General features: G+C 53.6%; 55 protein-coding genes. 32 read left to right on the top strand and 23 right to left on the bottom strand.

The window, feature by feature from the left end; translation table 11 throughout:
- The first annotated feature begins 246 nt into the window (after positions 1–246).
- Positions 247–504, top strand: a complete 258-nt coding sequence (locus BBB56_RS12850; protein ID WP_123801343.1) for a hypothetical protein — start codon at positions 247–249, stop codon at positions 502–504.
- Between the two features lie 14 nt (positions 505–518).
- On the opposite strand, the gene BBB56_RS12845 is transcribed toward BBB56_RS12850, so the two are convergent.
- Positions 519–1208, bottom strand: a complete 690-nt coding sequence (locus BBB56_RS12845; protein ID WP_123801342.1) for a B3/B4 domain-containing protein — start codon at positions 1206–1208, stop codon at positions 519–521.
- A gap of 43 nt (positions 1209–1251) precedes the next feature.
- Between BBB56_RS12845 and BBB56_RS12840 the strand changes: the two genes are divergently transcribed.
- The 4 genes from BBB56_RS12840 to BBB56_RS12825 all read left to right on the top strand — a co-directional run bounded on the left by BBB56_RS12840 (position 1252) and on the right by BBB56_RS12825 (position 3752).
- Positions 1252–1848, top strand: coding sequence for a helix-turn-helix domain-containing protein (locus BBB56_RS12840; RefSeq protein WP_123801341.1), 597 nt, complete (start codon positions 1252–1254; stop codon positions 1846–1848).
- Between the two features lie 33 nt (positions 1849–1881).
- Positions 1882–2775: a dihydrodipicolinate synthase family protein gene (locus BBB56_RS12835; protein ID WP_123801340.1), complete on the top strand. Its 894-nt coding sequence runs from the start codon at positions 1882–1884 to the stop codon at positions 2773–2775.
- Positions 2776–2954: 179 nt separating this feature from the next.
- Positions 2955–3416, top strand: a complete 462-nt coding sequence (locus tag BBB56_RS12830) for a YlaC family protein (protein ID WP_123801339.1) — start codon at positions 2955–2957, stop codon at positions 3414–3416.
- 81 nt (positions 3417–3497) lie between these two features.
- Positions 3498–3752, top strand: coding sequence for a hypothetical protein (locus BBB56_RS12825; protein WP_123801338.1), 255 nt, complete (start codon positions 3498–3500; stop codon positions 3750–3752).
- Between the two features lie 235 nt (positions 3753–3987).
- On the opposite strand, the gene BBB56_RS12820 is transcribed toward BBB56_RS12825, so the two are convergent.
- The 3 genes from BBB56_RS12820 to BBB56_RS12810 all read right to left on the bottom strand — a co-directional run bounded on the left by BBB56_RS12820 (position 3988) and on the right by BBB56_RS12810 (position 5194).
- Positions 3988–4263: a biofilm development regulator YmgB/AriR family protein gene (locus BBB56_RS12820; protein WP_123801337.1), complete on the bottom strand. Its 276-nt coding sequence runs from the start codon at positions 4261–4263 to the stop codon at positions 3988–3990.
- A gap of 96 nt (positions 4264–4359) precedes the next feature.
- Positions 4360–4587, bottom strand: a complete 228-nt coding sequence (gene ycgZ / locus BBB56_RS12815; RefSeq protein WP_123801336.1) for a regulatory protein YcgZ — start codon at positions 4585–4587, stop codon at positions 4360–4362.
- Positions 4588–4885: 298 nt separating this feature from the next.
- Positions 4886–5194, bottom strand: coding sequence for a hypothetical protein (locus BBB56_RS12810; RefSeq protein ID WP_123801335.1), 309 nt, complete (start codon positions 5192–5194; stop codon positions 4886–4888).
- A 403-nt stretch (positions 5195–5597) separates the two neighbouring features.
- Here BBB56_RS12810 and BBB56_RS12805 point away from each other — a divergent pair, with 403 nt between their 5' ends.
- Positions 5598–6767: a diguanylate phosphodiesterase gene (locus BBB56_RS12805; RefSeq protein WP_123801334.1), complete on the top strand. Its 1170-nt coding sequence runs from the start codon at positions 5598–5600 to the stop codon at positions 6765–6767.
- A gap of 103 nt (positions 6768–6870) precedes the next feature.
- Entirely contained in the window at positions 6871–7503 is a 633-nt protein-coding gene (locus tag BBB56_RS12800; RefSeq protein WP_123801333.1) for an alanyl-tRNA editing protein, read from the top strand.
- A 304-nt stretch (positions 7504–7807) separates the two neighbouring features.
- On the opposite strand, the gene BBB56_RS12795 is transcribed toward BBB56_RS12800, so the two are convergent.
- Both BBB56_RS12795 and BBB56_RS12790 read right to left on the bottom strand, forming a co-directional pair.
- Positions 7808–9250 (bottom strand): alpha/beta hydrolase, encoded by a 1443-nt coding sequence (locus BBB56_RS12795; protein WP_123801442.1) that lies wholly within the window; start codon positions 9248–9250, stop codon positions 7808–7810.
- A 169-nt stretch (positions 9251–9419) separates the two neighbouring features.
- Positions 9420–10310 (bottom strand): LysR family transcriptional regulator, encoded by an 891-nt coding sequence (locus BBB56_RS12790; RefSeq protein WP_123801332.1) that lies wholly within the window; start codon positions 10308–10310, stop codon positions 9420–9422.
- Positions 10311–10415: 105 nt separating this feature from the next.
- Between BBB56_RS12790 and BBB56_RS12785 the strand changes: the two genes are divergently transcribed.
- Entirely contained in the window at positions 10416–10925 is a 510-nt protein-coding gene (locus BBB56_RS12785; protein WP_123801331.1) for a phenolic acid decarboxylase, read from the top strand.
- A gap of 173 nt (positions 10926–11098) precedes the next feature.
- Here BBB56_RS12785 and BBB56_RS12780 read toward each other — a convergent pair whose 3' ends face one another.
- Entirely contained in the window at positions 11099–12259 is a 1161-nt protein-coding gene (locus tag BBB56_RS12780; RefSeq protein WP_123801330.1) for a YbfB/YjiJ family MFS transporter, read from the bottom strand.
- Positions 12260–12374: 115 nt separating this feature from the next.
- On the opposite strand from BBB56_RS12780, the gene BBB56_RS12775 reads away from it, so the two are divergent.
- Positions 12375–13148, top strand: a complete 774-nt coding sequence (locus BBB56_RS12775; RefSeq protein WP_123801329.1) for a helix-turn-helix transcriptional regulator — start codon at positions 12375–12377, stop codon at positions 13146–13148.
- Between the two features lie 503 nt (positions 13149–13651).
- Complete coding sequence (locus tag BBB56_RS12770; protein WP_233593028.1) at positions 13652–13930, top strand: hypothetical protein; 279 nt, start codon at positions 13652–13654, stop codon at positions 13928–13930.
- Positions 13931–14002: 72 nt separating this feature from the next.
- On the opposite strand, the gene BBB56_RS12765 is transcribed toward BBB56_RS12770, so the two are convergent.
- Complete coding sequence (locus BBB56_RS12765; protein WP_123801327.1) at positions 14003–14311, bottom strand: hypothetical protein; 309 nt, start codon at positions 14309–14311, stop codon at positions 14003–14005.
- A gap of 110 nt (positions 14312–14421) precedes the next feature.
- On the opposite strand from BBB56_RS12765, the gene BBB56_RS12760 reads away from it, so the two are divergent.
- Positions 14422–14700 (top strand): VF530 family protein, encoded by a 279-nt coding sequence (locus BBB56_RS12760; RefSeq protein ID WP_123801326.1) that lies wholly within the window; start codon positions 14422–14424, stop codon positions 14698–14700.
- Between the two features lie 152 nt (positions 14701–14852).
- Here the strand turns inward: BBB56_RS12760 and BBB56_RS12755 are convergent, their stop codons facing one another.
- On the bottom strand, positions 14853–16304 hold the full coding sequence (locus BBB56_RS12755) for a flagellin N-terminal helical domain-containing protein (RefSeq protein WP_123801325.1): 1452 nt from the start codon (positions 16302–16304) through the stop codon (positions 14853–14855).
- 251 nt (positions 16305–16555) lie between these two features.
- Positions 16556–17569 carry a zinc-dependent alcohol dehydrogenase family protein gene (locus BBB56_RS12750; RefSeq protein ID WP_123801324.1) on the bottom strand — a complete coding sequence of 338 codons (1014 nt, stop codon included), beginning with the start codon at positions 17567–17569 and terminating at the stop codon, positions 16556–16558.
- A 216-nt stretch (positions 17570–17785) separates the two neighbouring features.
- Between BBB56_RS12750 and BBB56_RS12745 the strand changes: the two genes are divergently transcribed.
- The 6 genes from BBB56_RS12745 to BBB56_RS12720 all read left to right on the top strand — a co-directional run bounded on the left by BBB56_RS12745 (position 17786) and on the right by BBB56_RS12720 (position 25058).
- Positions 17786–18694: a LysR family transcriptional regulator gene (locus tag BBB56_RS12745; protein WP_123801323.1), complete on the top strand. Its 909-nt coding sequence runs from the start codon at positions 17786–17788 to the stop codon at positions 18692–18694.
- Positions 18695–18903: 209 nt separating this feature from the next.
- On the top strand, positions 18904–19977 hold the full coding sequence (locus tag BBB56_RS12740) for an FUSC family protein (RefSeq protein WP_123801322.1): 1074 nt from the start codon (positions 18904–18906) through the stop codon (positions 19975–19977).
- A gap of 274 nt (positions 19978–20251) precedes the next feature.
- A complete protein-coding gene (locus tag BBB56_RS12735; protein ID WP_123801321.1) occupies positions 20252–21274 on the top strand; it encodes a LacI family DNA-binding transcriptional regulator in 1023 nt (340 codons plus the stop codon).
- 232 nt (positions 21275–21506) lie between these two features.
- On the top strand, positions 21507–22958 hold the full coding sequence (locus tag BBB56_RS12730; RefSeq protein WP_123801320.1) for a sugar porter family MFS transporter: 1452 nt from the start codon (positions 21507–21509) through the stop codon (positions 22956–22958).
- Positions 22955–23878: a TIM barrel protein gene (locus BBB56_RS12725; protein ID WP_123801319.1), complete on the top strand. Its 924-nt coding sequence runs from the start codon at positions 22955–22957 to the stop codon at positions 23876–23878. The genes BBB56_RS12730 and BBB56_RS12725 overlap by 4 nt, the downstream gene beginning before the upstream one ends.
- Positions 23879–23888: 10 nt before the next feature.
- Positions 23889–25058: a Gfo/Idh/MocA family protein gene (locus tag BBB56_RS12720; protein WP_123801318.1), complete on the top strand. Its 1170-nt coding sequence runs from the start codon at positions 23889–23891 to the stop codon at positions 25056–25058.
- Positions 25059–25230: 172 nt separating this feature from the next.
- Here the strand turns inward: BBB56_RS12720 and BBB56_RS12715 are convergent, their stop codons facing one another.
- Entirely contained in the window at positions 25231–25713 is a 483-nt protein-coding gene (locus BBB56_RS12715; RefSeq protein WP_123801317.1) for a glutathione peroxidase, read from the bottom strand.
- A 220-nt stretch (positions 25714–25933) separates the two neighbouring features.
- The gene (locus BBB56_RS12710) at positions 25934–26434 is read right to left on the bottom strand and encodes a hypothetical protein (protein WP_199756236.1); all 501 of its coding nucleotides are present in this window, start codon (positions 26432–26434) and stop codon (positions 25934–25936) included.
- 765 nt (positions 26435–27199) lie between these two features.
- Here BBB56_RS12710 and BBB56_RS12705 point away from each other — a divergent pair.
- A complete protein-coding gene (locus BBB56_RS12705; protein ID WP_123801315.1) occupies positions 27200–28168 on the top strand; it encodes a bifunctional helix-turn-helix transcriptional regulator/GNAT family N-acetyltransferase in 969 nt (322 codons plus the stop codon).
- 271 nt (positions 28169–28439) lie between these two features.
- On the opposite strand, the gene BBB56_RS12700 is transcribed toward BBB56_RS12705, so the two are convergent.
- Positions 28440–29204: a DeoR/GlpR family DNA-binding transcription regulator gene (locus BBB56_RS12700; RefSeq protein WP_123801314.1), complete on the bottom strand. Its 765-nt coding sequence runs from the start codon at positions 29202–29204 to the stop codon at positions 28440–28442.
- A 472-nt stretch (positions 29205–29676) separates the two neighbouring features.
- Between BBB56_RS12700 and BBB56_RS12695 the strand changes: the two genes are divergently transcribed.
- Genes BBB56_RS12695 through BBB56_RS12685 form a run of 3 tightly spaced genes read left to right on the top strand, consistent with a single transcriptional unit; the run spans position 29677 to position 32801 of the window.
- Entirely contained in the window at positions 29677–31122 is a 1446-nt protein-coding gene (locus BBB56_RS12695; RefSeq protein ID WP_123801313.1) for a glycerol kinase, read from the top strand.
- A 12-nt stretch (positions 31123–31134) separates the two neighbouring features.
- On the top strand, positions 31135–32388 hold the full coding sequence (gene eutH, locus BBB56_RS12690; RefSeq protein ID WP_123801312.1) for an ethanolamine utilization protein EutH: 1254 nt from the start codon (positions 31135–31137) through the stop codon (positions 32386–32388).
- 56 nt (positions 32389–32444) lie between these two features.
- Positions 32445–32801: a DUF1937 family protein gene (locus BBB56_RS12685; protein ID WP_123801311.1), complete on the top strand. Its 357-nt coding sequence runs from the start codon at positions 32445–32447 to the stop codon at positions 32799–32801.
- Between the two features lie 45 nt (positions 32802–32846).
- Here the strand turns inward: BBB56_RS12685 and fbp are convergent, their stop codons facing one another.
- The 3 genes from fbp to BBB56_RS12670 all read right to left on the bottom strand — a co-directional run bounded on the left by fbp (position 32847) and on the right by BBB56_RS12670 (position 36515).
- The gene (gene fbp, locus BBB56_RS12680) at positions 32847–33839 is read right to left on the bottom strand and encodes a class 1 fructose-bisphosphatase (protein ID WP_123801310.1); all 993 of its coding nucleotides are present in this window, start codon (positions 33837–33839) and stop codon (positions 32847–32849) included.
- Between the two features lie 64 nt (positions 33840–33903).
- On the bottom strand, positions 33904–35121 hold the full coding sequence (locus BBB56_RS12675) for an NAD(P)/FAD-dependent oxidoreductase (RefSeq protein ID WP_123801309.1): 1218 nt from the start codon (positions 35119–35121) through the stop codon (positions 33904–33906).
- Positions 35118–36515, bottom strand: coding sequence for an NAD(P)/FAD-dependent oxidoreductase (locus BBB56_RS12670; RefSeq protein WP_123801308.1), 1398 nt, complete (start codon positions 36513–36515; stop codon positions 35118–35120). The genes BBB56_RS12675 and BBB56_RS12670 overlap by 4 nt, the downstream gene beginning before the upstream one ends.
- A gap of 423 nt (positions 36516–36938) precedes the next feature.
- Between BBB56_RS12670 and BBB56_RS12665 the strand changes: the two genes are divergently transcribed.
- The 4 genes from BBB56_RS12665 to BBB56_RS12650 all read left to right on the top strand — a co-directional run bounded on the left by BBB56_RS12665 (position 36939) and on the right by BBB56_RS12650 (position 42930).
- Positions 36939–38213: an MFS transporter gene (locus BBB56_RS12665; protein WP_123801307.1), complete on the top strand. Its 1275-nt coding sequence runs from the start codon at positions 36939–36941 to the stop codon at positions 38211–38213.
- Positions 38206–39696, top strand: a complete 1491-nt coding sequence (locus BBB56_RS12660) for a xylulokinase (RefSeq protein WP_123801306.1) — start codon at positions 38206–38208, stop codon at positions 39694–39696. Before BBB56_RS12665 ends, BBB56_RS12660 begins: the two co-directional genes overlap by 8 nt.
- Entirely contained in the window at positions 39696–41204 is a 1509-nt protein-coding gene (locus BBB56_RS12655; protein WP_123801305.1) for a M81 family metallopeptidase, read from the top strand. Before BBB56_RS12660 ends, BBB56_RS12655 begins: the two co-directional genes overlap by 1 nt.
- A gap of 253 nt (positions 41205–41457) precedes the next feature.
- Complete coding sequence (locus BBB56_RS12650) at positions 41458–42930, top strand: amino acid permease (RefSeq protein WP_123801304.1); 1473 nt, start codon at positions 41458–41460, stop codon at positions 42928–42930.
- Between the two features lie 423 nt (positions 42931–43353).
- Here the strand turns inward: BBB56_RS12650 and BBB56_RS23975 are convergent, their stop codons facing one another.
- Positions 43354–43665 (bottom strand): GNAT family N-acetyltransferase, encoded by a 312-nt coding sequence (locus BBB56_RS23975; RefSeq protein WP_369409913.1) that lies wholly within the window; start codon positions 43663–43665, stop codon positions 43354–43356.
- A gap of 498 nt (positions 43666–44163) precedes the next feature.
- On the opposite strand from BBB56_RS23975, the gene BBB56_RS12640 reads away from it, so the two are divergent.
- Positions 44164–46128 (top strand): methyl-accepting chemotaxis protein, encoded by a 1965-nt coding sequence (locus BBB56_RS12640; protein ID WP_123801303.1) that lies wholly within the window; start codon positions 44164–44166, stop codon positions 46126–46128.
- 239 nt (positions 46129–46367) lie between these two features.
- Entirely contained in the window at positions 46368–46910 is a 543-nt protein-coding gene (locus tag BBB56_RS12635; protein WP_123801302.1) for a GNAT family N-acetyltransferase, read from the top strand.
- A 302-nt stretch (positions 46911–47212) separates the two neighbouring features.
- Here BBB56_RS12635 and BBB56_RS12630 read toward each other — a convergent pair whose 3' ends face one another.
- From BBB56_RS12630 to BBB56_RS12615, 4 genes are all read right to left on the bottom strand, one after another.
- On the bottom strand, positions 47213–48415 hold the full coding sequence (locus BBB56_RS12630) for an MFS transporter (protein ID WP_123801301.1): 1203 nt from the start codon (positions 48413–48415) through the stop codon (positions 47213–47215).
- A gap of 47 nt (positions 48416–48462) precedes the next feature.
- A complete protein-coding gene (locus tag BBB56_RS12625) occupies positions 48463–49224 on the bottom strand; it encodes an SDR family oxidoreductase (protein ID WP_123801300.1) in 762 nt (253 codons plus the stop codon).
- A gap of 53 nt (positions 49225–49277) precedes the next feature.
- Positions 49278–50093: an SDR family NAD(P)-dependent oxidoreductase gene (locus BBB56_RS12620; protein ID WP_123801299.1), complete on the bottom strand. Its 816-nt coding sequence runs from the start codon at positions 50091–50093 to the stop codon at positions 49278–49280.
- A 153-nt stretch (positions 50094–50246) separates the two neighbouring features.
- Entirely contained in the window at positions 50247–51185 is a 939-nt protein-coding gene (locus tag BBB56_RS12615) for a GlxA family transcriptional regulator (RefSeq protein WP_123801441.1), read from the bottom strand.
- Between the two features lie 296 nt (positions 51186–51481).
- On the opposite strand from BBB56_RS12615, the gene BBB56_RS12610 reads away from it, so the two are divergent.
- Positions 51482–51691 carry a YdgH/BhsA/McbA-like domain containing protein gene (locus BBB56_RS12610; RefSeq protein WP_123801298.1) on the top strand — a complete coding sequence of 70 codons (210 nt, stop codon included), beginning with the start codon at positions 51482–51484 and terminating at the stop codon, positions 51689–51691.
- 824 nt (positions 51692–52515) lie between these two features.
- A complete protein-coding gene (locus BBB56_RS12605) occupies positions 52516–53097 on the top strand; it encodes a DUF4142 domain-containing protein (RefSeq protein WP_123801297.1) in 582 nt (193 codons plus the stop codon).
- Between the two features lie 316 nt (positions 53098–53413).
- Here BBB56_RS12605 and BBB56_RS12600 read toward each other — a convergent pair whose 3' ends face one another.
- On the bottom strand, positions 53414–54337 hold the full coding sequence (locus tag BBB56_RS12600; RefSeq protein WP_123801296.1) for a LysR family transcriptional regulator: 924 nt from the start codon (positions 54335–54337) through the stop codon (positions 53414–53416).
- 124 nt (positions 54338–54461) lie between these two features.
- Here BBB56_RS12600 and BBB56_RS12595 point away from each other — a divergent pair, with 124 nt between their 5' ends.
- The 3 genes from BBB56_RS12595 to BBB56_RS12585 all read left to right on the top strand — a co-directional run bounded on the left by BBB56_RS12595 (position 54462) and on the right by BBB56_RS12585 (position 57199).
- Entirely contained in the window at positions 54462–55841 is a 1380-nt protein-coding gene (locus BBB56_RS12595; RefSeq protein WP_123801440.1) for an MFS transporter, read from the top strand.
- Entirely contained in the window at positions 55838–56233 is a 396-nt protein-coding gene (locus BBB56_RS12590; protein ID WP_123801295.1) for a DUF4440 domain-containing protein, read from the top strand. Before BBB56_RS12595 ends, BBB56_RS12590 begins: the two co-directional genes overlap by 4 nt.
- A gap of 276 nt (positions 56234–56509) precedes the next feature.
- The gene (locus BBB56_RS12585) at positions 56510–57199 is read left to right on the top strand and encodes a DJ-1/PfpI family protein (RefSeq protein ID WP_123801294.1); all 690 of its coding nucleotides are present in this window, start codon (positions 56510–56512) and stop codon (positions 57197–57199) included.
- A 292-nt stretch (positions 57200–57491) separates the two neighbouring features.
- Here the strand turns inward: BBB56_RS12585 and BBB56_RS23770 are convergent.
- On the bottom strand, positions 57492–57671 hold a 180-nt coding region (locus BBB56_RS23770; protein WP_233593027.1), incomplete at its 5' end, for a hypothetical protein.

Here is a 57671-nt window from a genome sequence, read left to right as displayed (position 1 = left end):
TGATTGGGTTTGTATGCCCCACCCGGCGCTTATCTCCGGCACTCGTGTTGGCTTAGCTCTTGAAGGGGCGCAAGAATATTCTCATAAAAACCGCTGTCTGATTTATCCTTTCTTGCGAAAGATATTATTAGCCTGCTAATTTTATCCTTTCCCCGGCTTGCTCTTCCGGTCGCCAGATTTATAGCTACACTAAGTCAAATACCGGCGCTTTCTGCCCCGCTGTATCTTAACTGAGAGGTCAGGCATATGCCATCCGGACAGTTTTACATCCTTGATCAACCAGAATTTTCTTTTACCTGCGACTATCATCTTGACAGCGTAGCCGACCGCGCCTTCGAGTCGCGGCTGCTGCTGGAGATTCAGAAGGAGAATCAGCCCGTCGAAGTCTTTGCCCCGCTGAGTATTGGCCAGTCTGTGGTGTTTGTCTCTCCAGGCGGCGAAGCGAAAACGCTGTTTTTAATCAGCGAGACGGCGACGCACTTTATCTTCTCCTCCCGCGCCTGACGGACGGATCGCCGCTACGGCAACGCGATCAAAGCAACCTCACAGGTTGCGCCGGGCATCATTTTATCCAGTCCGTCCGTCAGCATTTTTGCTGCGGCGTGGAGTTCTTCAACAGGCATTTGCGGCAGGCTTTCAAGGATGAACCACATCTCTTTGTCGACGGCGCTCAGACGCGTTCTGACGCCCTGTCGCCAGTTCCAGCGGCGGCAGGTGACGCCCGTATCATCACGCCAGATAACTTCGCCAGGCTCAGGCGTTTCTACTGCGGGATGCCCTTCCCGAAAGGTATCAAAGTGTTCCGTCCCGTCGGCGATAACCAGCCTGGGCATACCGTCAAAGGCGGCTGAATTCTCCCCGCCAACTGGAATCGCATAGCGCAGGCTGACTGCGTTGTAGAGATCAACCACAGGATCGAGCGACGCCATCGTCCCGTCGCGCAGAACCCTTTTACGCAACGCCTCTGCTGAGCAGGGGGTCCGTTTTGGCTTTGCGCCAAAAGCGCGGAATACTTCGTTCCATGCCGCAAAATGAGCATTGGCCCAGGACGGCTGACCCGAAAGCACAGCGTCACAGGCTTCGCGCAGCGCGTCCGCGCCCGTCTGGGGGCGACGCACCGTCGCGGCAGCGACCTGAATACTTAATGCGCGGAAACCCGGTGCGATTCGACCGAGTTCCGGGCTAATTGACGGCAGCAGCAAAGGCATTTCATAATCCCATAATGACTAATTTATTGCATAATATCGACCGATGACCAAAAAAGTCAATATAATGACCGATGCCGATGCGGCGGCGGTCAACAACGCGATTTCAGCTCGTCTTAAGGGCTACCGCAGCGAAAAAAAACTGTCTCTGGATGAGCTGTCGCGTCGGGCCGGGGTCAGTAAAGGTATGCTGGTTGAAATTGAAGCCTGTAGAGCCAATCCCAGTATCGCGCTGCTTTGCCGCCTTGCTGCGGCGATGGGGGTTTCCGTAGCCGACATTGTCGATGTCGCCAGCCAGCCCCCGGTTCATATGATCCCGCCTGACGCGATGCCGGTGCTCTGGCAAGGCGAGCGCGGCGGCACTGCCCGCCTGCTGGCAGGCACCAGCGGATCCAATATGGTGGAGCTATGGCACTGGCAGCTTTTTCCGGGTGAGCGGTTCAGTTCGCCTGGTCATCCGCGCGAGACGACCGAACTGCTTCACGTTACTGCCGGCACGCTTGAGCTAAAAGTAGATGATGAGATCTTTTATATCGCAGCGGGTTGTTCAGTAGTCGCCGCAACCGAAGCGCCGCACAGTTATGCCTGCGCAGGCGATACGCCACTCGCTTTTACCATGACGGTGCATGAAAAAGCGCACTGACTGTTACTGGCTGCAATACCTCAGGAGTCTGATATGCTTACCGGTTTAAGCGCGTTTCCTCTGACGCCCGTAACGCCATCGGGCGTCGATGAAAAGGGATTTATTCGTCTTCTGGCGCGCCTGACGGCGGCTAAGGTGGATTCTATTGGTGCGCTCGGCTCAACGGGCAGCTACATCTATCTGACGCGACAGCAAAGAGAGCGTATCGCCGCGCTGGCGGTAGAGCATGCCGAAGGGATCCCCGTGATGATCTGCATCGGCGCAGTCGCCACGGCTGAAGTGCTCCTCTTAGCAGAGGATGCGCAGCGTGCTGGAGCCAGCGCCCTGCTGTTGCCGCCGGTGAGCTACCAGCGGCTGAACGACGATGAGGTCTTTGGCCTGTTCGAAACGGTGGCGCGGTCGGCTTCAGTGCCGATTTGTCTTTATGACAATCCGGGCACAACGCATTTTACTTTTACTCCTGAACTCTACGGGCGCATCGCTGCGCTGCCGGGCGTACAGTCTATTAAGATTCCCGGCGTAGCTGCCCAGCCCGATCGGGCGCTTGCGCAGATTAATGCGCTGCGCGCGGCGCTGCCGCAGGGAGTGAGCCTGGGGGTGAGCGGCGATGCGTTTGCCGCACTGGGACTGAATGCCGGATGCGATCTCTGGTATTCTGTTTGCGGCGGACTTTTCCCGCAAACGGCAAAAGCCCTGACCACCGCAGCGGCTCAGGGCGACCGCGATCGGGTTACTGAGCTATCCGCTCGTCTTGAGCCGCTATGGGAACTCTACCGCAAGCACGGCGGCAGTATTCGCGTGATGGCGGCGGCGGCAGGTATTCTGGGTCTCACCGATCCTGACTGTCTTCCCCGCCCGCTCCTGCCGCTTTCTACCGCAGACAGAGCAGAAGTGGCGGCCGTTATCGCCGCGCTGGAACTGGCTTGATCACTTCTGCCATGCAGGCGCAGACGCGCTACCGGCTGACAAATCGCAGGTAGCGCAGGCTAACTGCCGCTTCGCTTTATTTACCATTCCGCCTGCTCTTTTTATGCCCTTGAAAACGGGTGTAGAAGAGAGTCGCTTCATCTATACTTCCGGGGTTATTTTTAGCAGAGAAGAGTTGAATGTATACCCCACTTGATAACCTGTTGCAGCAGGAACTAGACCAAATAAATCGCGCGGAGAATCGCAACGATCGCCCTTATTTTGACGTTTCCTTTATTAAGCAATATCCGGGGCTGTATGGCCTGATGTGTTTTTTGTTTGTTATCACCATGGCCGTGCTGCTTTATTCCTCATCGTTCGGCACCATTGAGTATATTGTTTGCTGTGCAATATTCGCCGTCTGCAACTTCTTTTTCTTTTTCCATATTAATCCAGCCTATAAAGTTAAAGACATCGATAAAGGCGCGCTGAAAAATTGCTATACCGGCGACTGGTATATGGAGATTCATGTCCGCGACGCCTTTATCCACGCGCTGCTGGCTGGCAATGTGCTGAACGAGGAAGAAAAAACCAGACTGAAAAGCCAGTACGATAAAAAAGGCTATCTCTACTTTGCCGACATCTATCGTCTCAGACACTAGCGCTCTCAGGGCACAGGAATAACCGCTGTCCTGTTTTTCCTGTGCTAAGCTTTTTGCACGTTACCGGAGAGACGAGTAAATATGAATAAGCATTCAGACCAGAGAATAACCGATATTGTTATTGGCGAAGCCGTGATGGCTTTACTGGACGATGGCGCAGAGATCTCATGGAGCGCCCTGACGCATACGCTACAGCAGCAGCTGGAACAGGAGCATGATAGCCAACGCATTATTGCGATTCGCAGCGCGCTGACTGAAATACAGGATGAGTTGCGCGCCTGTCTTTTTTCACATCTCGCATTACATCGACCCTCGGCGCACAAGCAGCTGCACTGACCGCCCCGCAGTTTGTCTCTGAATGGCTCTCAGAACATTCCTTTTCTTATCTCAATGGCTTTCGCTGGCGCGTTCGCGTGCCAGGCTTAATGTTCAGATAACCTGTGAACTGGAGAGCGCGATGAAATTCTGGATTACCCTTTCCCTTGCCGCCGCACTAAGCTGTTCCGTTATGGCCTCTCAGGGTCAGTTTGAAACCACAAAGCTACAGATTAGCGACAGCGTTCATCCTTAATCAGATACCGCTATCGTCCGGCGTGCGGCCAACGACGATTTCGAGGCAGTGACGCAGCACATCAAGCTCGACCACATCGGTGGTGCTTTCCAGCTCGGCGATAAGATAAATAATGATAGCTTTACTGGTTACACGTTTGCCGCGAATAACAATGTCGCGAATAGCCGCATCCAGAACTCGCGTTTCCGCTTCCAGCCTGTCGCCTTCTCCGCGAAAGTGGTGAATGATTTCGGCTTCGATCGAGATGGTGCGTTGAGCAGCATAATGAGTTTGCATGATAAATTCTTTCGTTAAGATCTATTGGTGAGTGTGTTAATGTCAGGCGAAGCCGTGATGACCCTGACAGTAACCGTTAATGTGCCAGACTGACGCTTAGTGGCTAAACAGCATGCCGATAAGCAGATGAAGCTGTTTCTCTTCCTCCGGCCCGGAGGATTGCTCCAGACGGCGAATCAGTCGCGAACAAATCGCTTTACGGTTCAGGCTATGACCTGCACGCAGAATTTCGACAACCACCTGTCCCAGCGTCTCCTGCTGAGAGGGCAGCGCGGCACTGGCGATAAAGCGTCCGGTATCCGGAGTAATGACGTTCTGGCGCATAGTTATCCTTAGCGTTAACAAGTGATGAAATTGTGATCAGCTTTGCTATCTGTAAAGTTATACAACTTCTGAAAATTTGTACAGGTATTGTGTTGTTGTACAGGTCCGCTTTTTGTGCAAAAAGTGCTATATCGAGGAATAAAGCCTGTCAGAACGCGTTTTAACGCGCTGAACACGCAGCAGGCTGGTTGTACAACTTTGCACGCAGAAGATAAAAATCGGCAGAGGCGGAGCAGAAAAGCGTCATCCCTGACAACGTTCTCCGGCCGGCGCGCGTTGGACGCGCCCGATAAAGAGGCTATCTTTCATCGTCGTTTTCCGGCCGGAGCCGGATCACGTCCTCGCTGTGTCTTCCTTCATCGTCCTGACCCGCCACTGTCAGCCAGTGTAGGCCCGGCTGATCTCGTGTGTCATAGTGCTGGTATCCCTGAAGCCAGCGTCTGGCTTCAGAGATTTCAGACAGCCTTTCGGCACAGGTTTCAGTTTCCGCCATCAGACCAAGCTCAGCGATAAGTGTATCAACGCTTATTTCCTTCTCACCGAGAGCCAGGCTAACTACTGCTTCGCCGATAACGGCGTGGCCTTTCTCATCGTTGTGAAATAACACGTAATATCCTCCATTTCTGAATTAATGATAACCTCACTGTTCATTTTAGCGGCTGGACTTCGGTTGATATTTCTTTTTTGTAAAGGCCTGAGCAAGGCGTAAATCATTTTCTGGCGAAGCGGTAAATAAAACTGCCTGCGGCAATATAAGCAGAGCGGCAGCCAGAAATTCCCTCTTTTACTTACGATTAGCCAGTCTGTTCAATGGGTTAGCCAGAATCATTCAGGCAACATTCAGTCAAGAAAAAAAAGCAGAAACCCCTTGCGTTTATTTTATAATTCCGAACTTTTCTTAATTTTTACGCCCTGAGTGTAATTAAGCACAAATAAGCCCTCCCGAATTGGCGTCTCACCTGCTATAGCTGTTATGGTGGCGGCGACAATCACGTAAAACCGGAGCATTAATGCTTACTACAATAATTTATCGCAGCCATATTTCTGATGAGGTTCCCGTTAAAACCTTGCCTGCTATGGTGGATCAAGCCAGCCTGCTTAACGCTTCTCATGAAGTCACGGGAATTTTGCTGTTCAACGGCACGCATTTTTTTCAGATTCTGGAAGGGCCGGAAGCGGGCGTGCTGACAATTTATGAAAAGATCTGCGCGGATAAACGCCACCACAACGTCGTAGAGCTGATGCGTGACTATTCGCCTTCTCGCCGTTTTGGTAACGCCGGTATGGAGCTGTTCGACCTGCGTGAACATGACCGTTCAAGCGTGCTTCAGGCGGTGCTGGATAAAGGCACGTCGCGTTATCAGCTGACCTATGATGACCGCGGCCTACAGTTTTTGCGGACCTTTGTCGAATCGCGCGAGAAAGAGAACTATTTCGAAGTCCCCCCCGTCGAATACTGGGACTTTATTGCCGATCAGACCGGCGCCGATGCCTGGTCATCCGATCATGGCGTGACTTTCCATCCGGTTATCGATCCGCTGGGCCGTCAGGTTACCGCCATTGAAGCTATTGCCAGCGGTGATATCGCCGCCGCAGCGGAAGGCGTGCATAAATATCAGGCCAGCCTTGATGCCGCCCGACAGGCCTTTGCGCAGGCGGGGAAAGCCTGTCCTGACGGCATGTCGCTCTACGTCAGCGTGCTGCCCATGACGCTGGTCGCGATCCCGGATGCGGTGAACACGATCGTTGAAGCCATCCATCGCGCCGGGCTGGTGCCTGAGCAGGTGATTATCGGCGTCAGTGAAACTGAAGTGATTTCACAGCTTGACGCCTTTTCCGTTGCGGTTCGACAGCTTAAAGAGGCCGGCATCAGCCTGTCGATTGACAACTTTGGCGACGGCTCTGCCGGCCTTTCGATGCTGACCCGCATCCAGCCTGATCGTATTCGCGTTGCTGCGGGCATTATCCGCGACGTGCATCGCAGCGGGCCAAAGCAGGCGGTGGTGCAGGCCATCATCAAATGCTGTTCAGCACTGGAGATTACCGTGATTGCCGCAGGCATTGAGCGTCCTGAAGAGTGGATGTGGCTGGAAGCCGCAGGCGTGATCAATTTCCAGGGGCGTCTGTTCACGCGCGCAGGCGCAGCCGTCGCCTGGCCTGAGTATCGCGAAGCTATCTAATCCCCTCTCTCAACATAACGGGCAAGGATCGCCTGTTAATGTCTGTTGCTCCCCTTACAAAGTCCGCTATGCTGCTCTCAGAATTATTTCAGAGGAGCTGCCTGTGACAGAAAGAATGTATTACACCTGCGACGCACTCGACATGGAGACCGAGGTGCTCAGCTGCACACCGCAGGAGAACGGACACTACCATGTTATTTTATCCGCCACGCTGTTTCATCCTCAGGGCGGCGGGCAGCCTTCCGATCAAGGCACCCTGAATAACGTCAATATGCTTCAGGCGATGCAGGATGGCGATACGCTGATTCATATCACCGATGGCCCGCTGCCAGCAGGTCCGGTCCATCTTAAGGTCAATGCCGAACTGCGCAGTCAGCACACCCGCTATCATTCAGCAGGCCATATCATTGGCCTGGCCGGCGAGAAATATGGCTGGCGAGGCGTCAAAGGCAACCACAAGCCCGGCGAAGGGCGCATTGTGTTTGAAGCCTTAGCCTCCCCTGCGACGGTTACGGTTGAGGACTTTACGGCCGAAATCGCCGCCCTGACTGAACACCCCGCCCCGCGTCGCATTACCGAGGCCGAGGGCAAGAGAATGGTGACCTGGGGAGAACTGAAACCCTACGCCTGCGGCGGAACGCATGTGCAAAATACGGCAGACATCGGCCACATCCAGATTATCAAGGTCAAAGAAAAGAAAGGGCAACTCACGGTGCAGTATGCGCTGGGTGTCTGAGCGGCAGTAGAAAAACCCGTCCGCCGCGTCAGGCCGACCTGTTTTCGCCATTGCTAATGCCGCAGCGAAACCGGACCTTTGCAACGCGCAAGTGACACTGACGCATCCGATAACGCCGGCCCAGCCTTCGTCACGGTCCTGGTCATGAAGGGTTCTGTAACCGGTTTCAGAGAACGTTGCATTTCTCACATCCCGCGTGCTGGCGCTGCGCTAATATAAACTGGTAACACACAGCAACGTGTTGCCTACGATATTAAATCTAAAGACACTCTCTGTTGCCCGCATTGCGCGGGCTTTTTTACTTTCAGGGCAAGGCGTCAATGCAGCTTGCATAGTCAGCCTGCTGGCTACAGGCGATGTGTTGATTAATCCGCGTCATCATGTCGTCGAAAAAGGGGTTAGAGGTGGCCCGCATAAAGGTCTCAGGTCCCACGTTAAGGCTGGCGCTTTCGCCACGTAGCGCCATTGCGCCGAGTGAAATGCCGTAGCGATTCACGACGCTGGGGTGAAGTCCATAGAGCGAGTCGTTGAGAGGAAAAGGCAAGGCGATATGCGAAAGCGAGAACATATCCTGCGGCCATGACAGGCTCAAAGGTTCGACCTGTTCCACCGCGCTCCCGGCCGGAGTCAGGCGCGCCGAGGCATGCAGGGTGGCCGGCGTCGCGTTAGTGATAACGACGGTCGCATAGGAACGCGGCGCCTTTGGCAACAGCCGGTCAGTGGCCGAAGGCAGCGCCGCGCGAAACAGCGCGCTGATATTCGCCGCCTGGTTAATATCAAAGATCACCAGCCTGCTGCCGTTGCGAGGCAGATAGCGATACAGCGCGTTAACCACTGCTGCCGTGCTGACTGTGGCATCCGTAATGGACTGGAATGTCAGCACAGGCGGCAGCGCGGCCAGTTTTCCACGCCGCGACTGCTGCACGATTTGCGACTGCAATGCCTGGGTCAGCAGCCAGGACTGTCGTGCGGCATTTACCGGAAACGAATTATATTTAAAGGGATTATATTCCGGCACAACGCTCAGCCATGCCGTTCTGGCAAAGGCGGGAAACCAGGCAGGCCAGCCGGCGAGACCGGCAAAGCGGGCATAGCCATTGACCCCGACCATCGGCGATAGCAGCACAATTTGCTGCGGCGCCGGCAGCGCGGGGTCGTCGAGCTGATCCAGCGCATACTTTATTGCCAGCGCCCCGCCGTTGGAGTAACCGACCAGATGCAGCGGAAGCGGAGAGCCAGCCAGCCGCGTCGCTTCCCGCACCGCCAGCCGGGTGGTCGCCAGCCAGGCTTTCCAGTTCACGCGGGTAAGTGAGCCGGGCGCCGTTCCGTGCCCAGGCAGACGCGGAACAACGGCGATAAATCCCTTCTGCTGATAGTCCTCAGCCAGATAGCGCATGCTGTAAGGCGAGTCAGTCAACCCGTGCAGCAGTACCGCTATCCCTTTCGGCGCGCCTTGCGGCATCAGAACAAATGAGCGATTCCAGTCAGTGTGAAAATGCGCCGGATAAACCGGACTGCGCGCATTAAAGCGGTTTATCGCCGTTTTCTCATCCTCGCTCAGCCTGTTATCCAGGTTGAGACGCATATCGCGGAAAATAGCCTCTTCCCGCGACAGATACCCGGCAAAACTGGCGTGGTCGATTTCATCCGGCGACATTTCATCTGCGCTCCAGGTGTGCCAGCGATGGAGCGGCGGCCCCTGTTCCGACTGATAAATGCGCCCGATAAAAAAACAGAGCAGCAGCATAGCGACGATAAAGAGTATCTTTTTTGCCAGCGCAAACGGAGAGAAATGGCGCACGATGTCTGTTTCCTTTTCCTGACCAGCGTTGATTATACCCGCGGCAAACCAAACGCAAGGCTACCAGAATGCCAGTTTGCCGTTACTGTGCCTCTGCCTGCGCAGCGCTGGCGCGCTATCTCATCCGTGCAACCCGATCGATAAACAACCGGGCCAGTTCGGCAATCGTACCGTTGCCCGGTAATCTCTCCTCATTGATGCGCAGCATAAGCGACGTTGAACGCCGCTGTCCCTGTAGCAGCGGCAGCGGACGAAGTTCGCCGCTGCTTAGCAGCGGCGCAATTGTCTGCTCCGGTAGCCAGCCATAGCCTAACTGATGCTGTACGGCTTCAATCGCTGCCGACAGCGTCGTGAAAGACCAGTTCCCGGCCTGCTCGCCATTGAACTCTGGCTGCTGCTGCTGCTGACGATCCAGTATCGTTATACAGGGCCAGCGGGCGAGAGTGGCCGCACTAAGCGGCGACGGTTCGCTGTGCAGCGGGTGGAGACGATGGGCGACCGCGATGAAATCGATGCTCATCAGGCTTTCTCCCGCCAGCGACTCGTTGCCGTGCTGCGCCACCAGCCAGAGATCGGCCTGCTCTTCAGCCAGCCTGTCGGGCGTTTCGCTGCGAACTATTTCGCTAAGCCAGATACGGACATGGGGATACCGCTGCTGAAATTGATGCAATACATCAAACAGCAGCGCTTTTGGCACAATCGCATCCACCATAAGATCGATGCGCGATCGTTCACCACGCTGCAGCGCATCCGCGCGGGCTTCAAGCGCGCTAAACCCCTCCAGTAGCGGACGTACCTGGGCGAGCAGCTGATGCCCTTCTGCGCTGAGCACGGCACGACGTCCCTCTTGTTTCAGCAAGGCAATGCCCAGCCGCTGCTGTAGCAGGCCAAGCTGATAACTTAACGATGACTGGCTGCGGTTATTCCTCTCCGCTGCGCCCGCGAAGGTTCCCTCTTTCACCACCGAATCGAGCAAAAACCACTGTTCCAGCGTTGTTTTAAGCATAAAAATCAATCTAAAAATTCGATAGTTTAACGCTAAAAATAGCGTTATTAATCGCTTTTTTAAAGCGCGATACTCTCCTCAAGGCAAATAAATGAGGAATTAATCATGAGCACCTTTGATAAACACAATCTGTCTGGTCTGGTTGGCAAACATCTGGTTTACACCTATGACAACGGCTGGAACTATGAGCTTTATATTAAAAACGCAGAGACGGTCGACTACCGTATCCACAGCGGCATGGTGGGCAACCGCTGGGTTAAGAATCAGCGCGCGTTTATCGTCCGACTGGCGGAAGATGTCTATAAAGTGTCCTGGACCGAGCCTACAGGCACTGATGTCAGTCTGGCCGTTAACATGGCCGATAAAGTGTTCCACGGCACCATTTTCTTCCCGCGCTGGGTGATGAATAATCCGGAAAAAACTGTCTGTTTTCAGAACGAACATCTGGAAGAGATGGCCAGCTATCGCGAAGCGGGTCCGGCTTACCCCACTGAGGTTATTGATGAGTTCGCAACCCTGACCTTTGTGCGCGACGCGGGTGAGAATAACGACAGCGTGATTGATTGTCCGGCCAGTGAACTGCCCGACAATTTCCCGGCTAATCTGAAAAACTAACAGAGCCAGAAGACGTCATCCTGACGTCTTCTGCTTGCAGCGCGGCCAGCGGCGACTCCAGCCTCTGTGCTCAGCTTATCGGGTCTTCTCAGAGGCAGAGTGTGGGAGAAACAGGGTATTACCCGGCTGTCATCCCTTTTGAAAGAAGGAGACAGTCGGCCTGAGACGGGTCTCTATACTCTGAGCCTTACCCACAGTCCCCCCAGCACCAGACCTGCGGCAGCCAGTATCAGCGCAGGCTGGAGCGTACCAGACAGCAGCACGCTTGCCGAAGAGACCAAAGGTCCCGTTAACTGGCCGGTGGCGTAGCCTGCGGTGAGTACCGCCACGGTTCGCGCCGCTGCCTCTGCTGAAATTTCGCGAGCAAGACGCATCGTCAGTTGCATAATCGATAAAAAGCCCAGTCCCGTCAGCAGCGTGGCAATCAGCAATCCTTTCACGTCAGGCAGCAGTACGACGCTGGCTACGCCAGCGCCCTGTACGACCATGGCCGTCGCCAGCGCAGAACGGGTATTGAAGCGTGAAGCAAAAGCCATTACCAGCAGTACACCAGCTACGGCAGCAAGCCCAAAAAGCGGCCAGAACAGCGCGGCCATATTGCCAGCGTGAAAGAAACTGCGCGCCATTTGCGATAAGAAGGTCGCTGGCAGGATGTAACCGAAACCGGCCAGCGTATAGGCGGCCAGCAGGGCCTTCAGGCGGCCATTAAGCGGCGTCGCCGCGACCGGGCGATCGGAAAAAGGCAGCGTTTTCGGCAGCCGGTTAAACACCATCAGCGCCGCCGCAGCGGCAACCAGCCCATAGACGCCCCAGGCTTGCGCGGCGTGAAAGCCGCAGGCGGACATTAGCCACGCCAGCGCGCCGGTTAAGGTAATTCCCACGCCAGGGCCGGTAAATACCGCCGCCGATAATTTCGGCGCCTGATACGCCGCCAGCGTCAGCTGCGTCCAGGAGGTCACGATAATCAATGCCCATGCGCCTCCGACGCCTGCAATAAAGCGAAACAGACACTGAAGAAAAAAGTTAGCGGCGATCGCTGAAAGCAGCGTCACCAGCACCGTTGCCACTAATCCGGCTTTTAAATAGCGGGCGTGATGCCGCCGCATACGGCTGACGTGAATCGCGCCCAGCAGGTAGCCGATATAGTTCATTGCCGCAAGAAGACCGGCGCTGGAGAGCGATAAATGACCATCGTGAATCATCAGGGGAATTTGCGGCGTCAGGGAGAAACGTCCAATACCCATAACGGCCACCAGCGTAATTATGCCGGTTAACATAGTGGTGACTGCGCCGGGCGCGCGATGAGCTTGTCCGGCAAAGAGAGGCGTCGTCATATTTTTGCTTTTAATCCGTGAAGTAACTTACTCTGGCGGCCAGTGTAAATCTGCACGGCTAAGCGAAAAACAGGGCTAATTATCCTGTGATTACAGGTCATACCCAGGAGTACGAATGATGCGCAACGACAATGTGAAAAACTTTTTAATTCAGCATCGCTCGCGCGTCAACCCAGAGGATTACGGCTTTAGCCGTCGCCATCGTCGCGTGGAGGGCCTGCGACGCGAAGAAGTGGCCCAGCTCGCCGCCGTCAGCGTCAGCTGGTACACCTGGCTGGAACAGGGCCGCGATATTCGTATTTCTCCTGCGGCGCTGCGCCGCATCGGCAAAGTTCTCCAGCTCTCAACCACCGAACAGGCCTATCTCGACACCCTGATTTTTGGCCACAAAAGCGGTCCCGCGCAGCAATCTGAGGTGCCTGAAGAGGCGATGGCGATGGTAGACGCGTTGTCGCCGCATCCGGCATTTATCCGTCGCGCGAATATGGACATCCTTTACTGGAACGACGCAGCCCGGCAGCATATTTATGACTGGTCGCTTATTCCTGAAAGCGATCGCAATTCGCTGAAGCTTCTTTTTATTAACGCAGGTTATAAACAAAAAATTTATGACTGGGAGCAGGCGGCCAGACACAGCATCGCAGCCTTCCGCGCCTATTATGCCGCCAGCCAACATGCGGAAGCATTTGAAAAGGTTGTCAGCGACCTTAGCGCGCGCAGCGAATTATTCAGAGAGATGTGGCATGCGCAGGATGTTAATAAAGTCGGCGCAGGCAACAAAGCCCTCATTGATAGCGAAGGAAAAATAAACCATTACACCTATACCTCGCTGGAAATAGAGAGCGCGCCGGGTATCTTCGTTATTTTTTATCTTGCGCGTCAGCGTTAGGGTTTGCTGGCGAGACGCAGGCGCATCAGGGGTTATCGCGCGGCCAGAGGCGGCCGCGTCATCACCGCCGGGAGGCGTCTCCGCCGCGGCTGCGCAGCGCCTGTTTATCCAGCCGCGCATTACCGGTGCGCCTTAACATTTCTCTTCTCGCCGTCTAACCTGCGCAGTGCCTTACGCGCTTTACTCGCTCCCGTCCTGTTTTCGCTCAGCGTATAAAAATGCGCGCGACCACACAGATGCTTTTTTTCATTCATCCATAATTAAGGGTTAAATTAACGTATCGGCGCACTAAATAATAATGCCATCCGGTGGTAAATAAGCGGCTATCTCATATACTCACTGTATGCAGCGACAAATAAAAAAGCTTCTCTGGCGAATGTAATCCCGGCCTGGATTTATTCAGGTCTGACGGGAGATCGACAATGCGTAATATCCATTTAGCGATGTTAATAACCCTGTTTGCATTATGCGGCTGTCAGGCCATGCCCCCGCAGGAGGCGCGCATGAGTCGCGCTGTGGTGAGTGAAACCAGCAGCCGAAGCGCGCAACAGGTCAGCGACTGTATCTATCACGGCTGGTCAACCACCCACGTCGTTCAGAACGATCCCACCACCCATATTGAGCTGGAAAAGGGTCGAATGACGATCTTTACCTGGCAGGATTCTATGTTCGCGGATGTTTACCCGCGCGGCGCAGGGTCAGAGGTGCGTTTTTATAAGACCTTTAATATGGGACCAGAGGTGCTCGCCGATCGCAGCAGCATTGTTAAACTTTGCGCCTGAGGTTTAACAGGCGCTGGCTGAGCAGCGCGTTGTTTTTCAGTACTCAGCTGATGCAGCCAGCCACAGGACGATTTAGCGACGCCCTTTCACCACCGAGGCTTTCCAGCTAAAGTCGCTGACTTCGCTCTCTTTTAACGATTCAGGTTTCTTTCTGCGCAGGGGCGTTTTTTTAGCTTTATCAGCCTGCGCTTTCTCTCTGGCCAGTTTGCTGCTCATGATTTGCTGTCTGGCCTCGGCCGTAAACTCCTTTTCTTTTTTACTGTCAGGCTCTTTTCCGCTGCGCTGGCGATATTTTTCTCTCAGACCTTTGATTAACACATCCACCGCCAGGCGCTCTTCGGCAGAAAACTGATCGATGGAGATCATCTTTTTATCGCTCATAACCGCTCCTCCTGGGTAACTGACAGCGATGAGTGTACGCGGAAAACGCATTTATTGCCGCTGTTATGGCTTTCTTGTACCCTTCCCCACCTGTCTCAGGAGGAAAACTTATGCCCCATCATGCCAACGATCCGCTGCACGGCGTCACGCTCGAAATGCAGGTTAACGCGCTGGTTGCGCGTTTCGGCTGGGTTGAACTTAGCAAGCTGATTAATATCAACTGCTTCAGGAACGATCCCAGCGTGAAATCCAGCCTGAAATTTTTACGCCGGACGCCCTGGGCGCGCGCCGAAGTTGAAGCCCTGTATCTCGATTCGCTGGATAAGCCGGATTCCGCCGCCGCGCAGGAGCCGTCATTTAATCCCTGGACCGCCGGACGTGATAACTAACCCTGCCGCGAGGCCAGGAAAAATAGCTTTTTTTCGCCGGATAAGAAGATGAGTGTCGCTGAGGCGGCCTCAGCCGGTGAAAGAGATAGCAGGATGCAAAAGGCAACCATCCCTGGTCATGCGGAAGTCAAACTGCGGGGTCGTTCGGCCTGTTAACTCTGTAACAGAGCCAGCACCATTTCCGGTGACTGATTAGCGATTTTCATCACAGCGCTCTGCCCCTGTTGCAGAATCTGGGTTCGCGCCAGGCGGCTCGCCTCCTGGGCGTAGTCCGCATCCTGAATACGACTGCGGGCCGTTTGCGTATCAATACTTTGCTGCGCCAGCACCGATTTGTTTGATTCATACCGGTTAATCTTCGCGCCATAGTGCGAACGGTAAGCGCTCACCTTATTCAGCGCCGCGTCCACCGCCTTCATGCTGATGGAAATGTCGCCGTCGGTCAGCAGCGTGGTATTGTTGAGTCCTAGCGTTTTCAGGTCGGTGGGCGTCGGCTCCAGCGTATCAGTCTGCATCTGCTGACCGAAATCAGCGCTGGTGACGACGTCAAAAGGCCGACTCTGCTTCGGCGGCACCGCTGGCTGGATTTCCGGTTCCGGCAGCGTGCCCCAGGTCAGCTTGCTGGTGAAAGAGCCGTTGCCCACCACCACCACAATCAGATCTTCCGTTACCTGATCCAGACTGATCTGCTCCAGCGGGTTGCTGAGGATAGTGCCGTTGTTATAGTCGCCGCTGGTGGTGTCTTCATAGCGATCGCCATCGCCGCTGTAGCGGATGGTCATACCGTTATAGACCTGGGTTGCGCTGCCGTTCAGCGCCCAGCTCGCGCCGCCCTCCAGCAGCTGCGAATCGTCATAGGTCGCGCCGCTGGTAAAACCGTTGCCGCTGGTGAGCAGGCTGGCGGTCGCGGATGCGTCATCGGTAATCCCTTTGCTGACCCAGGTATAATCCGGATCGCTGCCGTTGACGGGCGTACCGGCCAGATGTTTACCGTCGCGCGTAAACAGCTGCACATCATCGTCCTGACCCAGCGAATCGATGGTGATGGTGATGTTGGTCGCGCCCGCGGGAATATAGGCTAATGGCACAATGCCGGACGAAAACGAGTAGCTCTGGCCCGCCACGGGAAACCGGGTTTTAATCGGTAGCACATTACCCAATAGCGCGGGCGGCAAATCGGGATCGCTGGTGGCCAGCGGGTACTGACCAAAGATTTCCGTTTGTTCCGAAATGTCGGTGATGCCCGCCAGGATCTGTTGATACTCTTCATTAACGCTGGCCCGGTCAGCGTCCGACAGCGTGCCGTTGGCCGCCTGAATCGCCAGCCCTTTTGCGCGGATCAGTAAGCTGCTGACGGTTTGCAGACTCCCCTCGGCGGTTTGCGCATAGCTAATCGCGTCACTCAGACCGCGTATAACCATATTGTCAGCCTTGACGTTTGCTGTCATGCGGTTGGAAATGGCCTGTCCTGCGGCATCATCTTTTGCGCTGTTAATACGCGAACCGGACGAGAGTCGTTCGATCACCTCACCCAACACTGACGAGCTGTTTTTCATTGCATTATTCGTCAGCGCGGCAGAGTCGTTGTAATTTATTGTTAACATAGCCGCTACATACCTCATGGAAACTGTATGATTTATCGGCGTAACGCGGGGAGGCTTTAACCACGAAAGCTGAAGAAACGCCGGTTTGCGCCGCAATTCGGGTTAAGTCGCTGATTAGGAATCGCTTTAAATAACAAAAAATTTTCAACTATTCCGCTTCGCTTCCTTAGCTGGCGGTTGAGATGACCCCTGCTGCTGTTAGCTGCCCGTTTGCCTGACAAACGGGCAGCAATGGCATCCTGAGCGGCGATTTATTTGCCGATGCTGATGACGATTTTGCCGAAGGCTCCCCGTGACAGATGGTTAAAGGCTGCAATCGCGTCGTCGAAAGAGTAGACGCGCTCAATTTCGGGCGCGATTTTATGCCGATCCAGGAAGGGGTTCATACGGTCAAAAGAGGTGCGCGGCGCAACCGCAATACCGCGCAGCGTGGTCTGCCGGAAAATCACCGGCATCAGATCCAGCTGAGAGGTCTGTCCCGCCAGAAAGCCGACCTGAGCGACTAGCCCGGCAACTTTCGTCGCCGCGACGGATTGATTGATCCCGTTACCGCCCGCGACATCAAGGGTGATGTCTACGCCTTTACCCCCGGTAAGCTCCAGCACTTTCTGCGACCAGTTCGGGTGGGTTTTATAGTTAATCCCCTCATCCGCCCCCAGCGCTTTGATACGTTCAAGGTTCTCATCGTTGCTGGAAGTGGCGATAACGCGCGCGCCGTGCGCATGCGCGATCTGCGCAGCAAACACGGAAACTCCGCCTGTTCCCTGTACCAGCACGGTCTGACCTGGCTGTAGATTCCCTACATCCATCAGCGCATACCAGGCGGTGAGCGCGGCGATGGGCAGCGTTGCGGCCTGTTCGTCAGACATATGCGCCGGCGCCTTCACGGCAGAGTTTTCATGAAGAATCATATATTCAGCCAGGCCGCCCGGCAGAGGCATTCCCAGACACCATGCGGGTTCATCCGCTGCCGGTTCGCCGTCGATCCAGCGTGAGTAAAGGTGGGAATTAACCCGGTCGCCCACCGCAAAACGCGTGACACCGTCACCTGTAGCCACTACGGTGCCGGCCGCATCCGAGACAGGGATAAGGGGTTTGGGTACAAGGTGCGGCTCATAAAAACCCTCGACGATGGCTTTATCACGAAAATTCAGTGAGACCGCGCCTACCCTGACCAACAGTTCGCCGGGACCCGGCGTTGGGGTTGCAATCTCTTCAGGCTGAAGGTTTGCCAGCCCAAAGTCTTTCAGTAGCCATGCTTTCATTATCTTCCTCATCTTACAATTCACTGGTGATGGTTAATCAGCCGCAGCGACAATCCGCTGCGCTCATCAGGTTGCAGTGATGATAAAAAGAGCGGGCGGCGTGAAAAAGACGCGCCAGAATCATTCAGTGGTATCAGGCAGGAAACAATCTGTCTGACATCCCGGCGCTGGACCGTTATACAATCAGACGGGTTATTCATAAAAGCAGGCAGGAACATGCGCTCAAACAGGCTGGAACAGATGGAGATCTTCGCGCAGGTGGTTGAGCTGGGAAGCTTTACGCGAGCCGCTGACAGGTTGCAAATGCATCGTCCGGCGGTGAGCAAAGCCATTCATCAGCTTGAGAATGCGCTCGGCGTCAGGCTGATCCACCGCACTACCCGCAAGCTAAATCTGACGGCAGAAGGCGAGGAATTTTATCAGCGCGCCAGAAAAATACTGGCTGACGTGGAGGATATGATGTCCTCGTATTCTTCTGACCAGCCGCCACGGGGCCGCCTGCGACTGGATATCCCGCTGGCGCTGGCGCACGCACTGATTATTCCCGCTATTGCAGAATTTCAGGCGCAGTATCCCCACATTGAGGTTGTTCTTACGGCGTCGGACAAAATTACCGATCTGATTACCGAAGGCGTGGACTGTGTTATCCGTCTGGGCGAGCTGGAAGACTCCAGTTTTGTATCGCGTCGGCTGGGTCTGGTCAGGATGGTCACCTGCGCCTCGCCGGATTACCTCTATCGTTACGGTCAGCCGCGATCCCCCGACGACCTGTTGCAGCATAAAGCCGTTAATTTTTTCAGCGAGCACAGCCGAGAACTGATGAGCTGGCAGTTTGTTGAGAATGGAGAGACGCGCTCTCTGCGTCCGCCCAGCAGCGTGCTGGTCAATAACTCAGATGTGCTGCTGAGCAGCGGTCTGGCCGGACTGGGCATCCTGCACGCGCTGCGCGCGGCTCTGGAGCCTTATATCCGCACGGGAGAACTGGTCGAACTGCTCTCCGACTACCCCGATGTCCCTAAGCCTGTCTCGGTGCTGTGGCCAGACAGACACAATCTTTCCCCTGCCGTCAGGGTCTTTATTGACTGGATAACTGACCTGTTTCGCCGCCGTCAGGATGCGTACTGAAAAGATTCAGACGTACCGATTAGTACCGCGCGCGTTGCTACGGCGTTCGCCGCCGGATTTTTTGCGGCATTGCCACGGGCATCTTCTACAATGCAGTGCAGAGAGTTATGCGGAAAACTGAGCCGCCCTTTTCCTGACGAGCGGCCGTCGCGGACTGAGACGCGCTTGCGTCTTTCAGCCCAGCCGCCTGAAATTTGCAAGGAGATGATATGCCACTTACGCCCGGTTTGAGACATGACGTCATACTGGGGCTTTACTGCCTGCCCGCGATTATCCTCATCAGCCTGACAGGCTTTATTACTGGCCATATTCCTGCCGCCAGCATCGCCGCCAGTGGCGCGCTGACGCTGGCGTTTGGCGCCAATAAGACCTGGGGAGGCTCCTCCCTGTCGCTGCTCTCAACCACGACGCTGGGCCTTGCCGTCTCGACATGGCTGGGTTGTATCGCTGGCAACCTGCTGCCGCTCTATGTCGGCGGCGCGCTGCTCTATACCGGTCTCTATGTGGTCATGGCGAATATCGATGCCAGCGCGTGGTGGATGCTACAACAGTGGGCGATAGCCTATCTGGTATCGGGTAATTATGCCGGTACGGCAGAACATGCGCTGTGGCGCGCTGGCCTTGCCGCTATGGGGGGAATGATTCAGATGGCTTTTCTCGCCCTGGTCTTTCAGCGCGGCCTTTTTCATCTGCGAGACTTCCGACCCGGCACCTGGATACGCTTCCTGAAGCATACATGCGGCAAATATAAGCATCGCATACACCTGCAATGGTCGGTCATCTGCGCCATGCTGGGAATGGCGGCGGCGCTCGCCGTAGTAGAGACATTCCACCTGCGAAACGGCTACTGGGCGGGCATGACCCTGCTTATCTGCCTGCGTAATAACTATCAGGATACCGTCTCACGGGTGCAGGCGCGCGTGCTGGGTACTCTCATCGGCGGTATCACTGCGGCAGGGCTGACGGATTATTGCAGCAGCCCGCTGTTCATCATGACGGGGTTTATCGTCACCGGCTTTATGGCCTATACCTTTTCCTGGTCCCTTATCGCACGCTCTTACGGCTTTTTTAGCTTTCTCATTACTATGATGGTGGTCTTTATGATCGCAGGCTTCGGTATTCCGCAGCCTGCGATCGCTACCCACCGGTTCGAGGCGACCGCGCTGGGCGGAATGGTGGCGCTTGCCGCTATCATGCTAACCAGAGCGGTAACGCGGAAGCAGATATTGCAGGGAGACCGCCGGCAGCAACAGCAGGAAAATCAGGATCGCCGTCCGTTATAGCCAGCGAGCGGGCGGTTTGCCGCCCCGCCTTTCTCTCCCTGAACAGGCAAGGCTAAGAGGCGATGCGTCGCTGCCCTGCTGCCTGGCGCATTAGCGTCAGGCTGAACATAGGATGAGCGCGCTGTTCTTTAGCGGCTCACGAGCAGGCCTGGCATAGCGCAGTGCTGGCTTATACCCACTTCCCGCAGCGCAGGCCTGTCTGTCAGCAATTGCTTTGCGCGCCCCCTGCGGTTTCAGATAAGATGATAGATAATTATCATTTCAGGCGAGCGCAATGAAAAAAATTTCCATGTCTGATATCGCCCGTGAGGCTGGCGTAGGCATTGCCACGGTCGATCGCGTGTTAAATGGTCGAGCGCCGGTGCGCCCGGAGACCCAACAAAAGGTGCTAAAAGCAGCCGAGCATCTGGGATACCGGGAGGAGTTGCTTCAGGTTATGTCGCGCGAAATAAAGTCGGACAGGGCCAGCGTGCGTACAGGCTTTATTTTGCTGTCAAAAGATCACTCTTTTTATGCTTCATTTGCCGAGCATCTGAAACAGTGCGCGCGCCAGCGTATGCAGACGGAACCTGAATTTTTATGGCTGGACATCGATAACATAGAGAGCATGGTGGACGCGCTGCATGCGCTGGCGAAACGGGTCGATGTTATCGGGCTGGTCGCGCTCGACCATCCACTGATACGCCACACCATCAAAGAGATTACCGCTTCCGGTATCTTTGTTTACGCTCTGTTTTCCGACTTTTCACCCTGTGGCCATTCAGGCTATATAGGGCTGGATAATCAGAAAGCCGGACGCACGGCAGGCTGGTTTGCCGACAGGTTGCTCAGACAAAACGAGGTTATCGGCATTCTGCTCGGCGACCATCGCTTTAACTGTCAGGAAAGCTGCGAAATCAGCTTTCGCTCTTATCTGCGGGAACAAAACAGCGGTTGCGTCGTGCTGGAGCCGGTAAAAACGCATGAGAGCATGGAAGGAGGCTACGCGGCGGCGAAGCGCCTGCTCAGTCAGCAGCAGAATCTGTCCTTGATCTATGCCCCATGCGGTGGGATAGAAGGCGTTCTTAAAGCTATTAAAGAGAGCGGCCGGAAAGGAATAAAACTGCTGTGCCACGGCCCGGTCGTTGATGGCGACCTTGCGCTTATTGAGGGAGATATTGAGGTCATGCTGCGGCATCGCCTTGATGAAATTGCCGCAAGGGTGACAGAAGAATTTTTGCGTCAAATGAGCGATACGGAGGCGAGACCGACGCATATTACCGTGCCTTTTGACGTTATCACGCGTGAAAACATCTGATCCCTGATCCCTGCCTGCGTTTCTGAATGCCAGCATGCGAGCCTGCCTGCATGCGAGCCTGCCTGCCTGCCTGCCGCCTGCCGCCTGCCGCCTGCCGCCACATAATGATAGATAACTATCATTATGTGATATAAATAAATCATGATCTATCTCTAAAAATGAAAGTTTCATTCTTGTTGATGATGAAACTCTTATTTAATACTCCCTGTACTTCATATCGCAGGGGAAGATCATGTCCGTTTCACATCCGCGTCATAATATTGCTTATGTCATGTCTATCTGCTGCGTAGCAGCACTTGGCGGACTGCTGCTCGGCTACGATTCATCCGTGATTTCAGGCGCCATCGAGCCGTTGAGTCTGCATTTTCAACTTACGCCTGCGGAAACCGGCTGGGCGGTATCAAATGTCATTATCGGATGCGTCATTGACTGCCTGCTTGCCGGGCAATTTGCCGATCGTTACGGACGAAAAAAGACGCTGCTGATCACGGCGCTGCTGTTTGTCGCCTCTGTCGCAGGCACCGCGCTGGCACCGAATTTCGAACTTTTTGTCGCGTTTCGCATGCTGGGTGGGCTGGGCATTGGCATGGCGTCGGTGGTATCGCCGGTATACATCGCTGAGGTGGCGCCAAAAGATTATCGCGGGCGCGCCATGACGATGCATATGATCTGCTGTGTCGGCGGGCAGGTGCTGGTGCTGCTGACCAACTATCTTATCGCCAGAGAAGCTACGCCTGAGTGGCTGAATGAAAGCGGATGGCGCTGGATGCTGGGTTCCGCCTTCGTGCCGTGCCTGCTGTTCTTTCTCTTTATCAGCTTTATTCCCGAATCGCCGCGCTGGAACGTTATGGCCGGACATGAGGAGCGGGCGTTGAAAACCCTGACGCGCATTTCCTCTGCGGCCCATGCAGAAAACGTACTGCAAGAGATAAAGACCTCCCTGCAATCCGCGCCCCACTCCTCTCAGGAAAAACAACGACTGCGCTTTGATAAACGCATGCTGATTTTCCTCGTGATCGGCGTCGGCCTGGCGCTGTTTAACCAGCTGACCGGCATTAATGTGATTCAGTATTTTGGACCTTCCCTGCTCAGAAACGTGACTGGCGGCATAGAGGAGGCGATGTTTATGACCATCTGGCTGGCCGTGATGCAGTTTATCGGGGTAATGGCAGGCATGGCGTTGATCGATCGGGTCGGGCGAACGCGGCTACTGTCGGTTGGCTCATGGGGCGCGGCAATCTGCCTCATCTACACCTTTATCGCGTTTTACAGCGGCGTGAAAGGCGTCGCTTCCGTCATCGGCCTGTTTGGCTTCATGTTGATATTCGGCGCGACCTGGGCGCAGGTGGTCTGGACTGTCATCGGCGAAATTTTCCCTACCCGACTGCGGGCAGCCGGAATGGGATTCTCGATCGGCGCCATGTGGATCGCTAATTTTCTCGTTAGCCAGAGCTTCCCGATGATGAACAGCAACCCCTGGCTGACGGCGCATTTTGGCGGCGGTTTTCCGCTGCTGATCTTCGCGGTTTGCTGCCTGATTTCATGGTGGTTTGTGCGCAGGTATCTGCCTGAAACCAAAGGCGTCGCGCTGGAAAAGATGGAGCAGCTGGTACTCGATCGCTTTGCACTGGCTAACCGCACAGCCACTCCCCGTAATGTCCAACCTGATGAGAAAACCTCATGACAATACGTATTGCTAACGCTCCCTGTAGCTGGGGCGTAGACGATCCCAAAAATCCCTGGCTGCCGTCCTGGCGAAAGGTTCTGCATGAAGCGGCGCTGGCAGGCTACAAGAGTATCGAGCTGGGACCCTGGGGCTATCTGCCAGTACAGCAAGATGAGCTGGCCGACGCGCTGAATCAGTATCAGCTCTCGCTGGTGGCCGGCACCATTTTTGACGATCTGGTCAGTGAATCTCATTTTCCGGCCATGATTGAGCTGACGCATGCTATCTGCCGCAACCTCAAAGCCGCTCCGGGCGCGGAAAAAGTGCACGGCGATAACCGCCCGCCCCCCTACCTGGTGATTATTGATTTTGGTAATCAGCAACGCGCCGCGCTGGCGGGCCAGCCAGAAAAAGCGCCTCGCCTCCTCACGGAAGAGTGGCAAACCCTGATGAAGCACATTGTTATTCTCAGCGAAATAGCCTGGAAAGAGTATGGCGTGCGCCCGGTTATTCATCCTCATGCCGGCGGCTGTATTGAATATGAGGATGAGCTGGCACAGCTGGTCGAGGATATTCCTCACTCTGTTGCCGGTCTCTGCCTGGACACCGGTCACCTCTTTTACTCCGGTATGAACCCGATCGATACGCTTGATAAATACTGGGATCGTATTGATTACCTTCATTTCAAAGACATCAACGCGTCGGTCTGGCGGGACGTAATTGCGGAAGAGGTGGACTTTTTCTCTGCCTGCGCCCGCGGGGTGATGTGTCCGCTCGGCAGCGGCGCGATCGACTATGCGCAGATACATCAGTTTTTACGCCAGCGTCGCTATCAGGGCTGGATCACCATCGAGCAGGAGAGAGATCCGCGCAATGCGGATACCAGTCTTCGCGATGTGACCGCAAGCCTGCACTATTTACAGTCGGTTGGTTTTTGAGGAGAACACTATGATTAATGGTATCAAACCGCTCGAACACTCGCTGCGCTGGGGCATGGTCGGCGGCGGGGGAACCAGCCAAATCGGCTATATCCACCGCTCTGCGGCGCTGCGCGATAATACCTTTACCCTCGTGGCTGGCGCATTCGATATTGACGCCGCGCGCGGACAGGCGTTTGGCGCGGCGCTCGGCGTTGCGCCGGAACGCTGCTATCCCGACTACGAGAGCCTGTTTGCCGCAGAAGCGGCCCGGCCAGACGGCATTCAGGCGGTTTCCGTCGCGACGCCGAATAACACTCACTTTTCTATTTGCCGGGCTGCGCTTCTGGCTGGCCTGCATGTGGTATGCGAAAAACCCCTCTGCTTCACGACTCAGGAGGCGGATGAGCTTGAACGTCTCAGCATTGAAAAAAACAAGATCGTCGGCGTGACCTATGGCTATGCCGGTCATCAACTGATCCATCAGGCGCGGGAGATGATAGCGGCGGGCGAACTGGGCGACATTCGCATTATTAATATGCAGTTTGCCCACGGTTTTCATCATGAGGCGGTCGAGTTGCAGAACCCCAGCACCCGCTGGCGCGTCGATCCTCGTTTCGTCGGTCCCAGCTATGTGTTGGGCGATCTGGCTACGCATCCCCTGTTTATCGCCGAAACGATGGTTCCCGACCTGCATGTGAAACGCCTGCTGTGCGCGCGTCAAAGCTTTATCGCAAGCAGGGCGCCGCTGGAAGATAATGCCTATGTTCTGATGGAATTTAGCAATGGCGCGGTGGGAAGCATGTGGGCCTCGGCGGTGAATTGCGGCTCAATGCACGGGCAGAAAATTCGGGTCGTCGGGTCCAGAGCGAGCCTTGAGTGGTGGGATGAGCAGCCGAATCAGCTGCGCTATGAAGTCCAGGGCGAGCCAGTGCGTATCCTGGAGCGCGGCATGGATTATCTCAGCGCCCGCGCGCGCGCGGAGGATCGTATCGGAGGCGGACACCCGGAAGGTCTGTTTGAAGCCTGGTCAAACCTTTACCGTCGTTTCGCGCTGGCGATGGATGCGGCCGATCGCCGTGATACCGCGTTTCTCAGTGACTTCTGGTATCCGGACGTTCATGCCGGGCTGGCCGGGGTTCGCTGGGTAGAAAACTGCGTTCGCTCGGCGGACGCTGGCGCAGTCTGGGTCGACTGCTGAAAGGGCGCGGGAGCGCCCTTGCTCCCGCGCGTTTTGCTCTTGCCGCAGCGAATGACAGGCAGGCCCAGAGTAGAGACGCCCTTCCCCCGTGACACAGGTTAAGCCGGACTTGCAGAAGTTCAGAAATCGATCGCAGCCCGCGCTAAGCGGAAAGCTAATGCGCCCGGTCAGCTTAGCTTTTGAGGGCTGCAAGAATAACGGCGTCCATCTTCTCCGGGGTGGTGATCGGCGCGAAACGCCTGAGTGGCTGACCGTCGCGCCCAATCAGAAACTTGGTAAAGTTCCATTTGATGCGCCCGCCCAGCACGCCGGGCAAGGCGTCTTTCAGATAACGAAACACCGGATGCGTTGCAGCGCCGTTAACCTCGACTTTCTCGAACATCGGAAAACTCACCCCATAGTTAATGTGGCAGGTCTGGGCGATCTCTTCAGCACCGCCGGGTTCCTGCTTGCCGAACTGATTGCAGGGAAATCCAAGCACCACCAGCCCCTGATCAGCGTACTTCTTGTAGAGAGACTCAAGTCCTGCGTATTGCGGCGTAAACCCGCAATGGCTGGCGGTATTGACCACGAGAACCAGCTTGCCCGCGTAGTCGGCCATCGAGATGCGCTGACCACTTAAGCTGGTGGCAGTAAATTGATAAAAAGCGCTCATGTCGCCATCCTCGGAATGTTTGCATCGCAGGTTGATTGTGTTACTCAGGATAAATGGTTCTGGACTGGAAAGAGACATTTACCGTGACTGCATGTGGCATTAGGCTGATGCCGCTTCGGCCAGAGGCGGTCTTCACCCGGTCGGCCTTACAGGCTTTTGATCATGCAAAATTTTAGTCAGGCGCGCAGCAATTTGGCTATGAAGATGTTAGACACCCTTTTTAGGCTGCATCTTTTTCAGCGTTAAATTTTCTTTGCTCAACATCCCATGGAAGCGCGGGTTGTCTGCGAACGAGTTTTCTTTTGCCTTTTGAGAAGAAGTAGGTTCTCAGCTCGAGAAAATTTCGGCACTTTTTCGCCTGGGGTTCATAAGTGATCAAAAAGAAAATTAAGGGCCTGCTGGCTTTACTCCATATCCTGCTTGCTTTTTCCATAACAACATCGATGTTTTCATGCTGGCAATACGAGATGAATGTAGAAAAGTAGCATTCGTCGTTCTTCTCAAGAAGCTTGTCTAACTCATTAACGCTGTCCTTATCTGCCTGAATATATTCCCACTCAACAAAGGTTAAAATTTGCTTGTCTGGATATTTTAACACCGCATCTGTACGCCCGTGCTGTTCAAAAAAGGTTCTCGCGCCCATCAACTTTGCACACTCTCGTATAACCAGCCCAACATGAATGGTCCAGTTGGATCGGTTGATGTATTCGCCTTTGAACACAGGGAAGTCCTGATACCACAGACAATTAAATAAACAGATGAAATCGCGCTCGACTCGCTTCAAAAGTAATCCTTTGCTAATAAATGATGAGTTAATGTCAGATATCGGCGGCTCCCTGGCGAACATTAATGTTTTGATGCCGTGTTTCCGGTTTATGTTCTTCTCAGGTTATTGCTCCTGTTCACTTTATTTCTCTAAGTCGATCAACCCGCCATGAAGTGATCCGCCTGGGCTTCTGGCGCAGAGTGGAGATCCTGAGCAGGCAAGGCGCAAGCAGAGATTGATGATTGCGGTGCAATGCCCTACTAAAGGCTTTCAACGACCCAACGCAGTTTATTGACGGGATCGGCGTAGATGGTGTTTATCTCCATTTTCACAAAGCAAATGAATTTACAGGCCTGCAAGCGATGCCGACATTCATCGCAAACGACGTGGTGAAAATTCTGAGGTTGCTAATGAAGTGGTTCGTTTTAAAAAGCCTCTGACAGAGTGTTTCAGCCCAGGATAAAAACGCCCGCTGCTGCAAAAAACAGCAATGGCGGTCTGCTCGACGGCAGATCGCCATTTGTCACTCATTCCCGCCGGTATCGGTCAATCAGGCAATGTCGTTTTTCCGGAAGATCCCTAACGCCCGCTTCTGGCACAAATCGAGGCGGCCGTAGGGTCGATGTCCGCTTTGAGCGAGAAGCAGTCACAAAATAAGGGATTGACAAACTTTCTAGGCAAATGGTTGTATGATGCAACTATCATGTAAAGGTGACGCTAATGACTTCAGAACAACAGCACATAAAAAACATCCGTGCAGCATCACGTTTAATGGTGCGAGAGCTAGGGTTCATGAACCAAAATCTGGCCGCAACGGATTATCCTCCCTCAGCCGTTCACGCCATGCTTGAAGTTGAAGCGCATGGATCTATGACAGCCGCTCAACTGGTACAGATTTTGGGGCTGGAGAAGTCCAGCGTCAGCCGCATGCTCGCTAAACTCGTTGAGGCCGGAGAACTCGAAGAAAACCCTTCCGCTGACGATGCGAGGACGAAGCTACTCAGCCTCACCGGTAAGGGCAAAAAGACCGTGCAGAATATAAATGCTTACGCTGACCAACGTGTAGCAGCAGCACTCAATAAGCTCGATCCGTTTAGCCAGGAAGCTGTATCAAAGGGCCTTTCCTCCTATGCCAGTGCGTTGAAAGCCTGTCGCGAAAACACCCCAGGAGAAGTGCATCAAAGCTTCAAAATAGTCACGGGTTATCATGCAGGTATGATTGGCCGCATTACAGAAATGCATGGCAGCTATTACGCCAGAGAGCATAACTTTGGCAATTTTTTTGAAGCGAAGGTTGCCGCGGGCCTTGCTGATTTTTCGGCCCGTCTGGATAAGCCATGTAATCAAATCTGGCTGGCAATGATGAACGAGCGCGTAGTCGGCTCAGTTGCCATTGACGGTGAGGATCTGGGAAATAATGAAGCGCATCTGCGTTGGTTCATTCTTGACGATGGGTGTCGTGGAAGCGGACTGGGTAGAAAACTTATTTCAGAGGCAATGAAATTTTGTGATGAGCAAAACTTCTCTTCAGTACAATTATGGACATTCAATAAACTTACCACGGCAAGACGATTGTACGAATCATTCGGATTTGAATTGTCGAAAGAATGGGAAGGCGATCAGTGGGGCAGTACCATTACTGAGCAACAGTTCACTCGAATAAACCTCGCTTACCACTCATCCTTATGACATGTTGTATTTACGCTTTGTCCCTCTACCCTGAATCAGTCATGTCCGGTTTTGGCACAGAGCGGACAGACGTGCAGGCCTGGGTCCGCTATGAGCGAGAAGCAGAAGCAATCTTTAGCGTCAGGCAAGCACTGGAAATGTGTAAATCACCGGCCAAATAAACCACAATTGATGCATCCACTCTTGGTATATGCATATGCAATTTTTTTAAATCTGTCGGGATAAGTTCTTTGCCAGCCGGTGCAGCACACCGGCTGAATTTAGATATGAGCTAAGCAATTAAAAGATTAAGTGATTTGGGAAAGCTCAAATTTTTCAGTTTATTATCCGGGTCAGTTGTCACAAGCCAGGCAATGTCTTTCCATCCGGCAACCAGTGATGTGGCTCGGTTATTAATTTTATGGCCGTCAGCTAACACGACAGTCTGGTTGCTTTGCTTAATCATCTGTCGTGCGATCGCCGCTTCATCGAGGCTCTGATCCATCACCCCAGCGTCCGGGCTTACCGCGCCCGCCCCGATAAACGCATAGTCGGCATAAAACGCGCTGATTGACTGAAGCGCTATTGGACCCACGCATTCCATTTTGGACGAACCGAATTGCCCGCCAATAAGGATAAGTTGCATGGTGGCATTATCGTGAAAAAGATTGGCTATCACGGGCGAGTTAGTAATTACGGTCAGGTCATTTACGCCACTGATCTGACGGGCAAACTCCATTGTCGTGGTGCCAAAATCGATAAACAGCGAATCGCCTGGCTTTACGAGCTGCGCAGCTTTTTCAGCAATGGCTTTTTTCTCATCTTCCGCAAGTTTCGCACGCTCCTTGAATTCAAGCTCGAAGCCGAACTGGGCACTCACCGCACCGCCATGCACCTTCTTGATGTATCTCATCTCTTCAAGCTTGTTAAAATCACGCCTGATGGTTTCCTGCGATACATTGAAGAACTCTGCCAGATCGTTCACAAAAACCTGACCGTCCTCCCTGAGCTTTTCAAGAATAATATTTCTTCTTTCAGAACCGTTTGACTGATCCATTTTTGATTCCGATGACTGTTTGTAGAGATAGTACGCGCAATAAGATTCTGCGCAATTGCATCTGCTGCGTCAGGTAAGGTAAAGCTGCTGCGCGCACCGCCTTCAGCCAAAATAACAGACATACGCATATGACAAAACACCGATGTTGTTTTTATGTGGTTTTTCACCTCACTCCTCGCGTTTTGAATAACCTTTATACTTTCATAGCCATCACTAGTGCCCCGACAGGGCCACATTTCATGCGCCAGCCGTGAGTCTGCTCGCAGGAAAACTGAAGATATTTGGCGCATTAAAAGCCTCAGGCGCGCCACTTTAAGAATAACCACACGATTATTAGAAAAAAGTATGAAGCACGTCACGTTTATGTGGGTTAATGTGACATTTGTGTTGATTTGATGTGTTTATGTGATGCTAAATGGTGGAAAGAACAACATTAGCAACACATAAATAACATCCAGTTATTGAGGTTTTTATGCTTAACCAACGCTATGCAGCTATTGACCAGGGAACGACCGGAACGCGTGTTGTCGTGTTCAGCGAAGATGGAAAACACTTTTCACCCGCAGCTATCGCGCACAAGCAGTTAACACCCAACCCGGGGTGGGTTGAGCATGATCCAATGGAAATTTTGCGCAACATCCGCAACTGCCTCAGCCACTGCGGCGTGGTGGATGCTATCGGCCTGGCTCATCAGGGCGAAAGTATTGTCGCCTGGGATGCGCAGAGCGGACTTCCTCTCTGTAACGCCATCATCTGGCAGGATCAGCGTACAGAAGGCACTATCAAAAAACTTCGCGCAGACGGTGTGGAGGAGTTCGTTCGGGCTCGCTCTGGTCTGCCGTTAGATACCTATTTTTCAGCCAGTAAAATGGGCTGGATCATGCGTAATGTGGCAGGTGCGCAGGAACTACATCGCCGCGGAACCCTGCGTCTGGGGACCATGGATGCGTTCTTCATGTTCCATCTGTGCGGTGTGCATGCAACAGACTTTAACTCCGCGTCGCGTACTTCACTTTTCAATATCCATACTCTCCAGTGGGATGAAGAGCTTTGCCGTATTTTCGGTGTACCCATTGAAGCGCTGCCGGAAGTACGCCACAACACCAGTCATTTTGGTGACGTCCGTTATGAAGGTAATAGCACGCCGCTGACAGCCTGCATTGTTGACCAGTTTGCCGGGACCTACGGTCATGGCTGCCTTGAGCCTGGGCAAATGAAAATTACTTTCGGCACCGGTGCTTTCCTGCAGTCAATTACCGGATCAGACGTTCCGGATGCAGCGGGTTCAGGCCTTCTGCCTACGCTGTGCTGGAAGTTACCGGGCGAAAAGCCGCTTTATGGTCTCGATGGCGGCGTTTATAACGCAGCTTCCGCCGTAAACTGGGCGGGCAAGATTGGCATGTTTACTGAGCTTGAAGAGTTTTCAGACTTCCCGGATGAACCAGCCATTGCGCGCGGACTGGCTTTCGTGCCTGCTCTGTCCGGACTTGGCTGTCCACACTGGGATCGCTCTGCCGCGGGATTGTGGGCCGGCCTGTCGCTGGAAACCGAGCGTAAGGACATGTTGCAGTCGATTCTAGAGGGGATTGCGGTTCGCTCAGCGGAAGTTATCAACGCCATGGATAAGGTTCGCCCGATTGGCGACACCATTTCCGTGGATGGTGGCCTGTCATCCAATGAATACTTCAAGCAGTTCCTGGCAACGCTTATTCAGAAAACAATTGTATCGCCTTCAAACCGTGAGATTACGGCGCAAGGGGTTGCATTGCTGGCCCGTAAAGGACTTGGGAATACACATCCACTGAAAGTCAGGAATCAGCATTCAGTAACAGAGCCAAAGAATAAAGATTTCAAACCCTACTTTGAAAAGTATCAGGACATTATTTCCCGCTCCCGTAACCTGCGAAACGATGAATAAAAAGAGGCTGCCATGTCTGAGATCGGTAACATCATTATATATATCATTATGGCAGGCACCTTAATCGGTGCAATGGCCTCTGTCGTGCGCCCCGAAAGTGGACTGGGCAAAGAGTTTGTTAATGGCATTCACTCAATTGGGCCGGTATTTTTGGCTCAGGCAGGAATAATGGCCGCCATTCCGATTATTTCTTACGCTATTACGCACACCATAGGGCCATTATTTGAATCCATGGGGTCGGACGTATCCATTGCGGCGCTTTCCATTATTGCGGTGGATATGGGAGGATATCAGCTGGCCGATGTCATCGCGTCTAATCGTGACCAGTGGATCACCGCGATGCTTATCGGATATACATCAGGAGCCAGTATCGTGTATCTGATACCGGTTGGCCTGATTATGCTGCAGAAAAAGGATCACAAATATCTTGCGCTTGGCGCAATGGCAGGGTTAATCAGCATTCCTTTTGGCGTGTTAATCTCTCTGCTGATTATTACGTTTAATAATATCCCTGTGAGAGATATTATCTCTACGTCGTCTCCTGCTAATCACTACCTGAGCATTGACTTTATTAATGCTCTGCATTTACTGGCACCTCTCTTTGCATTCTGTTTTGTGCTGGCGCTGGGGCTTAAATACCGCACGGAACTCATGGTAGCGGGCTTCCTGTTATTCGGAAAAGTGATGGATGCGTTCATTAAGCTGGTGCTGGCTGCATGTATCGTCCAGCACTTTACCGGCGTTTTTACAAAAATATTTGGCGGCTGGGTATTTGACTCGTTGTTTGCCGATGAGAAAGAGCTGATCCGTGCTATTGAGATCGCTGGCTATATCGGCATTATGCTGGCAGGTACGTTTCCAGTCTGTTATCTGTTTCAGAAATACTGCCAGCGCCCGATGAAATATATTGGTGCGAAGCTGAAACTGACCGATGCCGGGGCATTAGGCATCGTCATGGTTCTTGCGAACATCATCGCAGTGTTTCACCTCTTCAAAGATATGCGTGCGCGTGACAAAGTTCTGTGCGTAGCTTTTGGTATCTGCGCCCAGGCTACGCTGGGCGACCATCTGGCATTTACTGCGAACTTCCAGCCCACCCTTGTTCTCCCGATTATGGTTGGCAAGTTTTTAGCCGGCGCGATTGCCGTCGTCATTGCCATATTCATCTCTGTTCCCGAAGCACAGCGAATGGAAAAACGGGATGAGCATGAAAACCCACAGAATGCATCTGAAAACCCCTCAGTTGCTGCGCAGCTGACGCAATAAACTTTCACCGATGTGGCCAGTATGGTCGCATTAATTTGTCACACCATGAGGTAATTATGCGTAAAATTTTTCTGGCATGCCCATACAGCCATGCAGATGAGAACGTGGTCCATGAGCGCTATCTGGCCTGTAACAAAGTGGCAGCTAAAATCGCTGAATCAGGCAATGCCGTGTTTAGTCAGGTCACGATGTCACACCCGATCAACCTGGTGCTTGAGAAAACGGAAAAAGCTAACATCGGTAAGATGTGGGCGCCCATTGATGCCGTCTTCCTGGATACGATGGAAGAGCTGATCATCCTTGATTTAGAAGGCTGGGATAAAAGTGCCGGTATTCAACGCGAGATTGAATTCTATAAAGGACGTAATCAGCGTGTCAGTCTATGGTCAGAAGTTGAAAAAGAGTTCCAGTAAATAAAAAAGGCGCGTAAGCGCCTTTTTTATTGGGCGTAATATGAATTACAGCATGCTGACCAGATTTATATGCAGTTTTTTAATCAGCTCTGAAGAGCCAACATAAAATGGGCTGCGCTGATGCAGTTCGTCCGGATCAATGTCAAGCACTGATAACAACCCGTTAGTCGCCCTGGCTGATGCCTGCTCCGCAATAAACCCCATTGGATTACATTCATACATCAGCCGCAGCTTTCCCTGATTATAAATTCGGCTTTCAGGGTAAAGATAAATCCCACCATGGATCAGGTTACGATGGAAGTCAGCCACCAGTGAGCCAATATACCTTGATGAGAATGGCTTGCCGGTGCTGATATTTTCCTGCTGGCAGTTTGCGACATAATTTCTTATTCCCTGCGAATAGTTACGCATGTTCCCTTCATTGATCGAATAGGTCGTTCCGGTCGAGGGTAGCTGCAATTTATCACGACACAGAAAGAATTCACCTAGCGACTGATCGTAGGTAAAAGCGTGCACGCCTTTACCTGTGGTGTAGACAAGCATGGCGGACGAGCCATAAATGATGTATCCGGCGGCGACCTGAGCCCGCCCATGCTGGGTAAAATCATCGATTGTCACCGGGGAATCGATGGGGGTAATTCTCTCATAGACAGAGAATATCGTTCCAACCGTCACGTTCACGTCAATATTAGACGAGCCGTCGAGCGGATCAGCCAGAACGACATAACGCGCGCTTTCTGCGAGGCCATCGTTGAATAAGACAATATGCTCTTCTTCTTCTGAAGCATAGCCAGCGGCGACCCTGCGATTGAGTAACGCGTTTTTTAAACAGTCGTTGGCAAACAAATCCATTTTGGTTTGTAATTCGCCCTGTACGTTCTGGTCGCCGGTATCGCCGAGCAGATCAGCGAGTCCGGCCCGCCTTATTTCGCTGTTAATGACCTTGCCTGAAAGAACTACGGCATTTAAAAGTGCTGCCAGTTCAGGCTTAGATTTACAGCATGCCTCACCATAAACAAATTCTGGAAACGTAATCATGATTTCTCACAGGCAAGAAAAAGGCGGTCTGTTGGCCGCCTTAAAGTGAACTGAAAAGAATGAATTAAACAGCTTTAACGCTTAATGTACTCTCTGGTGTGAGGGCAGACACATCAATGTGCTTAAGTAATATGCGTCGCTCGGGCATACAACGATGCTTTTTACGGTAAAGCTCACGACTGCCATCTGTCACAACGATTTCGCCGGTGTGGGCTTTATCAACACGCACGTTCAGGGTGACTTCTCCCTTATTGCTGTGGCTACAGCTAATCACGTTTGGTGCCGAAATGCGGAATATGTCATCCAGAATCACAGGGACTGTAAAGGCTCGGGTATCCTGTTCCGATAACGTACGCGCGACATACCGGCCAACGCGCTGACCTTCCTGGTAACACTGGTCACCCATATCGGCAGGGTGTGTCATATTGCCCACCGCAAAATAACTCGGGTCTGAACAGCGGCCGTTCTGATCAAACAAGGGACGCCCGGTTTCCGGCTGGAACTGCAAATGGCTTTTACGGATTAGGGTATATTCTCCCGTAAACCGGCCCGTAAAGATGATGCTGTCACACGCCAACAGATGCTCCTGACCACCGGCATCTTTGAATTCGATGCTTTCTACACGCTCGCTACCGTTGATTTTGGTAATGTGAGAGCCGAAATGCACTTTCACGCCCATCAGGCGGGCATAAAGAGCGCTGGGTTTAAACGCAATAGGGCGACTGTTTTCGTCGATTAAAGCAAGCGCTTTAATTCCCGCATTGCGTAACGTCCAGATAGCGGAGAAACTCACAAGTTCTGAACCCACAATGACGGGACGCGTGCCCGGCTTCAGCTTCTTGAGATAGATGAACTGCTGCAGTGCGCCTGCCGTTAGTACGCCCTGCGGTCTCTGACCGCTAATCAGTCTTGCGTGGCGCGGCGTTTCACGCACGCCGGTTGCAATAATGACCCGTTTCGCATGAAGCGTCTCAAGCCCGCGATCGGAAGAAACTTCCAGCTCGCCACCGGGCTTAATATTCACAACCGTCGTACTGGTGCGGATTTCATATTTCCCCTGCACGAGTTTAAGAATGCGCGCAGCCCAGTTGTGGCCATTCATCGGACGAAAATAGGTCTGAATGCCAAAGGTTGGATGTCGGCAATGGCGCGGCACGCCACCGGCTTCGCTTTCACGTTCGAGTAACAGGACGTTTTTGATGCCCTGCTCAAGCAGAGAGCGGGCAGCGGCCAGACCAGACGGTCCGGCACCAATAATAATGACTTCATACTGACTGCTCATTCTACTTTCCCGACGACAATGGTGTTATCAAGACGGTCACCGACGATTTCAGCGACATTGTTGCTGCAGAAGAAGCCGTTGCAACGGCCCATCATTACGCGCGTGCGGCGACGAAGCCCTCCAATGCATTCTGGAGGCACGGCAGAGTCGAAAGCTGCTTCCAGTTCGCGCCTCGTAACGAGTTCACAATGACAGACAATGCCGCCATTGCCCGGACAGGCAAAATCACGCGTTTCATACTCAGACAACATAGGCATACGAGGCCACTGAAGTTCGCGTGGCTCATCGAGTGAAAAGAGCGCCGGAAACTGATCGCGGTACAGGTTCTCAACGTAACGGGCAATCCCCAGCGCAGCGGTTAACCCTGTTGAGCGAATTCCCCCTACCGTAATCCATTTATCCTGGGGATAAGGGAAAATGCGGTATTCTTTTTTTTCTGTGGCAGGACGCAGCCCGGCATAGGTTGCAGTGACCGAATAATCTGTCAGCGAAGGCAGCATCCTGCTCCCTTTATCAATCAGTTCATTCATCATGCTTTCATCAACGTCTGCACGATTGCGGTCCTGCTGCTCTTCCGCCGTTGGCCCCAGGATCATATTGCCGAAGATCGTTTTACACAGCAGCACGCCTTTGGTTGTTGCCGTAGGGACCGGAAGAATAATGGCATTGATTTGCGATGCAGAAGCCTTGTCGTAAACCAGGAACTGACCTTTACGCGGACGAATCTCAAACTCAGGCGTGCGCCACATGCCATCGATGAGGTCGCCGTGATTTCCTGCGCAGTTAATAACGAGTCGTGTACGCACAATCCCTCGGTTTGTGGTGAGCTCCCAGCCATCCGACTCTCGCTGCACATTCAGTACCTGACAGTTAAATTGATAGCGACCGCCATGCATCACGGCCTGGGTGACATAGGCAAGGGGTGAACTCCATGGGTCGATAACGTATTCGCCCGGTACAAAGACTCCACCGAGCGCCCCCGGAGCCAGATTAGGTTCCCGGTGATAAACCTCTTCCTCTGAAATCTGAATGACATCCGTCACACCATTAGCATGTGCCTGTTTGACAATGCCCGGCAGCGCGTCCAGCTGTTCCTGATTCCAGGCAACAACGATAGCCGTGGTTTTGAGCAACGGCAGATTCATTTTCTCGTGAATCGCCATGTACTCCTCATAGCCGTCCTGCATACATTTCAGCTCAAGACTGCCGGTAGGCGCATCAAATCCGGTATGCAGGATGGCGCTGTTTGCCTTACTGGCGCCAGAAAGGATATCACCACCTTTCTCCAGCAGCAGCACATGGGCTCCCATCAGGGTGAAACGCCGGAAAACAGCACATCCGACGACACCACCACCGATAACAACCACATCAACATTCTCATTCAACTGTGTCATTAACATTTTCCCGGTATCAGGTTCTGGCATTATCTAATCACAAAAGCCACACCTATTCAACATCAATACAACTCATTTATCACATTAAAACCACATAAGTGTGATCAAGCTCTTGCGCCATGATCAGGGCTTCCTGAAGCTCTCAAATGACCATTTTTCAAGGTATCGCGGTGATGTCAGTTCAAAACAGGTCAACAAACGCTGCACCGTCACAGCGAAATACCCCTGCAAAAAAGAATGTGGTTTTGCTGTGAAATTCTGCTGATAGCAGTTGTTAACAATGTGAGCGTCATAATAAGAAAAAAGTATGAGAGCCATCACGTAACGATCAATTAATGTGGCATTTGTGTTGAATAAATGATCACAAAGATCATTAATCAACACCCAAACAACAAAAACTAAACATTCATGACCGGAGGTTTTATGAGTACCTTGCAGTCAACTTCGCCCGGAAGACGAGCAGGTAAATACGCAGCGCTGACCGGCTGCACCCTCATGCTCTCACTCGTTTATATGTCGCTCACGTCCTGGTCTGTCGCCGTCAATGAACTGGCGCTCACCTTTGGCCTGACCTCCGCCTGGATACAGTTGGGCTCTGCTGCGCTGATAGCCGGGTATGCCATCGGCGGTTTTTTCCAGGGGCGCTGGATTGCCTCAATGGGCTGGAAGAAGACCTTTTTCATCGTGATCAGCGCGTTTCTGATTGCATCAGCGCTGATACCGGTTGTTCAGAATTACTACCTCATACTTATATTGCGGTTCATTCAGGGCTGGGGGTGTATGGTTGCGCTGATGTGCACCATCATCACCAGCTGGTTCCCGACCAGGGAGCGAGGCTTCGCGGTGGGCATTCTGCTGGGTGCTATTGGGCTGGGCGCGGCGCTGGGTGGATACATTGCCGGATTACTGACGCCGCTGCTTGGCTGGCAAAATACGTTCTGGTGCATTACCGGCCTGACGCTGGCAGGGGTCGTTATCTTCCTGCTGCTGGTTAAAGAAGCTCCGCCGCTGGAAGAAGAAAAAAGAGCCACGCTCAACCAAACCGCATCGGTTTCACCTGCGAATATCTATGCTGAACCCCGCTTATGGCTGTTGGGAATCGCGACGTTCTGCTGTTTCTTTAACTGCTACGGCATGTACTCCTATCTGGCGCAGTACCTGTACACCCTGAACTTCAGCGCGGGTGAAGTCGGCACCATTGTCATGCTTAACGGCATGATAGCCGTGGTGTCCACGCCCTTTGGCGGGTGGATTTCCGATCGACTGGTCGCGTCTAAAGGCCCGCTTAAAGCGCGAACGTTCACCAATGCCTGGCTGGCGCTCGGCGTGGCAGCACTCGGCTGCGCGCTCATTCCTCATCTTTCACCGCTGGGTTTTGGTATGGCGGTCATCATTGCCATGGTGGCTGGCTGGGGCACTCCTGCGACCAACGGGCCCGGCCTCTCTTTGCCGTCAGATCTGCTGGGTTCTGCTGCCAGTGGTCCGGCGCTGGGACTGGTTATTCTCATCGCCGGTGCCGGCGGCATTATTGCACCCGTCTGGGTGCCAGTGCTGGCGCAGGAATATGGCTGGACGCTCGCCTGGTACGTTACTGCAGCCAGCGCGGTTGTCGGCCTGATCGTTAATCTCATTCTGGGTGCCAGCAAAACGGCATCCTCTGCCAGACGTCCTGCCGCGACAGGAGGCCGAAATGCCTGATCATATTATGACTTTTGATATTGGTACCTCGTCCCTCAAGGCAGCCCTGATCGACCGCTTGGGTAAAGTCGTGGCAGAAGGGGGAACGTCCTATCCCGTCGACCAGCCTGAGCCTGGCTGGGCTGAACAGGATCCGGAACTCATATGGAAGCATATCTGTGAAACCAGTCAGTCAGTAATCAGCCGCAGCGCTGTTACCCATGATGAAATTCAGGCCGTGGTCTTTGTGGCCCCCTGGAAAAACATCATCTGTCTGAATGAGGCGGGTGAACTCCTGCGGGACAGCATCATCTGGATGGACAGCCGAGCGGCAAAACAGGCTGAGAAGCTCAATGCCGCCGCTGGCCGCTTTATCGGCACAGGCCAGGAATACTGGCCGAGGCTGATGTGGGTAAAAGAGCATGAGCCAGAGCTCTGGCAGCAGTCGGCACATATAGTGGGTCTGAACACCTGGTTCAAGTTTAAAGCCACGGGCAATCTGCTGACAGAGCCTTCCGACGACTTTATCCGTTCACAGAACCCCGAACTCAATGATTACTATCAGTCGGTACTCAATGCGGCCGGCCTGACGGGAGACATAGATAAGTTTCCGCCTGCTCGGGATAGCTATGAAGCGGTGGGGACGCTTCAGGAGACGGCGGCATCTCAACTAGGGATCCGGGCCGGCGTTCCCGTTATGGGTGGCTTTGGCGACCTGGTTGCCATTACCTGGGGCGTCGGACGATCGCAGTTGCGCGATAATCACCTCTATTTTGGCACCTCTTCCTGGCTGGTCAGCATTATCAATAAACGCTCGGAGCTGGATGCGCCGCTCTATTTCTCCATCGATAAAGCGACGGAAGGCGCTGTGTTTGCGTTGCAGACCGGATGCCTGGCCCTCGACTGGGTCGTTAACCAGGTCTATCGCGTAGAACGTACGGTGCTGGAGTCCGACATTTACAGCCTGATCGGTAAAGAGGTGAATCAGATCCCGCCCGGCAGTGATGGCGTTATCGCAACGCACTGGATGACGGGTGAACTCGCGCCGTTTTCTAAAAATGCCAAGGGACTCTTCCTCAATCTGACGATTTCCCACGATCGCCGTCATATGGCAAGGGCGATGATGGAAAGTATCTGTTTTACCCACCGGCATAACATTGAACGGCTGAATGCACTCTCCGGCACGACACTGGATCATATTCGCGTGGTAGGCGGTGGCGCGGTGAGCGACGTCTGGATGCAGATGCTGGCTGACATACTGCAAATCAGGATCCAGATACCTGAGGCGCCACGCTATACCGGCACCCTTGGTGCCTATTATTGTGCGGCAATCGGTCTCGGCTGGCTCGAAAGCCTGGCTGAGGTCGCCGATAACATATCCATTCAAAAGGAATTTCTGCCGAACCCGGCGAACCGGGACGCCTACGACCGACACTACCGCATTTACATGAAAATCCATCCCGCCCTGAAAGACATTCATCGTGAGCTGAACGGAGAGTATTAATGAAAATCTTGATTACCGAGTTTCGACAGGAGAGTAACTCATTCAATCCTGTGAATTCGACGCTGGAATTCTGGAGACAGACGGGAGAATACGAAGGTGAAGATGTCCGCACGCAGTTTCACGGGCAGGCATGCGCCATTGGCGGCTTTTTTAAAGCCATTGATGAGTTGCAGCCTGATGCTGAAGTCGTGTGCGGCACGGTTATGGCCTGTCAGAGCGGAGGGGTCGCCGAGCAGTCGGTGATGGATCACTATCTTTCACGCTTAATGCCCCAGATTGACAAAGCGCTGCCGCTGGACGGCATTTTCATCTCCTGTCATGGCGCGCTGATGACGACGGAGTATGACGATCCCGAGGGCGAAATCACTCGCCGCATTCGCGAAAAGGTGGGCGACGCGACGGTGATTGCGGTGTCCACCGATTTACACGCCTACATTTCGAAAACCATTATTGAGAACGCCAATATCATTCTGGCTTACCTGACCTATCCCCATGTGGACTATGTTGAGACAGGTTTTCGCGTCGCGAAGCTGGGACTGGAGGCTATTGCCGGGAAAAGCCTGCCCGTTACGGCCTGGGTTCCTGTTCCCATGATCGCACCCGCCGCAGCGTATAACACTCTGAAGGGCGCCTTTCGGGACATCATTGAATACGGTAACGCGCTAAAAGCCAGCGGTGAAATCATCGATTTCTCGTTTTATCAAATGCAGCCCTGGCTGGATTTGCCTGAACCCAACTCCTCTGTCGTGGTAGCAGCAAAAGACGAGGCAACGGCGAAAGCCTGGGCCATCCGGCTCGCCGATCTCTTTTATTCAAAGCGGGCAGATTTCACCCTTTCCCTGTTACCCGTTGCGGATGTCATCGCCAGAGCGCAGGACGCTAGCCAGCCAAAGCCCGTTATCCTCGTTGACTCCGCTGATTCCTGCAACGCCGGCGCCGCAGGTGACAATATGGCTGTGGCCCTGGAGATCCTTGAAAAAGGCAAAGATTTACGCACCGCAACGATCGTAAACGCGCCGGAAGCCGCAAAACTCGCCCATGAGCTTGGTGTGGGCGCAACGGCGGAGTTCAGCATCGGTGCCTCTCGCGATCCCCGTTCTGTATCGCTTACGCGTACAGCACGGGTGAAATCCCTGCACGACGGCGTCTTCAGGCAGGAAGGTCCAGCAGGGAGAGGGATGACTCAGCGAATCGGACGGACCGCTGTGCTCAGCATTGGCAGGCTTGATGTTGTGGTGTGTGAATGGATGGCGGGAAACGGCGATCCGCAGCTTTACCGGGCACACGGCATTGAGCCGACGCTTTACGATCTGGTCGTGGTTAAAGCCTCTACCTCCTTCAGAGCGGCCTACGAAAAAATTGCCGGTGTGATTTGCGAAGCCAATACGCCCGGTGCGGCCAGCTCAGATTTAAAATCGCTGCCATTTTCACGACTCCCTGAAACCATTTATCCCTGGCAAGATGATCCCTCACCTGAATGGGCGGTGACGTTTACCAGAACACTGTGAACCGCTGCCAGCCGCAAGGGCTGGCAAGCCGTACTTATCGGCTGCAAATTGCATCTCTTTAAGCCTTATCTGTACCTGGCTCTCCAATTATGACCTGCCTCACAGCAAAGAAAATGCTGTGAATTGTGTGTTGTGTTTGTGTGGTTTTAGTGTTGTATGTTAGCAATAAGTCAATCAAAGTCACAAAAATAAAGCAAGCTTTGACCTCATGTGGCACAGAGCTCGATTACTGGCAAGCAGCAGGAGACATACCATGTCTGACGTAAACAAAGATCTCAGAACGGTAGACCAAAAAAATTTGGGTGGTTCAGAAGCATCGCATTCGCAGTTTGAAAGAACGCTCGGCAAATTTGAGTCCTTTGCCGTGGCGTTTTCATTCATCTCCATTACTACCGGCCTGTTTTCAACCTACGGCAGCATGCTCGCTTCCAGTGGCCCTGTAGGCATCTGGACCTGGCCGGTGGTGACCGTAGGTACGCTACTGGTGGCACTGGTATTCGGATTGCTTGCCAGTAAAATCCCGCTCTCTGGCTTCAGCTATCAATGGGCCAGTCGGCTGGTAAACCCGGTGCTGGGATGGTGGTTCGGCTGGGCCAGTTTTGCCTTCCTCGCAATCGTTACCGTTGCTGTTGACTACGGGCTTGCTCAGGTCGCACTGTTCCCGCTTTTTGGGCTGGAATATTCCGCTGCCGGCGGGGCTATTACCACGGGCGTTTTAATACTGGTTCAGATGATGCTGGTTATCTGGTCAACGCCTGTGCTGACAAAAATTAACAACCTCGCGGTGGGTGCAGAGGTAGTGGCCATTCTGGGGCTTATCGTCGCGATTGGCGCGGCAGTCTTTTTCTTTGGAAAAGGAAACACCTCTAATCTGGTCTCAACCGGCCTGGTTCACAGCGACCATTACTTTGGCTGGCTGGGCCCCTTTATGCTCTCCGGCCTGCTGGGTGCATTTACCCTGGTGGGCTGGGAGTCAGCCGCAAACCTGGCCGAAGAGACTCACAATCCCAAGCAAGTGGTTCCGCGCGCCATGGTTAAGGCCGTGCTGGCAAGCGGGGTTCTGGGTACACTTTTCCTTATCGTCATCAGCCTCGGCCTTGGCGATCACGTTGAAGAGCTGTCCAGAAGTTCCGCGCCCGTGGCTGATGTTATCCGCATAACGCTGGGTGAGACGTTCAGCAAAATCGTTCTGATAGTAGTATGCATTGCGATTTTTGCCTGTGGTCTGGTTATCCTGACCAGTAATAGCCGCCTTATCCATGCGATGGCGCGTGATGGACGTCTGCCTTTTTCAGAGAAGCTCAGCTATGTGCCTCGTCCGACGGGCGGCCCGCTGTGGGCGACTGTTCTGGCCGCCGTGGTCTCTGGCCTGATTGTGCTGAGTTTCTATTCTAATCCCGATGCGCTGACGCAGCTGCTCGGCGCGGCAACGCTTTTTCCGGCACTGCTCTACAGCGGAACCGTCCTGCTCTACATATTCACCCGTCATCAGCACATTCATCATCCTGACGATTTCACGCTGGGTGTCTGGGAGTGGCCGGTTATTATCGGGGCGGTAGCGTGGCTGATTGTGGAAATGTGCGTTTTCATCATCCCGGCGGATTTTCGCACGGCGCAGCAGTACGTGCTGTTCCTGATGCTGGCTGGCGTGCTGGTTTTCATTCCCGTGTGGTTGTGGCGCAGAAAGCAGCTTAAAAAAATGCCACCGCTGGGCAGCTACGAATAAATACTCAGGGAGGCGGAGGCCTCCCGTCAGCTGAACGGCTTCGACATACCACTCTGGGTAAAGGGATCTGGATGTTTGAAACAACCCAGTCCAGTTTCCCCGTCACGCTAATTGCATTTTTTTTGTTCCCCATGTTTGTCATATTGTTGGTGAACCGTCCATTCGTTGCACCGCAGCTCAGTCAGAATGAGGGTAGCTTGCCCGCTATCAGGTAGACAGCTATGCCAGTTATATTGTTGAGCATCTGAACCACATTCATGCACAGTTATGTGTCATTTCCAAAGCGGCAGGTGGAGTGGGCATGCGTATGAAGTAATGTCCGCTTCTGGCACAAAGCGGACAGACACCCAGGCCAGCGTTTGCCTTGAGTAAGAAGCTGACACAGGTAGCTGACGCCTGTACCAGCCAGAAAAACTTCACTGCTCAATAGCTGAACTCTTCGCTTAATAACCCAAAAATCCAGTCATCCCGCCAACAACCATGCAGGAAAACCTTTTGCCTTAGTGTGCCCTCCTGCTGAAATCCGACCTTAAGCAATGTTCTGCGTGAAGCCTCATTTTCCGACGTAACCGTCGCTGTTAATTTTTGATACCCATGGGTTTTGAATGCGAAACGAACAATATCTTTCAGCGATTCACTGCCAAAACTTTTACCATAAAATTCGGCGGCGAGGATGAACCCTACCTCCGCAATGCCGTCGGCACGCTCAATAAAGCCAGTGACGCCAATCGGTATATCACTATTCTTTTGACTGAAAACCAGACATAGCCACTGTTCGCTGCCTTTATGCCAGGGCTGCAGGCGTTTTTCAAAAGAATGGATTCTGATTTAATGACAGGAAAAATGGCCAGTCGCCAGGGTTGAGGCAGCGATAATCAAACCTGGCAGAAGGAACGTAATGCATTAGCGATTGCCTTAATTGGCTTTAACTCCGGTTAATCCGCCAATATTGCGAGCAGAATTTCATTAATACTCCGTAACCTTCGCAATCTCCGCTTCTGCCGCAAAGCCACGCCGTCCCCTGCTCTTTAGCCAGCTTCTCTGCAACAGCCCACATCGCATAAGTATCAGCAATCGCAGCAATCGCTGAAGCTACAGGCGAGCGAGCCGATAACCCACCTTCAGCTCAACGTTGACGTTGAGCTGCAAACATGAGTACTGATTGCGAACGGACCAGCTTTTAGCCCTCTTTTACAGCACCAGCACGCCTTTTATTTAAGTGGAAATAAAAATATGTCTTTCATTAAGACAATGGGTAAAAGTTTCATCGGTTCTCGTTTTGCAGGCGCATCTCAGCCCGCTGACGGCATTTTTGATTGTCATAACCTGCCGACCTCGCTCTCTGCGGCAGGACTGAGCCAGCGCGCAGCGGGTGTGTTATTAACCTTCATACCGCCTGAGGCGGATTTCCAGCGGGTCAGCCAGGCATGGCAGCGCTTTACCTCAGCGGATCTGACCGTTATTACCCTCTCTTCGAACGGCGCCCTTAGCGCCAGCGGCAGGCAGACAACCTACTGCAAAGGTGACGGACAGGAAGGAAGCTGGCTCTGGCTGCCGCGCAGCCTGATTGCGGAGCATGAAACCCATATCGTCGACCTCCATCTCCATGACGCCCACACGGCGACCGATCGCATCAACGCCATTGAGCAGGAGCTGGCCGCGTTAAAACTACGTATGCCGCTTTCCGCTGACCGCACCTTTGCCATGATCTACTGTGACGGACTGTCGGCGTCGGAAGGGTTTCTGATGCAGGCCTGGTATAACAGCGGCCGCTTTCCCTGTCTGGCGATTGGCGGCTCTGCTGGAGGACGAGTCACTTTTGACGGCACATGGATTGGCGTCGGCGGTCGCGTGCTACAGGGCAAAGCCGTTATCGTGTTCTGCCGCATGGCGGCGGGCAAATCCTTTGCTCCCTTTAAAAGCCAGAACTTTGAGCCGCTAAACAAAAGCTGGCTAATCGCAGAAGCGGATCCGATAACGCGTACCCTGGTCTCGGTATTTAATCAGCAGGGACAGCAGCAGCCGTTTACTCAGGCGCTGGCGGAACATCTGGCGTGCAGCGAACAGCAGCTTACCGAGCGGCTTAAAGGGTTAACCTTTGCCGTGAAGGTCGCCGATGCCTTTTTTATCCGTTCTGTGGCGAAGATCGAAAACCAGAAAGTGCATTTTTTCTGCGACCTGGAGTTCGGCGATCGGCTTTATTTAATGCAAGAGACCGATTTCAAACAGGCCACGCTGCGCGACTGGGCGGCATTTACCGCGCGCCACGGCAAGCCGGCGGCTGTGCTGATGAACGACTGTATACTGCGTCGCGCTGGCAATACCGAGCGGCTTCACGACGCTCACTTCTTTAAAGGTATCCCGGCTGCCGGTTTCTCCAGCTTCGGCGAGATCCTTGGCGTGCCGATCAACCAGACGCTCTCTGCGCTGGTGTTTTTCAACCACGACGCCAGTGCAATGGCGCAGTTCCCGGTGGAGTATGCCAGCTATGCCGCGCATTACGCGCAGCGCGCCTTGCGTCGCTGGGAGACGCTGAACCGGGTGCAGTCGGGCGTGCTGGCGCGCGTGGTGAATTATCAGCAGGAGTTAGCGCCTGTCGTGCAGGCGCTGCCGATACTGGAGGCGGCCACCCAGAACCAGAGCGAGGCGCTGACCATGGCCGAAAGCACCATTCGCACCATCAGCGACATCGCCAGAGAAAGTCAGCAGGCGCAGGGTCGATTAAGCGAGGGGCTGGACGATCTGGAGGAGATTTCCAACGGCATTAATGTCATCACTCACGGCATCAGCAATATCGCCTTCCAGACGAATATTCTGGCGCTTAATGCCGCCGTTGAAGCGGCGCGCGCGGGCGAGGCAGGCCGAGGATTCGCCGTGGTGGCGGGTGAAGTTCGCCGTCTGGCTCACTCGTCCAGAGAACAGGCGGAAGCGACAGCCAGCAATATCAACGATGCGGTCAATACCATTTCCCGCATTCGCGACGTGGCCGCCAGTACGGTGCAGACCGCCACTGATATGGCCGATCGCAGCATTCGCGCGGCTGATACCATCGCGACGATGAGCCACCAGACCCGCGATCAGCGCGCCGATATGAGCAAGCAGCTGGACAGCCTGCGCACGCTGACGGCGGGAATGGATGCCATGCAGCAAGCAGTAGCGGAGCTAAAGGTCCTGCAAACCCTCTCCACCCGTCGTTAAGGCAAAGCCGGTGCAGCCATCATCATGCTGCACCGGCTGCTGCGACTCGACGATGTTAACGGGCGCAGGGCGAAATACTCTCCCCTGCCCTAATGGCTACTGACTGTTAAAGCTGACCAGACAGACCTGAACAGGATCCGGCAGGAACACAAAAAGGCTTAAACAGGGATTCTCATGCGCTGTATGAGCAACTACAGTGTTAAAAAATCAGGCAGGAACGACATCGAATGGAGAGGCGAGTGTACTGGGAGTCAGAAAGGCTGCTTTACAGACCGGTAATGATGTCAGACCTGGACGCGCTGTTCCGCATATACGGCGATGTCAGAACGCATGCATTTAACCCCGGCGGCCCACATCGGGATATTGATCATAGCCGTCGCGTTATCCTTCAGCGAATCACAGATCGTGAACGTTATGGGTTCGACGACTGGGCGATCGCCGAAAAGACGCAGCCCGATAAAGTCATTGGCTTTGGCGGCGTCTTCGTCAGTCACTTCAATGGACGACAAACAAATAATCTGGGTTACCGGTTTGAACCGGCCTCCTGGGGAAAAGGTTATGCGACCGAACTCGCCCATCGCGCGCTGGTATATGGATTTGACGAGTTACAGCTTGCGGAAATTGTCGGCGTGACACGCGAGAATCATTTAGCCTCGCGCCGCGTTCTTGAAAAGGCGGGTTTGTTGTTTACTCAACGGGTGGATAATCCAGAAGACCCGCCGGCTCACCTGATGTTCGCTCTGACGATTGAGCAATGGAAGAGCCTGAAGCAGCAGGCTTAACCCTTATCTAAGTTTTACTTAAGAACGGTCTGGCAAACCCTTAGACGACGCAGAGTCCTGACATTTCAACCGCTCGTCAGATACGGAATGCAGCCCGTTTTTATGCCGCCGCAAAAACTGGTCTGGGCTCTGATAAGGACAACGTCCGCTTTAAGCGAAGAGCGGACGTTTAACCAGCTGCACATACCGGGTAAGGGTTCAGGTGATAGTGATATAACGTTAGGGCAGTTTCTGTGTTCCACCTGTAACCATCGTAGTCGCAGTGAACAGAGAACAGTCTCCCGCGCTCGCAGCCCTGCCTGTCAGGCCTTATTTTTGCAAAGCTCAGCCATTACCAGAGGCTTTCTCAGCTTCTCAGACAGTTGCAGGCTGACCAGCGCCATCAGAATAAAGGCCACAGACATAGCGGCAAGCCCATAGAATCCCGTTACCGGATAAATCCAGGAGGCCACAGCCGAGCCGAAGCCTATTCCCCCGAACATAAAGGCGCTGGTCAGCGCCAGCGCAATGCCGCGATGTCGGGCAGACGACAGCTCGACAACCCGGCGCTGCTGACTGGGCCAGAGCAGATCTGTGGCAAAGGCCCAGAACACGAGCGCCAGCAGCAGCACGCTCAGCGCCTTGGGCAGCAGGGCTATCAGCGCGGTATCCAGGATAAGCAGCGTCATGCCGGTTATCAGCAGCTTTTCAGACGTAAAGCGCGTTGCTGCGCGGGTGACCCAGAGATTGCCCAGCACTCCGGCAACGCCCAGTACCGCCAGCGCCGCGGAGACCGCATGCGTGCCGCCAGCCCAGGTATCGCGGATAAGCGGGGCGATAAAAGAGTAAAAGCTATAGACCCCAGAGGTAATAAAAAATACCACCAGGAAAGCCGTCAGGTATTTACCCTCAAGCAGGACGCTCGCCAGCTCGCTGAAACGAATACGCGAACCGGCACTCTTATCCGGCACCCTCAGCAGAATGTTCAACCCGCTCAGCAGGCTCACCAGCCCTACCAGCGCAAACAGCACTTTCGCTCCCCACAGGCTGGCCACCCAGGCGGCGAGCGGAATACCCGCCAGGCTGGCTATGGAGACGCCGAGAAGCACCATGCCGATCGCCCTTCCCCGCTGCTGTTCATGCACCAGCTCTGAACCCAGCGCAACCAGCACCGGGCCGATAAACCCTGCGCCTGCTCCCATTACTATGCGTGAGGCAACCAGCCCGCCGTAGCCTGTCGACAGCGCAAAAGCGAAGGCGCCCAGTCCAAACAGCCCGATGCCCGTGAGGACCAGCTGGCGGCGGCGCAGGTGGCCAAACAGCACCTGAACCAGCGGGGCGGCCAGCGCAAAGGTGAGACCGAATATACTCAGCAAGCGCGCGCTCTGCGCATCGGTCAGCTGCCAGGCGGCTGAGATAGCGGGCAGGCTGCCGGCGACGGACAGCGCGCCGGTAGCCTGTACAAAGTAAGCGATGCTCAGCGCGCGCAAAGCGCGGCGCTGGGAAGAGGTGATCTCAGCGTTCATGATTTATCTCCGGCAAAAAAACCAGGGGCTTAACGCCTCTGTGGCCTTTACTGGACAGGGATGGGATTCTCCGCCACGGACTGGTTGAACTGGTTCACCAGGGTGTGCTCGTTTGCGCCAGGGTTATCGCGAACCGGCAGCACGCGGTCAACGATGGCTTCAATGGTATCCGTGCCCAGCTTGTCAAACGTCTCGCGAATAAACTCATCCAGCGGCATGGCGCGCGGGTCGCCGCTCTTGTAGATCAAATCCGTATCGACCCACGGCGGAGAGATTTCGATCACCTGCACGCCGCTGTCGCGCAGCAGAAAGCGCTGTGACAGGGTGTATGAGTGAATCGCGGCCTTGGTGGCCGAGTAGAGCGCGTTGGTTGCCAGCGGCAGGAAGGCCAGCACCGAGCTATTGTTGATCAGCACCGCGTCCTTCTGCTGCTTGAGGTGCTCAATAAAGGCTGCGCTGACGCGTACCGGCCCCAGAATATTGGTGTTCAGCAGCGTAACCGCCTGGGCGTCATCCAGCTCGCCCGCCGCATTGTCAAAAGGCATGATGCCGGCATTGTTAATCACCACGTTCAGCGCCGGATAGCGTTCCAGCACCTGCTGTGCGGCGGCCTGAATACTGTCAGCGCGCGTGACGTCCAGCACCACATAATCCATGCCAGGACTGGCGGCGGTCACCGCCTTCAGCAGCGCTTCGCGGCGTCCGGAGATAATGACCTGATTCCCCAGCTGATGAAATTTTTCCGCCATAGCGCGGCCGATGCCAGAGGTGCCGCCGGTGATAAAAAGGGTGTTATCGGTCAGTTTCATGGTCTTAGTCCTGTTGGCGAGTTTTTAAGGTTGTCAGGCGTAAAAAAGGTCGTTTAGTGCACGGATGCGGGGCGATAGCGCTCTGCCGGCGCGTCGCTGCCCAGGTGCGGCATCATGGCCTGACGCGCCTGTTCGTAGCGGGTCCAGAGCGTCTCGTCCTGTAGGGACGGGATAGTAATAAGTTCGCCACGGCTAAATCCGGTGAGGGCTGCGTCTACCATGTCCTGCGCGCTCATAACGATGCCGGGATCGAGCTGGTCTACCGGCAAACCGCCGTTGTCCCAGAACGGCGTGGCGGTGGCGCCGGGCAGCACCGCCTGCACCTGAATGCCCTTATCGGCCAGTTCGTGCTGAAGCGACTGACTGAACGCCAGAACGTAAGCCTTGCTGCCGCCATAGACGCCGTTCAGTAGCTCAGGAGCAATGCTGACAATAGATGCGATGTTGATAATGGCCCCGCGTCCGCGTGCGACCATGCCCGGCACCACCGCATAGGTAAGGCGGGTCAGAGCGGTGACGTTAAGGTTAATCATGGCCGCCATCTGATCCGCCTCGCTCTCCAGCAGCGGGGTATGGGTGCCGATACCGGCGTTGTTTACCAGCAGCGTGATGCTCGCGTCCTGACGCAGCTTCTCTTCCAGCGCGCCCAGCTGGGCGGCATCGGCCAGGTCCGCCGCAACGACTTCTACGTTGCGGCCGCTGTCGGTGGTGATGTGTTCAGCCAGCTGGTTCAGGCGGTTATGATTGCGCGCCACGATAATGAGGTCATAGCCCATGCGTGCCAGTCGGCCGGCATACAGTGCGCCCATGCCGGTAGAAGCGCCGGTGACGACGGCGGTGCCGCGGTCGGTGTGTGTCTGCTGCGTCATGATGTTCACCTTGATAGTTATCGGGTTGGTGAATTGATAGTACGCAGTTACGTGCCGACGAGACTGACGAGAAAGGGCGTGATTTCGGACATCATGATGTCCGGCGTTTCGGACACCATGAGCAGACAGAAAGGCGTGCGGGGAGAAGAGCGGTCAGGCTTTACCGGTGCGCAGCGACTGAGGCGGCACCCCGTAACCGCGGATAAAAACCTCGCGCATGTGGCGGCGATCGCGGAAGCCGGACTCACGCGCAATCACCTCCATCGATAGCCTGCTCTGCTCGATCAGCAGTCGGGCATTTTCCAGGCGCAGCCCCTCAATAGCTTTGGCCGGAGACTTACCCGTTTCAGAACGGAACAGGCGGCTGAGCTGACGCGCGCTGACGTGGACCGCATCCGCAATCTCTTCAATGGTCAGCGCTTTATTGAGGTTATTACGCGCATATTCCAGAGCTGACTGTAGGCGATCGCTGCGCGGAGAGAGCATCAGCATTTCAGAGTGCTGCGTCTGTCCGCCGGAGCGGCGGTGATGCATGACCAACAGGTGCGCCACGGTGCGAGCCACCTCAGCGCCGAGGTCTTTCTCTACCATGCCCAGCGTCATATCGAGACCGGCGGTCAGCCCTGCCGACGTCCAGACAGGGTCATCAATAATAAAAATGCGATCTTCCTCGACGCGCGTGGTGGGATGCAGCGTCTTCAGACTCTGCGCGTGCATCCAGTGGGTCGTGGCGCGCCGCTCAGATAGCAGACCGGCCTGCCCCAGTACAAACGCCCCGGTACAGATGCCCGCCACCCGTCGCGCACGAGAGGCATGGGTTTGCAGAAAGTCTATGATACCCGGTGAGGCAGGCAGCTCCAGAGGCGTCAGCACGCCCGCCACCAGCCAGGTATCAATGTCTATGTCCGGAGAGATCGGCTGGCTGTCTACGCCGAAGCCGTAAGATGACTTTACGGAACCGCCGCGTTCTGAATAAACCGTGCAGTCATAAAAGGGTTCGCCGGTTACCTGATTGGCAAACTCAAAGATACTCAGCGTGGATAATCCCAGAACCTGAAAATGGTCGGAAATCAGTAAGCCTACCCGGTGCATCATCGTCTCCTTTAATAATCCGGCGCGGTAAAGCTGGCTGTAGCCGGTCTGGCTGTAAGCAGGGTGATCAAAGACAATAACCTGATTTCGCTCACTGTAATCATCGTTATAAAAAAATAAAAGCCCTTAACATCCGTTATTTTCATTTTCACTCGTCGAGTGAAAGTCTTTGCTGCGCTCCGGTCTGTTTCGTCTGAATGCAGGATTCTATTATTCATCTCACACAAGGCGGAGAATAAAACCCCCGTCCTGAAACCCTAATCTGACATTTTAAAAACTGCATAAAGGACACCAAAATGAAAAATGTAAAAATTCCTCTGATCATCGCCGCGCTCTCTGCTGTTTCATTCGGAAGTTTCGCGCAGAGTATCACTGCTACGGCCTCGACGCTGGACGATGCAGAGGCGAAAATTGCTCAGCAGGCGCGAGATGAAGGCGCTCAGTATAAAATCACCGAAAGCTATGCCGGCAACCAGGTCCATATGACCGCCCGCCTGATTAAATGATTCTGTGTGAGAAAGGCCATTGTAAAAATGGCCTTCTTTATTTTAATGCGCCTGCATTAGCCGCCCCGCCTCGCCTTATAACCCTCTTCACTTCCGAATGAATATATCCTGGGTGAATTGCTGATCCACGAACATTCACTCTGCATTATCTGTCGAATTTTCTGCGCCCGCTGTCGAGTCAATTTATAGGAGGAAATACCTACAGTCGCGCCAGAGGAAAAAGGTCTCCTTTTTTTAAATTTTAACGGAGAAAGAGACCTGAATCACAACGCTGTGTTTTACTTTCTTCGCCATTTTTAAAATGACTGGCGCTCAACTGCTTGCAGTTAGCCGCGATGAGGTCTGGAGCTGTCAGCACAGGTAATATCCTTACTAAGAACTTCAGGACAGGTTGGTTTTTTTACCAGCCAGGGTTGTAATACTGCCTGCTGTCAGCAGTGGCAAAATTATACAGAGAATAAAAGACGGCAGGTTATTTCTTACCCCCACCCTGTTAAGGGGTTGGTACTTCCTTATATTTCAGAAGGTAGCAGCAGCATCTACCCTGTACGCTTCTGATTCAAAGCAGACAGATGAACAGGCCAGATCCGCTATAAGCGCGGCGAACATAGCAGCCTGTTAGCGAAGGTGACGATGCCGCTTAGTTATTCCCTCTCCCCTGTTAAAGATGCCATTCCCATTTTCCTCCATTAAGGCCCATCAACCGACCTGCTGGCTGAAATTGTTGATCCACTATACTGATGATCACCGTTAAATTTCATACAGGAGGCTACGCACGGTAATTCCCTGACATATACCTTACCCATGACCCTTGGGAGAACAACATGCAAAAGAATAAAACCCTGAAAGGAGTGCTGGCCGTATCGGCAGTCGTCGCTATGTTCAGCACTGTCGGCGTACAAGCCCAGACGCCACCGAGCGCCGCGCAAAATGGCGCCGCTGGCCAGATCGGATCGAATACCAAACTTAGCTCAGGCGATGAAAAAGCATTGAAAGACATGGCGCAGGCGAATATCAATGAAGTTGCCGCCGCTAAGATCGCCCTGGGCAAAGCTCAAAGCAGTGAAGTCAAAGCATTCGCTCAGAAGATGGTCGAAGACCACAGCAGCGCCCTGACCAAAGTACAAACGGTCGCCCAGCAAAAGGGCGTGGAACTGCCGACTGAGCCGGACGCTAAGCACAAGGCTATGGCCGCCAGGCTGGAAAAGCAGAGCGGCAGCGCATTTGACAAGATGTATATGGAAAATGCCGGCACTAAGGATCACAAGATGGTGCTGTCAACGTTAAAAAGTGACGCCAGCCTGATCAAAGACCCGGACGTGAAGGCTCTCGCCGATGCGCATACCCCGGTCGTTGAAGAGCATCTTAAATCTGCCCAGCAGATGTCGATGAAATCAGGTAAGTAACAGGTCGTTCGCTGGGGCCGCGGTCCTGCGAGCTGAACCAGATGCTGTTCCCTGCGTGGCAGACAGTCACGCCATGAATGCCAGTATAGTTGGAGTGAATTGAGCTGAAGTCGCTTTTTGTCAGGCTGGCGCAGGCACCGCAAAGGACCGCTTCCACCCAGAGCGGACCGATATGCAACCCCCCGTCCGTTTCAGGCAAGAAGCGGACGTTAAGCCTTTACCTTTAAGCTTGCAACGGCCTCTCCGAAACCGGGATTACCTTCCCTTTTTGCCACGCCTTTACTGCTTTTCTCACTTATCCGTCGGGTAATTAATTTCACAAATTTATATCCTCTCTATCTGCGCCCTCGACCCGACGGTACAGAAAATCAATAAATGCGCGCACTCTTTCTGGCACATGACGCGTATGGGGATAAAGGGCGTAGATCCCCTGACGGGGAAAATGATGATCGGGAAGCAAATGAATGAGGTCTCCTTTTGCTAACGCCTCTTTTACCAGCCAGGCGGGTAAAATCGCGACGCCCGCGCCTTCCAGAGCAAAAGCCAGTAATGAGGACGCGCTGTCGGCTACAATCATGGCGGGGCTGCGCGCGCTGAAAAATACGTTTTCTCCTTTCGGTGTGGTTACCTGCCAGCTTAATGGCGTAGATAAACGGCTGTGGGCAATCCATTTCGCATCTGCAAGCTGGGCCAGCTCGCTAAGAAGCGGTTTACCAAGCGTCTTCAGATAATCCGGCGAAGCAACCGGATAAATATCAAACCGATCGATGAGCCGGGCGTGATGACTGGAATCGGCAAGATGACCAAGGCGTATCGCGACATCAAAACGACCGGAAATAATATCGTCATTTTGTGATGATGAAACATGTTGTATACGCAGCTGCGGGTGCCGGGCGCTGAAGGCGGCCAGTGCCGGAACAATGACCCTCATGCCGTATTCTGGTGTCGTGGTGATTCTGAGTGAACCGCTTAATCCTGAATGATCGCCGCGAACGTCCTCCAGCACCCTTTCGGCATCCTGAAGAAGGCGCAGACAGTGCTGATAAAACCGCTCACCAGTCTCTGTCGTTGAAACGCGTCTGGTGCTTCTGGACAGTAATGAGACGCCCAGCTCTTTCTCCAGAGTTTTAACATTAGCGCTGACGACCGCTTTAGTCAGCCCCAGCGTCTGAGCCGCCCCGGTAAAGCCCCCCGCCTCAACCACCGCAACAAAGATGGCTGCGCGTTGCATATTAATCATTCTTCGTTCTCTTTGCGGTCAGGATTGTCAAAATTTTTTTGACAGTGTAACAACGGCGCGAGAATTTATCCTGATTTCCGCTGCTCCTATACTGCGCGCCTTGTCTGCTTTTTTTGAGAACAGAATGAATTATCGTGTGCGCGTCGCCATTGTGTATTTGCTGGGATTCTTTATCGATTTGGTAAACATGTTTATCGCCAGCGTCGCTTATCCTGAAATTGCGCGCCGTTTCGATGCTACCGTCAGCCAGCTGGCATGGATAAGTAATGGCTACATCCTGGGCCTGACGCTGGTCATCCCTCTCAGCAGCTGGCTGGCAAGGCGCGCTGGAGCGAAACGCCTGTTCATGCTTTCCCTGCTTATCTTCATTGCCGGCACCTGCGGCGTGGGGGCGTCATCATCGGTTTCGCAACTCATTGCATGGCGCTGGATACAGGGCATCGGGGGTGGGTTATTGATTCCTGTGGGCCAGACACTCGCCTATGCGCTTTATCAAAGCCATGAACGCGCAAAGCTTTCTTCAGTTGTGATGTTGATTGCCCTGCTGGCTCCTGCGTTGTCGCCGGCACTTGGCGGATTACTGGTTGACAGCCTTAGCTGGCGCGGGGTGTTTCTGGCAAGCCTGCCGCTGGCCTTTTTCACCCTGATACTGGCCGGATTCTGGCTGAAAGCTGATGCGCCTGGCGACTCACCAGAAAGATTAGATGTCTGGGGTTTGATCGGTGGATGCACAGCATTAACTCTGATCCTCCTTGGGCTGACATATCTGGGGGAGCCTCATCATCTTTATCGCGGCGTCTTGTTATTGCTAAGCGGTATCTTTTGCCTGACTGGCTACATAAGGAACGCTCTGAATAAAAACAGGCCGCTGCTTAACCTGCGTCTGATTAAAGATCCGTTTTTGCAAACGGCCATGCTGATTTATCAGTTTGTACCGGGGGTGTTTACCGGCGTGAATATGCTCAGCATGCTCTATTTGCAGAACCTGCTCGGCATGCGCGCCACTTTTGTCGGCGCGATGATGCTGCCATGGTCTCTGGCCTCTTTTGCCGCGATCGGTTTGGCAGGGAAAAAATTTAATATTCGGGGGCCACGACCACTGTTTATCACAGGGTGTCTGATCCAGGCTTGCGGTATTGGACTGCTGGCGCTGACTGGCCACACGGCTAATGCGGTAGTTTGCGTGCTGGCGTTCGCGCTAATGGGTTTTGGTAGCAGCCTGTGCAGCAGCACAGCGCAAAGCGCTGCGTTTATCCACATAGCTGACAGCCAGCTCGCGGATGCCAGCGCGCTGTGGAATATCAATCGTCAGCTCAGCTTCTGTATGGGCATTACGTTGCTTAATTTACTGTTTAATCTCATCGCCAGCACCGGGCTGCCGGGAGTACAGGTCTATCATCTTTGCTTTGTATTAGCAGCAGGCAGCGCCGTTATTCCTGTGCTGTGCGCTTTTCGCCTCGCTAATCGGAGCGTTATATTTACCGTTAATCAGGAGCAGAAATGAATCGTTATTTCAGGGAAGTGCTGGATGCCCACGTATTGATCAATAACTGGTTAGGCGATGGTGATTCGCATGACGAAGTCTGTGAAACATTATTGTCACGTTTCAGCCCGGCATTCACTATGGTGACGCCGGGGGGCGCTTTGCTTGATTTTGCTGCCTTAAGCGCTTTTTTTTCAACCCAGCGTGGCGCTCGCCAGGGTCTGAATATCGAAATCAGGGATATGCAGATGATTGCCGAAAACAGCAGGGGAGCCACCGTAGGTTATAAAGAATTACAACACTTACCTGGTCAGGATGTCACGCGCCGTTTTTCAACCGCTGTGTTTGAACTGAATCATGACGGTCATATTCGCTGGCGACATCTTCATGAGACATTGCTGTGTCAAAATTAACCGAATAATAGTGACGCTGCGGGTTGTTGTCTCTTTCCCTGTGGAGACGCCAGCAGTCTCTTCTCCTGAAACAAACCAGGGATGCGCACAGGGCATAGCCCGCTACGCGCCAACGCTTCCCCTGTTACTCTTTTTTGGCGGGACGGGCAATAAACGCGACGGTAAAAGAGCGATATTATGCGTCTCATTGCACAGGGGCGCTTCCGTTTACGGAACAAATGATTGCCCTGGTGGATAAAATAGTCATTATATCCCTTTAGGTTAAGGAGATGCGTTATGAGTGAATCTGCCTGTACATCAATCGGTCTGCTCCTGTTTCCTGCGCTGACTCAGCTTGACCTGACCGGCCCGTATGAGGTCTTTGCAAGAGCGCCAGACACAAAGGTTCATCTTATCTGGAAAAATCTGGACCTTGTGGTGTCCGATCGTGGTATGGCGATACAGCCAACCACCACCTTCAATGCGTGTCCCGCACTGGATGTTATATGTATTCCCGGAGGGCCTGGGCAGATAAACCTGATGGAGGATGAAGAGGTCCTTTCGTTTATCCGGACTCAAAGTCAGCAGGCAAAGCTGGTGACGTCGGTGTGCACCGGATCGCTTGTTTTAGGCGCAGCAGGGCTTCTGAATGGATATAAAGCGACGACGCACTGGGCCTCCCTGGATCAGCTGGCGTTGTTAGGCGCGGAGCCGATCAATGAGCGCGTAGTGCGTGACCGCAACCGTATAACTGGCGCAGGTGTGACTTCAGGGATAGATTTTGCCCTCAGCGTCGTATCAGACATCTTTGGGCCTGATATTGCGCAAAATATTCAGCTGCATATGGAATATGACCCTGCCCCGCCGTTTAACTGCGGTTCGCCCCGTACAGCATCTGAAGAACAGCTAAAAAAAGCCCAGCAACAGGCTGCGTCATTTATTGAAAAGAGGCGGCAGGCCACGTTAAAAGCAGCAGCCAGACTTTAGTTAGTTGCTTCCCAGCATCGGACTCACTGACAGGCGCTATGGCTGCATTGAATAATGTAGCCTTATCGTTTTTCAGAAGATAAAAATAATTATTAGCTTTTTATAAACAGACAATAAGGATCCCGGTAAAATTACCCCCCTTAATAAAAAGCAGAGCCAGGCGCAGATTGATTTAAAACGTGAACAGACAGATTATCAAGCCTGGTCAATAAAATAATAGCACCCTGAGCATAAAGCGGGCATTAAATATTCCCAGCAGTACAATGACACTTTAATTTTTGCTTAGCAGTTTCTACACATAGTAAAAGTTAAATTTTCCTTTTGTTATTATGCCGAACACAAAATCTACCCTATCAAATGGAAATAATCCTTGGCCGGCGTGTTCGCCCCGCAAACCACTGCTCTCAGCTGCTTTTTTGGGTTTTGTTTTATAGCGCGACTGGCAACCAGGCAAAAAGCAGAGCAGCTCATA

Origin of the sequence: Candidatus Pantoea deserta (genome assembly GCF_003813865.1) — a bacterium.
In the GTDB taxonomy this organism is placed as follows: Bacteria; Pseudomonadota; Gammaproteobacteria; order Enterobacterales; family Enterobacteriaceae; genus Pantoea; species Pantoea deserta.
Note: the sequence above shows the minus strand (reverse complement) of the source record. Positions and strands in the feature narration are given on the sequence as shown.

Coding starts and splice junctions, on each gene's coding strand:
- BBB56_RS12850 (WP_123801343.1), top strand. CDS start 247: ATGCCATCCGGACAGTTTTACATCCTTGATCAACCAGAATTTTCTTTT.
- BBB56_RS12845 (WP_123801342.1), bottom strand. CDS start 1,208: ATGCCTTTGCTGCTGCCGTCAATTAGCCCGGAACTCGGTCGAATCGCA.
- BBB56_RS12840 (WP_123801341.1), top strand. CDS start 1,252: ATGACCAAAAAAGTCAATATAATGACCGATGCCGATGCGGCGGCGGTC.
- BBB56_RS12835 (WP_123801340.1), top strand. CDS start 1,882: ATGCTTACCGGTTTAAGCGCGTTTCCTCTGACGCCCGTAACGCCATCG.
- BBB56_RS12830 (WP_123801339.1), top strand. CDS start 2,955: ATGTATACCCCACTTGATAACCTGTTGCAGCAGGAACTAGACCAAATA.
- BBB56_RS12825 (WP_123801338.1), top strand. CDS start 3,498: ATGAATAAGCATTCAGACCAGAGAATAACCGATATTGTTATTGGCGAA.
- BBB56_RS12820 (WP_123801337.1), bottom strand. CDS start 4,263: ATGCAAACTCATTATGCTGCTCAACGCACCATCTCGATCGAAGCCGAA.
- ycgZ (WP_123801336.1), bottom strand. CDS start 4,587: ATGCGCCAGAACGTCATTACTCCGGATACCGGACGCTTTATCGCCAGT.
- BBB56_RS12805 (WP_123801334.1), top strand. CDS start 5,598: ATGCTTACTACAATAATTTATCGCAGCCATATTTCTGATGAGGTTCCC.
- BBB56_RS12795 (WP_123801442.1), bottom strand. CDS start 9,250: ATGCTGCTGCTCTGTTTTTTTATCGGGCGCATTTATCAGTCGGAACAG.
- BBB56_RS12790 (WP_123801332.1), bottom strand. CDS start 10,310: ATGCTTAAAACAACGCTGGAACAGTGGTTTTTGCTCGATTCGGTGGTG.
- BBB56_RS12785 (WP_123801331.1), top strand. CDS start 10,416: ATGAGCACCTTTGATAAACACAATCTGTCTGGTCTGGTTGGCAAACAT.
- BBB56_RS12780 (WP_123801330.1), bottom strand. CDS start 12,259: ATGACGACGCCTCTCTTTGCCGGACAAGCTCATCGCGCGCCCGGCGCA.
- BBB56_RS12775 (WP_123801329.1), top strand. CDS start 12,375: ATGATGCGCAACGACAATGTGAAAAACTTTTTAATTCAGCATCGCTCG.
- BBB56_RS12770 (WP_233593028.1), top strand. CDS start 13,652: ATGAGTCGCGCTGTGGTGAGTGAAACCAGCAGCCGAAGCGCGCAACAG.
- BBB56_RS12765 (WP_123801327.1), bottom strand. CDS start 14,311: ATGAGCGATAAAAAGATGATCTCCATCGATCAGTTTTCTGCCGAAGAG.
- BBB56_RS12760 (WP_123801326.1), top strand. CDS start 14,422: ATGCCCCATCATGCCAACGATCCGCTGCACGGCGTCACGCTCGAAATG.
- BBB56_RS12755 (WP_123801325.1), bottom strand. CDS start 16,304: ATGTTAACAATAAATTACAACGACTCTGCCGCGCTGACGAATAATGCA.
- BBB56_RS12750 (WP_123801324.1), bottom strand. CDS start 17,569: ATGAAAGCATGGCTACTGAAAGACTTTGGGCTGGCAAACCTTCAGCCT.
- BBB56_RS12745 (WP_123801323.1), top strand. CDS start 17,786: ATGCGCTCAAACAGGCTGGAACAGATGGAGATCTTCGCGCAGGTGGTT.
- BBB56_RS12740 (WP_123801322.1), top strand. CDS start 18,904: ATGCCACTTACGCCCGGTTTGAGACATGACGTCATACTGGGGCTTTAC.
- BBB56_RS12735 (WP_123801321.1), top strand. CDS start 20,252: ATGAAAAAAATTTCCATGTCTGATATCGCCCGTGAGGCTGGCGTAGGC.
- BBB56_RS12730 (WP_123801320.1), top strand. CDS start 21,507: ATGTCCGTTTCACATCCGCGTCATAATATTGCTTATGTCATGTCTATC.
- BBB56_RS12725 (WP_123801319.1), top strand. CDS start 22,955: ATGACAATACGTATTGCTAACGCTCCCTGTAGCTGGGGCGTAGACGAT.
- BBB56_RS12720 (WP_123801318.1), top strand. CDS start 23,889: ATGATTAATGGTATCAAACCGCTCGAACACTCGCTGCGCTGGGGCATG.
- BBB56_RS12715 (WP_123801317.1), bottom strand. CDS start 25,713: ATGAGCGCTTTTTATCAATTTACTGCCACCAGCTTAAGTGGTCAGCGC.
- BBB56_RS12705 (WP_123801315.1), top strand. CDS start 27,200: ATGACTTCAGAACAACAGCACATAAAAAACATCCGTGCAGCATCACGT.
- BBB56_RS12700 (WP_123801314.1), bottom strand. CDS start 29,204: ATGGATCAGTCAAACGGTTCTGAAAGAAGAAATATTATTCTTGAAAAG.
- BBB56_RS12695 (WP_123801313.1), top strand. CDS start 29,677: ATGCTTAACCAACGCTATGCAGCTATTGACCAGGGAACGACCGGAACG.
- eutH (WP_123801312.1), top strand. CDS start 31,135: ATGTCTGAGATCGGTAACATCATTATATATATCATTATGGCAGGCACC.
- BBB56_RS12685 (WP_123801311.1), top strand. CDS start 32,445: ATGCGTAAAATTTTTCTGGCATGCCCATACAGCCATGCAGATGAGAAC.
- fbp (WP_123801310.1), bottom strand. CDS start 33,839: ATGATTACGTTTCCAGAATTTGTTTATGGTGAGGCATGCTGTAAATCT.
- BBB56_RS12675 (WP_123801309.1), bottom strand. CDS start 35,121: ATGAGCAGTCAGTATGAAGTCATTATTATTGGTGCCGGACCGTCTGGT.
- BBB56_RS12670 (WP_123801308.1), bottom strand. CDS start 36,515: ATGACACAGTTGAATGAGAATGTTGATGTGGTTGTTATCGGTGGTGGT.
- BBB56_RS12665 (WP_123801307.1), top strand. CDS start 36,939: ATGAGTACCTTGCAGTCAACTTCGCCCGGAAGACGAGCAGGTAAATAC.
- BBB56_RS12660 (WP_123801306.1), top strand. CDS start 38,206: ATGCCTGATCATATTATGACTTTTGATATTGGTACCTCGTCCCTCAAG.
- BBB56_RS12655 (WP_123801305.1), top strand. CDS start 39,696: ATGAAAATCTTGATTACCGAGTTTCGACAGGAGAGTAACTCATTCAAT.
- BBB56_RS12650 (WP_123801304.1), top strand. CDS start 41,458: ATGTCTGACGTAAACAAAGATCTCAGAACGGTAGACCAAAAAAATTTG.
- BBB56_RS12640 (WP_123801303.1), top strand. CDS start 44,164: ATGTCTTTCATTAAGACAATGGGTAAAAGTTTCATCGGTTCTCGTTTT.
- BBB56_RS12630 (WP_123801301.1), bottom strand. CDS start 48,415: ATGAACGCTGAGATCACCTCTTCCCAGCGCCGCGCTTTGCGCGCGCTG.
- BBB56_RS12625 (WP_123801300.1), bottom strand. CDS start 49,224: ATGAAACTGACCGATAACACCCTTTTTATCACCGGCGGCACCTCTGGC.
- BBB56_RS12620 (WP_123801299.1), bottom strand. CDS start 50,093: ATGACGCAGCAGACACACACCGACCGCGGCACCGCCGTCGTCACCGGC.
- BBB56_RS12615 (WP_123801441.1), bottom strand. CDS start 51,185: ATGCACCGGGTAGGCTTACTGATTTCCGACCATTTTCAGGTTCTGGGA.
- BBB56_RS12610 (WP_123801298.1), top strand. CDS start 51,482: ATGAAAAATGTAAAAATTCCTCTGATCATCGCCGCGCTCTCTGCTGTT.
- BBB56_RS12605 (WP_123801297.1), top strand. CDS start 52,516: ATGCAAAAGAATAAAACCCTGAAAGGAGTGCTGGCCGTATCGGCAGTC.
- BBB56_RS12600 (WP_123801296.1), bottom strand. CDS start 54,337: ATGATTAATATGCAACGCGCAGCCATCTTTGTTGCGGTGGTTGAGGCG.
- BBB56_RS12595 (WP_123801440.1), top strand. CDS start 54,462: ATGAATTATCGTGTGCGCGTCGCCATTGTGTATTTGCTGGGATTCTTT.
- BBB56_RS12590 (WP_123801295.1), top strand. CDS start 55,838: ATGAATCGTTATTTCAGGGAAGTGCTGGATGCCCACGTATTGATCAAT.
- BBB56_RS12585 (WP_123801294.1), top strand. CDS start 56,510: ATGAGTGAATCTGCCTGTACATCAATCGGTCTGCTCCTGTTTCCTGCG.